The sequence below is a fragment of the Kitasatospora sp. NPDC088548 genome (assembly GCF_044753005.1).
Taxonomy (GTDB): Bacteria; Actinomycetota; Actinomycetes; order Streptomycetales; family Streptomycetaceae; genus Kitasatospora.
The window spans coordinates 93,222-149,835 of record NZ_JBIVMI010000009.1; the positions used below are offsets into that span (position 1 = coordinate 93,222).

The following is a 56,614-nucleotide window of genomic DNA, read 5'->3' on the forward strand; positions in this document are numbered from 1 at the left end:
GCATTCCGGGACCCCGCCGCCGGGGGGCGCGGCCCCCCCCCCCCGGCGGGGGCCGCCGCCCCCCCCGCCCCCCGCCCCCCCCCCCCCCCCCCCCCCCCCCGCGGCCGCCCCCCCCCCCCCCCCCCCCCCCGGCCTGGACCGATCTTCATCGCATCATCGGACAACACAATGAACCTACCCGCCGCGGCAGCAGGGCGCTAAGCTGCGAACTTCCGAGCCGGCACCTGACAGGCCGCGCCCCGGTTGGTGCTTCGGGCCGCCCCTCACCCGGATCCAGCCAACCGCGGTGTGCCCCGTCCTCTTCGGTGCCGGGGAACTCTGAAGGGATCTGAAGGAGGGGCGGATGGAGTCACATCTCGCACGGCTGGTTCGGACGGGCAGACGCCGGGCCGACGATTTCTCCCGCGGCTACCGGCGGGTGGCCCCCGGAGTCCTGCGGGTCAGCGTCGGGGTGGTGTACCTCTGGTTCGGGGTGCTCAAGTTCATCCCGGGAGCCAGCCCCGCCGAGGACCTCGCCACCCGCTGCATGAGCCTGATGACCTTCGATCTGGTGCCGCCCGGCGTCTCACGGCCGCTGCTGGCACTCATGGAGGTCATCATCGGGGCCGGCCTGGTCACCGGACTGCTGCTCCGCGTGGTGCTGGCAGTCTTCTTCGCGCACATGACCGGGGTGTTCGCGACGCTCGTCCTGCTGCCGAACGACGTGTGGGTGCACGGCATCCCGCCCGTCCCGACGCTGGAGGGGCAGTACATCCTCAAGAACATCGTGCTGATCGCGGCCTGCCTGACCGTCGCCGGCCGACGAGAGGAACGGACCGAACCCGGCCCGGCACCCGAGCCGGCCCCGCGCGGCGGTCACCTCGTCGGCACCAGCGCCCGAGCCGACCGACAGGCGATGACGGGCTGACCGCGGACCAGACCGCGGCGGCCCCGGGGAGCCTCGGCCCGTCGCGGCAGGACGGGCTGCGGTGGCGGCCTCGCTCGGGTCGGGCGAAGCCGCCCCGGTCGAGCGCGGTGGTCGGGTTCGCCATCTGGATCGTGCAAGGCCAAGGCAGTGGCACCGGGCCCTGGTACCGGTCTTCGCCGTCCTCGAAGACCAGGGCGGAGGCTGCAGAAACACTCTCGCCGTCTTCTGCGCAGGAGGTCGGCTGGGCCGGCTTCCTGCGAGAAGCAGGGGGCGGGGGTGGAGGGTGGAAGTCACCGGCACGCGAAGGGGCCCGCACGTTCGTGGCGAACGTGCGGGCCCCTCCGGGTGTCCGGCTAGCCGACCGAGGAGTAGGCGATGATGCCGCGGCGCAGCCCGTCCACCGCCTTGCGGGCGGTCCGGCGCAGCTCGACGTCCTCGCCGGCCGCGTCCTGGATCTGGCCGAGCACGTCGATCAGCTGCTTGGTCCAGCGGACGAAGTCACCGGCCGGCATGTCGGCTTCGCGCAGGACGGCGTCCAGGCTGTGGCCGAGCGCCCAGCGGTAGGCGACCCAGGCGAAGCCCAGGTCCGGCTCGCGCTGGCCGACGCCCTCGGCGGTGTTGATCCGGTGCTGCTCCTCCAGGGCGTCCAGGTGGCCCCAGATCCGGACCATCTTGCCGAGCGCCTCCTTGGCGCCGCCCTCGGGCACCTTGGGGGCGGCGGCGTCGTCGGCCTGCCGGGCCTCGTAGACCAGCGCCGAGGCGCAGGCGGCCAGTTCGGCGGCGGCGAGGCCGTTCCAGACGCCCTCGCGGATGCACTCGGAGGCGAGCAGGTCCAGCTCGCCGTAGAGCCGGCCGAGGCGCTTGCCGTCGTCGGTGACGGTGTCGCCCTGGAGGTAGCCGAGGTCGGCGAGCAGCCCGCAGACCCGGTCGAAGGTGCGGGCGATGGTGTGCGTACGGGAGCGCATCCTGCGCTCCAGCAGGTCGGTGTCGCGGTGCAGCCGGTGGTAGCGCTCGGCCCAGCGGGCGTGGTCCTCGCGCTCGTCGCAGCCGTGGCAGGGGTGGCGGCGCAGCTCGGTGCGGAGCCGGGTGATCTCCGGGTCGTCGGCGGCGGCGGCCCGGCCCTTGCGGAACCGCTCGGGCTCCAGGTGGCCGGCCTTGGTGCGCAGTGCGGAGGCGAGGTCGCGCCGGGACTGCGGGCTGCGCGGGTTGAAGGACTTGGGGATCCGGACCCGCTCGATGGCGACGACCGGGTGCGGGAAGTCGATCATGGCGAGCCGCTTGACCTGCCGCTCGGCGGTGAGCACCACCGGGCGCGGCCCGTCCTGGTAGTCGGGGTGGCGCGGACCGCCGCGCGGCGAGCGGCTGACCGGCGGCAGACCCGGGTCGAGGACGAGGGCGAGACCGGCGAACTTGCCGGTGGGGACGTGGATGACGTCGCCCGGCTTGAGCTGCTCGATGGACTCGACGGCGGCGGCGCGGCGCTGGCTGCTGCCCTCGCGGGCGAGCTCGTTCTCGCGCTCCTTGAGCTGCCGGCGCAGGCCCATGTACTCGTCGAAGTCGCCGAGGTGGCAGGTCATGGAGGCGCGGTAGCCGTCCAGTCCCTCCTCGTTGCGCTGGACCTGCCGGGCGATGCCGACCACCGAGCGGTCCGCCTGGAACTGCGCGAAGGACGTCTCCAGCAGCTCGCGGGAGCGGTGCCGGCCGAACTGGGAGACCAGGTTGACGGCCATGTTGTAGGACGGCCGGAAGGAGGACTTCAGCGGGTAGGTGCGGGTGCCGGCCAGGCCGGCCAGGGCCTCCGGGTCGAGGCCGCGCTGCCAGAGCACCACGGCGTGGCCCTCGATGTCGATGCCGCGCCGGCCGGCCCGGCCGGTGAGCTGGGTGTACTCGCCGGGGGTGATGTCGGCGTGGGTCTCGCCGTTCCACTTGACGAGCTTCTCCATGACCACCGAACGGGCGGGCATGTTGATGCCGAGCGCCAGGGTCTCGGTCGCGAAGACGGCCTTGACGAGGCCCTTCACGAAGAGCTCCTCGACGACCTCCTTGAACCGCGGCAGCATGCCGGCGTGGTGGGCGGCGATGCCGCGCTCCAGCCCGTCCAGCCACTCGAAGTAGCCGAGGACGTGCAGGTCCTCGTCGGGGATGTCGGCGCAGCGCTCCTCGACGATGGCGCGGACCTGGGCGCGGTCGGCGTCCTTGTTGAGCCGCAGGCCGGAGCTGAGGCACTGCTGGACGGCGGCCTCGCAGCCGGCCCGGCTGAAGATGAAGGTGATCGCGGGCAGCAGGCCCTCGGCGTCGAGCCGGTCGATGACGTCGACCCGGCCCGGCGTCCAGACCCGGCCGGGGCGGCCGTTGGGCATGGAACGGCCGCGGCCGCGGCCGAACTTGTCGCGCGGGTTGCGGTCCAGCTCGGAGCGGGCGAGACGGACCAGTTCGGGGTTGACGGCCTTGGCCGGGTTGCGCGGGGCGTCCTTGGGGCGGCCGTCGCGGTCCGGGTCGGCGAACAGGTCGTACATCCGGTTGCCGGCCATGACGTGCTGCCAGAGCGGGACGGGCCGGTGCTCGGAGACGATCACCTTGGTGCCGCCGCGCACGGTGTCCAGCCAGTCGCCGAACTCCTCGGCGTTGGAGACGGTGGCGGAGAGCGAGACCAGGGTGACGGACTCGGGGAGGTGGATGATGACCTCCTCCCAGACGGCGCCGCGGAAGCGGTCGGCGAGGTAGTGGACCTCGTCCATGACGACGTAGCCGAGGCCGTCGAGGGTGCTGGAGCCCGCGTAGAGCATGTTGCGCAGCACCTCGGTGGTCATCACCACCACGGGTGCGTCGCCGTTGACGGTGTTGTCACCGGTGAGCAGGCCGACCTTGGCGGCGCCGTAGCGCTTGACCAGGTCCCCGTACTTCTGGTTGGAGAGCGCCTTGATCGGCGTGGTGTAGAAGCACTTGCGCCCGCCCTGGAGGGCGAGGTGGACGGCGAACTCGCCGACGATGGTCTTGCCGGAGCCGGTGGGTGCCGCGACCAGGACACCCTCACCGGACTCCAGGGCCTGGCAGGCCTCCAGCTGGAAGTCGTCCAGCGGGAAGTCGTAGAGCTGCTGGAAGCCGTAGAGGGCGGTCGCCTGCTCCTTGGCCCGGCGGCGGAAGGCCGCGTAGGCCTCGGCGGGGCCGAGCTCCTGGTCGTCGTGGGGCTCGGGCACAGGGGTGTTCATCGCCGTCCGGGTGTGATTGGTGTGATCTCGCATCTCAGCGAGAGGTTACCCGTGAGGGCCGACATCGATAGCACCGTTTTTCTGCGCTACTGGATCACTTCTCTCTCAGATCCATAGTTGCAAATGTCTTCAAGCGATCACGAACGCGCCAGCTTCGGACGTCTCCGGTCATCTTCGCTGGAGTACCGCCCACCCTCCCTAGATTCGGACCACAGCCACCACTCACGGGAGGAATGACGATGGCGAACCTGGAGACATCCCTCAAAGAAGCCATGGGCATCGAGGGCGCGATCGGTGTGGCCCTGGTCGACTACGGCAGCGGCATGGCGCTCGGCACCCTCGGGGAGGGCGGCGAGTTCGACCTCAACGTCGCCGCCGCCGGCAACACCGACCTGGTCCGGGCCAAGATGCGGACCATGGAGATGCTCAACCTCCACGACAACGAGATCGAGGACATCCTGGTCAGCCTGACCAGCCAGTACCACCTGGTCCGGCCGCTCACCATGCAGAACGGCCGGGGCCTCTTCCTCTTCCTGGCGCTCAACCGGGCCCGCGCCAACCTCGCGATGGCCCGCCACCAGCTGAAGCGGATCGAGCTGGGACTGGAGCTCTGACCGGCCGGGCAGCGGGGAAGGGGGCGCCGTGGCGGTCGCGCTGTACCAGGCCAAGGCCGAGTTCTTCCGGATACTCGGCCACCCCGTCCGGATCCGGGTGCTGGAGCTGCTGCAGGCCGGACCGACGCCGGTCCGGGACCTGCTCGCCGAGCTGGCGGTCGAACCGTCCAGTCTCTCGCAGCAGCTCGCCGTCCTGCGCCGGTCCGGCATCGTCACCGCCACCCGCGAGGGCAGCACGGTGGTGTACGCGCTGGCCGGGGGCGATGTCGCCGACCTGCTCCGGGCCGCCCGGCGGATCCTCACGGTGCTGCTCGCCGACCAGCACCTGCTGCTCGCCGAGCTGCGCGCCGCCGCGGACCGGCCGGAACAACCGGGCTGACCGAATCAGCCGGAGCAGCCGGAGCAGCCGGGCCGAGCGGACCCGGCCGCGGCCCGGCGGGGTGCCGCGGGTCAGCCGCGCAGCAGCTCCGGCAGCCGCTCCGCCAGCGTCCGGTACTCGTGCGGCCGGTTGTACAGCTGCGCGCTGACCCGCAGCACCCCGCCGCCCGGCCAGGGGCGCACCGCGATCCGGGCGGACAGCCGCCGCCACACCTCCGCCATCACCGCCCGTGCCTCGGCGTCGCTCTCGCCCACGCCCCGCGGCAGGCGCAGCGCGCGCATCGACAGGCCAGGGGTGGCCGGCAGCGGCGTCAGCCCGGCGTGCTCGGCCAGCAGCCGCGCGCCGTGGGCGGCGAGCCGCTCGTTGTGGTCGCGCACCCGGTCGGCGCCCAGTTCGCGCAGCAGGTCGAACCCGGCCGGGGCGGCCAGCCACGGCGTGTAGTCGCAGGTGCCGCGCCACTCGACGCTGGCGGGGAAGCCCCGGTGGTGCTCCCAGGAGAGCGCGAGCGGGCGGACCCGGCCGGTCCACTCCGGGCGGACCGCGAGGACGCCGGTGGCGCGCGGGGCGAAGGCCCACTTGTGCAGGTTGCCGAACCAGAAGTCGGCCGCCCCGGCCACCGGCGCGGGCAGCATGCCGGGCGCGTGGGCGCCGTCCACCACGGTCGTCACGCCGTGCTCGCGCAGCGCGGTGAGCAGCTCCGGGCCGGCGATCCGGCGGGCGGTGGGCGAGCTGATCTGGTCCAGGACGGCGAGCCGGGTGCGGTCGGTGACGCCGGCGAGGACGGCCTCCCGGACGGCGTCCTCGTCCGGGAGATCCAGCGGCAGGTGGACGGTGTGCACCTCGGCGCCGGTCTCCCGGGCACGCCGCCGGACCGCCTCGGTGACGGCTCCGTAGCCGTGGTCGGTGACCAGGATCCGGTCACCCGGCGCGAGCGGGACGCTGTCCAGGGCGATCGCGACGGCCTCGGTGACGTTGGCGACCAGGGCGAGCCGGGCCGGGTCGGTGCCCAGCTCGGCGGCGATCCGGGTACGGGCGGCGGCGACCCGGTCGGGCAGGTCGGCGAAGAAGCCGTCCGGGTCGCGCTCCTGCTCGGCCCGGAGCAGCTCCTGGGCGCGCTGGACCGGGACGGGCACCGTGCCGAAGGAGCCGTGGTTGAGATGGGCCGCCTCCGGCGCCAGGGTGAACAGCGTGTCCGTCCCGGGCAGCGCGGCCGGGGGCTCGGCTGTCCGCAGGTCCTCGGTCACTGCGCCTCCTAAGTGATGTGTGACATTTCACATGACAGAATACTGGCCGGGCGAGGCACCGCGCGGAGACCATCGGGCCGTGACCATCACCGACCCCTTCCTCTCCCTCAGCGCCCGTACCGGCCGCTTCACCTACGGCGCTCCGCGGGCGATCACCCTCAGCGAGGACGGTACCCGGCTGCTGCTGCTCCGCTCGACCGGCCCGGAGGACCGGGTCGAGCGGCTCTGGCTGCTCGACCCGGCCGAGGGCGGCGAACGCCTGGTGGCCGACCCCGCCGCCCTCGCCCCCGGGCGGACCGGCGACCGGGCCGGCCTCCCGGCCGTCGAACGCCGCCTGCGCGAGCGGATCCGCCTCACCGCGGCCGGCATCGGCGCCTACGCCGCCACCGCCGACCTCTCCACCGCCGTCTTCACCCTCGACGGGCGGCTGTTCCGGGCCGACACCGCCACCGGCGAGTGCCGCGAACTCCCGGTCGCCGGGCCCGCCTTCGACCCCCGGCCCGACCCGGCCGGCGAGCGCGTCGCCTACGTCGCCGACGACGCCCTGTACGTCACCCCCGGCCCCGCCCCGCTCAGCCCGGCCGACGGCGCCCGCTGGGGCGTCGCCGAGTTCGCCGCCGCCGAGGAGCTGGGCCGCTCCCGGGGCCACTGGTGGCGCCCGGACGGCGGCGCCCTGCTGGCCGCCCGGGTGGACGAATCCGCCCTGCCCAGGCGCTACTTCGCCGACCCGGCACGCCCGGCCGAACAGCCCGAGGACTTCGCCTACCCGCAGGCCGGCGGGCCCAACGCCGACGTCCAGCTCTGGGTCCTCGGCCTGGACGGACAGCGGACCCGACTGCACTGGGCCGCCGCCGAGTTCCCGTACCTCTGCGCCGCGCAGTGGGCCGACGAGGGCGAGATCCTGCTCACCGTCGCCGACCGGCTCCAGCAGCACGTACTCCTGCTCAGCGCCGACCCCGCCACCGGCGAGACCCGCGAACTCTCGCGCACCACCGACGAGTTCTGGGTCGACGAGCTGCCCGGCACGCCCGCCCGGCTCGCCGGTGGACGACTGCTCACCGTCCACGACACCCCCGGGGCCCGGGGCCTGGCACTCGACGGCAAGCCGCTGGACACCACCGGCCTGCAGATCCGCCGCGTGGTCGGCCGGCTCCACGGCAAGCTGCTCACCGAGACCGGCGAGGGCGACCCGGCCGACCAGCACGTCCACCTGATCGACCCGGACGGCGGCGCACCCGAGCGCCTCAGCACCGGCCCCGGCGTGCACAGCGCCCTCGCCGCCGCCGACACCCTGCTGCTCACCTCCGCCGACCCCGACGGCATCCGCCGCCGGCTGCTCCACCACGGCGAGGAGAGCGAGCTCACCGACCTGAGCGCCCGGTTGCCCTACCGGGTCGATCCCCGGCTCGCCCGGGTCACCGAACTCGGCCTGCCCACCGCCGTGGTGTACCCGCGCGACCATGTGGCCGGCCGCCGGCTGCCCGTCCTGCTGGACGTCTACGGCGGGCCCGGCTACCAGGCGGTGGCCACCGAGCCGCGCCGCTGGCAGCTGCGCCAGTGGTGGGCCGACCAGGGCTACGCGGTGGTCACCACCGACAACCGGGGCACCCCGTTCGTCTCGCCCGACTTCACCCGGGCGATCTTCCGGCGCTTCTCCCAGGTGGCGCTGGACGACCAGGTGGCCGCCCTGCGGGCGCTCGCCGACACCCACCCCGACCTCGACCTCGGCCGGGTCGGCGTCCGCGGCTGGTCGTACGGCGGCTACTTCGCGGCGCTCGCCGTGCTGCGCCGCCCGGACGTCTTCCACGCCGCCTGCGCGGGCGCGGCGCCCACCGACTTCCGGCAGTACGACACCGCCTACACCGAGCGCTACCTCGGTCTGCCGCAGCACAACCCGGAGGGCTACGCGGCCGACTGCCTGGTCGGGGACGCCCCGGCGCTCACCAGGCCGCTGCTGCTGATCCACGGCCTGGCCGACGACAACGTCCACCCCTCGCACTCCCTGCTGCTCTCCCAGGCGCTCACCCGGGCCGGCCGCCCGCACGCCGTGCTGCCGCTGCCGGGCGTCACCCACATGACCCCCGGCGGGGTGAACGAGGAGATCACGCAGGCCGAACTCGCCTTCCTGAACGGCGCGCTGCGGTAGCCGGCGGCACGGCGGTGAGCGGCGGCGCTCGGCACCGCCGTGGAGCCCACCGGAACTGAGATCTCGTCACATCAGGGGCGCCGCACGACCGGCCGGGTCGCGCGGCGCCCTTTCCGCCAGCGCCACCCCTTCCACGTAACCCGTGACATGTGAAATATTACCTGCGCCCACCCGACCACCCCTCCGGAAAGGACCGGTCAGTTGCGCAGACTGTCCGCGGCACTCGCGGCCGCGCTCACCACGAGCGCGATAGCGGCCACCCTCCTCGGCACCCCCGCCCAGGCCGCCTCCCCCTCCCCCGTCACCACCGCGGCCATCGCCGCCCGGAGCGCCGAGGCCGGCGGCGCCGAGGCCCCGCCCGCACCGCTCGCGCCACAGGAACGCGAACGCCAGGCGCTTCGCACCAAGGCGCTGGAACAGCTCAACAAGGGCGCCGTCGCCAGGACTCCGGACCGGCGGACGCCGGCCAAGGTGAAGATCGGCAACGACTACGTCCAGCTCGCGCAGGAGCGCAAGGACAAGGTCTTCGTCATCCTCGCCCAGTTCGGCGACCAGGTGGACACCACCACGCTCCACAACGGCCAGCCCCGCTACGGCGGCACGCCGGGCCCGCGCCACAACACCATCCCCAAGCCCGACAAGAGCGACAACCACACGCTCTGGAGCGGCGACTTCGACCGCGACCACTACCAGCGGATGTTCTTCGACGACCGGCCCGGCGCCGTCTCGATGCGCAACTACTACCGCACCCAGTCCTCCGGCCGGTACGACGTCGAGGGCACCGTCAGCGACTGGGTGACCGTGCCGTACAACGAGGCCCGGTACGGCAGCAACAAGGGCCCGCAGGGATCCGGCGCCTGGACCCAGGCCCAGGAGTTCGTCCAGGACGCCGTGAAGGCCTGGTACGACGGCGAGATCGCCAAGGGCCGGACGGCGGCGGACGTCAGGAGCCAGCTCGCCCAGTACGACGTCTACGACCGCTACGACCACGACAAGAGCGGCACGTTCAGCCAGCCGGACGGCTACCTGGACAACGTGATCGTGGTGCACGCGGGCGTCGACGAGACCTGGGGCGGCGGCGCGCAGGGTGCCGACGCGCTGTGGGCGCACCGCAGCTGGGCCTTCCCCGACCCGGCCGGACAGACCAGCCCGACCGGCAACCGGATCGGCGGCGTCCCGGTCGGCGACACCGGGCTGTACGTCTACGACTACGTCCAGGCCGGCGAGAACAGCGGAGTCGGCCTGTTCGCCCACGAGTTCGGCCACAACCTCGGCCTGCCGGACCTCTACAGCACCGCCGGCGGCGACAACAGCGTCAACTTCTGGTCGCTGATGGCCTCCGGCTCCTACCTCGGCAAGGGCAGCAACACCACCGGCGGCTACCCCGGCGACCTCGACGCCTGGAGCAAGCTGCAGTTCGGCTGGCTCAACTACGACGAGGGGCAGGCCGCCACCCGCTCCAGCCACGCCCTCGGCGTCAGCGGCTACAACACCGACCAGGCCCAGGCCCTCCTGGTCCACCTGCCGGACAGCACCACCACCACCGAACTGGCCGACCCCTACCAGGGCGGCAAACAGTGGTGGAGCGACACCGGTGACAACCTCGACAACTCCCTGGCCCGCAGCGTCGATCTGCGCTCGGCCGGCGGACCGGCCGCACTGGACGCCGCCGTCTGGTACGACACCGAGCTCGACTACGACTTCCTGACCGTCGAGGCCTCCACCGACGAGGGCCGGACCTGGAAGCCGCTCGGCGGCACGGTCGACGGCGCCCCGATCGGCAACACGAGCGCCAACACCCCCGGTCTGAGCGGCGCGTCCGGCGCCTACCGGCAGCTGCACATCCCGCTCGACGGGTACGCCGGGCAGCAGGTCCGGCTGCGCTTCCACGTCACCTCGGACAACAACACCCACGGCAAGGGCGTGCTGGTCGACGCCGTCCGGATCACCGCCGGGGGCACGGAGCTGTTCACCGACGGTGCCGAGAACGGCGCCAACGGCTGGACGGCCACCGGGTTCTCGGTCATCACCGGGCGCGACGCGGTCAAGCAGCACCCGCGCGCCTACCTGGTGGAGAACCGCCGGTACGCGGGCTACGGCGCCTTCCTGAAGACCGGCCCGTACAACTTCGGGTACACGGGTGTCGCCGGTAAGCAGAACATCGTCGACAACTACCCGTACCAGGAGGGCGTGCTGGTCTGGCTCTGGGACACCGCCTACGGCGACAACAACACCGTGAGCCACCCGGGCGGCGGCCTGATCCTGCCGGTCGACGCGCACCCGGCGCCGATCCGGTTCGCCGACGGCACGCTGGTCAACGGCCGGGCGCAGACCTTCGACGCGACCTTCTCGCTGAAGCCCACCACGGCGTTCACGCTGCACAAGGGCGGCGTCCCGGTGCGGATCCCGTCCGAGCCGGCCGTCCCGGCCTTCAACGACCGCACCGGCGTCTACACCGACCCGGCCACCCCGCAGCTCGGGGTGAAGGTGCCGGACACCAACACGAAGATCGAGGTCGTCCGGGAGTCCCGCGACGGGCGGCTGACCACCGTCCGGGTCGGCCCGGCCTCCTGAGACCGGCACGCAGGCAGGCCCCGGCCCCCCTTCGGCGGAAGGGGGGCCGGGGCCTGCGCGTACTACCGGCTCCGCCTGGTCGCGCGGCACCGTCGAGCTGACGCCGAGGACGACCGCGGCCGGCGTCGGCGGCACCAACGAGGACAGCGGCACCGCACCGGCGCGACGGACCCGGTGGAGCCCGGTGCCACGGGTGGACCCGGCCGGGCGCGGCCCTCGTGAGGTTCCCCGCCGCGCCCGACCGGGGGTCGGTGAGGGGGCGCGCCCCCTCGGAGGGATGCCGTACCACTCGGCGTGGGGGTGACCGAGCGGTACGGCGGCCGGCGGCCCGGGGGCTCAGCCCTCCGGGAAGTGGCAGGCTGCCTCCCGGGCGCCCGGCCCGGCGATCCGCAGCAGCGGCCGCTCGGTCCGGCAGAGCTCCTGCGCCTTCGGGCAGCGCGGGTGGAAGGTGCAGCCGCTGGGCGGGTTGGCCGGGCTCGGCGGGTCGCCCAGCAGCACGATCCGCTCGCGCTCCCGCTCGGCGGCCGGGTCGGGCAGCGGCACGGCGGAGAGCAGCGCCCTGGTGTACGGGTGCGCGGGGCTGCCGTACACCTCAGCCTTGTCGCCGATCTCGACGATCCGGCCCAGGTACATCACCGCGACCCGGTCGCAGACCCGCTTGACCACCGAGAGGTCGTGCGCGATGAACACGTACGCCAGGCCCAGCTCGTGCTGGAGCCGCTCCATCAGGTTGACCACCTGGGCCTGGATGGAGACGTCGAGCGCGGAGACCGGCTCGTCGGCGATCACCAGCCGCGGCGAGGTGGCCAGCGACCGGGCGATGCCGATCCGCTGGGCCTGGCCGCCGGAGAACTCGTGCGGGTAGCGGTCCAGGTGTTCGGGGATGAGCCCGACCAGCTCCATCAGCTCACCGGCGCGCTTGCGTGCGTCGGCCGCGCCGGTGCCCTGGACCAGCAGCGGCTCGGAGATGATCCGGGCCACCGTCTGCCGGGGGTTGAGCGAGGAGTACGGGTCCTGGAACACCATCTGCAGGTCCCGCCGGTGCGGCCGGAGTTCGGCCTGGCTCAGGCCGCCGATCTCGGTACCGTCGAAGGTGACGGTGCCCGAGGTCGGGTCGAGCAGCCGGACGATCATGCGACCGGTGGTGGACTTTCCGCAGCCGGACTCGCCGACCAGGCCGAGCGTCTCGCCCTTGCCGACGTCGAAGCTGACGCCGTCCACGGCCCGGACCGGCGCCCCGGCCCGGCCGGTCCGCCCCCGTCGGCCGGGGAAGGTCTTCACCAGGTCCCTCACGGACAACAGCGTCTCCGTCACGACCGGGCTCCTTCCGGCACCAGGGGCAGATGGCAGGCGGCCTGGTGGCCGGGCGCCAGCGGGCCGAACCCGGGGCGTTCGGCCAGGCAGCGGGCGTGCTCCTCGGCGGTGGCGGCGACGGTGCGGGCGCAGCGCGGGGCGAAGGAGCAGCCAGGGGCGGGGGCGATCAGCGACGGCGGGCTGCCGGGAATGGCCCGCAGCGGGGCGTCGTCGGTGTCGTCGAGGCGGGGCAGGGAGTCCAGCAGCCCCCGGGTGTAGGGGTGCGCGGGCCTGCCGAACAGCTGGTCCACGGGGGCCTGTTCGGCGGCCCGGCCGCCGTACATGACGAGCACCTCGTGGGCGACCCGGGCGACCACACCGAGGTCGTGGGTGATCATGACGACGCCGAGGCCGCGGTCCTGCTGGATGCGGGCGATCAGGTCGAGGATCTGGGCCTGGACGGTGACGTCGAGGGCGGTGGTGGGCTCGTCGGCGATCAGCAGCTCGGGTTCGCAGGCGAGCGCCATGGCGATCATGACGCGCTGGCGCATGCCGCCGGAGAACTGGTGCGGGTACTCGTCGACGCGGCGGGCGGGTTCGGGGATGCCGACCTCGCCCAGCATCTCGATCGCCTTCTCCCGGCCGGCCTTGCGGTTGGCCTTGAAGTGCACCCGGTAGTGCTCGGCGATCTGCTCGCCGACGGTGTAGAAGGGGTGCAGGCTGGACAGCGGGTCCTGGAAGATCATCGCGATCCGCCGGCCCCGGACGGTGCCCAGCTGCCGCTCGGACAGGCCGTTGAGCTCCTGCCCGTGCAGCCTGATCGAGCCGGTGACGGCGGCACCGCGGTGCAGCCCCATGACGGCGAGCGAGGTGACGGACTTGCCGGAGCCGGACTCGCCGACCAGACCGAGGGTCCGGCCGGCCTCGACGGTGAAGGAGATGCCGTCCACGGCCCGGACGGTGCCGCGCGGGGTGTCGAAGGACACCCGGAGGTCGTCGACCTCCAGCAGCGCGCTCATCAGTACCTCACTCTCGGGTCGACGTAGGCGTAGAGCAGGTCGACCAGCAGGTTCGCCGCGACGATGAAGGTGGCCGCGAGCAGGGTGACGCCGAGGATGACCGGCTGGTCGGAGCGGACCAGCGCGTCGTAGAAGAGCCGGCCGATGCCGGGCAGACCGAAGATGGACTCGGTGATGACGGCGCCGGCCAGCAGGCCGCCGAGGTCCATGCCGAAGATGGTGAGGATCGGCGTCATGCCGGAGCGCAGCCCGTGTTTGACGGTGACGGTGCGGGCGGGCAGGCCCTTGGCGCGGGCGGTGCGGATGTACGGCTCGGCCATCGTCTCGATCATCGAGTTGCGGCTCTGCCGGGCGTACATGGCCGCGTACAGCAGGGCCAGGGCGATCCACGGCAGCAGCAGGTTGGAGGCCCAGGAGAACGGGTCCTCGGTGAACTTGGCGTACGCCGGGTAGGGCAGCAGGCCGGCGCTCCGGACGACGCCCCAGATCAGCATGATCGAGGTGAAGTAGACCGGCAGCGAGGCGGTGCCCACCGAGAGCACCATCAGCGCCTTGTCGGTCAGGGTGCCCTTGCGCAGGGCGGAGGTGACGCCGGCGCCGAGGCCGAGCACCAGCCAGAGCACGGCCGCACCGAGGGCGAGCGAGACGGAGACCGGCAGGCGGTCGATGAGCAGGTCCCAGACCGGCAGCGAGTAGTCGTAGGAGTAGCCGAGGCAGGGGAACTCGCAGCGGACGGCGCTGGGCCCGCTGCCGTAGTCGCGCCCGGCGAAGATGCCGGTCAGGTAGGAGGCGAACTGCTCCCAGACCGGCTTGTCCAGGCCCATCGCCACCTTGACCTCGGCGACCCGCTCGGCGGTGCAGGTCTTGCCGCAGGCGGCCGCCGCCGGGTCGTTGGGCAGCAGGTAGAAGATGGTGAAGGTGATGGCGCAGACGGCGAGCAGGATGCCGGCCACGCCGAGCAGCCGTCGGCCGAGGTAGAGGATCACGACCGGCCTCCCCTCGGGTCGAGGATGTCGCGCAGCGCGTCACCGAGCAGGGTGAAGGCGAGCACCGCGAGGAACAGGAAGACCGTCGGGATCAGGAAGTAGGTCGGGTCGGTCTCGTAGTGGTTGATGCTCTCGGCGATCATCTGGCCCCAGGACGGGGTCGGCGGACGCACGCCGACGCCGAGGTAGCTGAGCGCGGCCTCGGTGCTGATCATGCCAGGGATCAGCAGCGTGGTGTAGGCGATGATCGGGCCGGAGACATTGGGCAGGATCTCCCGGGTGAGGATGCGCCAGGAGCGGGCGCCGCCGACCTTGGCGGCCTCCACGTACTCGCGGTGCTTGAGCGAGAGGGTCTGCCCGCGCACCACCCGGGCGATGCCGGGCCAGCCGAACAGGCCGATCACCAGGGTCATCAGCAGGATCCGGTTGACGTCCTTGGCCACCGACATCATCGCGATCATGAAGATCAGCGAGGGGAAGGACATCGTCAGGTCCATCAGCCGGGAGAGCGCCGAGTCGACGCGGCCGCCGAAGTAGCCGGCGGCGATGCCGGCCAGGGTGCCGGCGGCCACGACCAGGGCGGTGGCGGTGAACGCGATCAGCAGCGAGACCTGGCCGCCGTGCAGCACCCGGGCGAACAGGTCGCGGCCGGTGGCGGGTTCGACGCCGAACCAGTGCCGGGCGCCGATCCCGCCGAAGTCCCCGAGCGGCAGGCCGCCGAGGTACGGGTCGATGGCGCGCTTGTCGAACTCCTCGGGCGTCCAGCCGCCGAGCGCGCTGAGCGGGCCGGCCAGAGCGGCCATCAGCAGCAGGAGGCCGACCATCACCAGGCCGAACCTGGCCGAACCCCTGGCCCAGAGCTGGTCCCAGACCAGCCGCCAGGGGCCGCGGCCGGCGGCCTTCGCGGGGCCCGCCGCCGTGGTGGCCACGGCGGCGGGCTCAGTGGTTGAACTCATGGGTGACGGTCCCTCAGCCCTGGCTCTTCGAAGGGTCCTTGAGACCGATCGTGGCGAAGTCGAAGAAGCCGGTCCACACCGGGTGGCCGAAGGCGCCGGCGATGTTGGTGCCGACCAGCAGCGGGCGGCGCTGCCAGAGGACCGGCACCGCCGGGGCCTTCTTCATCAGGTCCTGGTCCAGCTGGAGCCAGGCGGCGCTCGCCTCGTTGAGGTCGGTCATCGCGTTGATCTGGTCGATCCGCTCCGAGGTGGCCTGGTCCCGGAACTGGCTGTAGTTGCCCTGGTTGCCGGTCTCCTTGATGGTGCGGCCGTCGAAGAGGAAGGGCAGGAAGGTGGCACCGGACGGGTAGTCCGGGCACCAGCCGCTCAGCGACAGGTCGGGGGCGTTCTTGGTGTCACCGATCGTGTCGCTGTAGACCGACGGGTCGGCGGTGTTGATGGTGACCTGGATGCCGGCCTTGGCCAGCGACTGCTGGAGCGCCTCACCGCGGGTCTTGTCGCCGGTGGAGACGGTCAGGCTGACCTTGAGGTCCGGCTTCCCGGCCGCCGCGAGCAGTTCCTTGGCCTTGGCCGGATCGCCGGTCGAGGGAATCTTCAGCGGGTCCTGCCGGGCGCCACCGGTCAGCGCGGGCGGCAGGAAGGAGCTGGCGTAGTCGGTCATCGCCGGGCCGCCGAACGCGGTCACCTGCGAGTCCTTGTCGACGGCGTACATCATCGCCTCGCGGACCTTGGGGTCGTCGAACGGCGCCCGGGAGTTGTTCATGTACAGCAGGTCGGTACAGCCGGTCCGCTCGGCCACCAGCCGCTCCTTGACGTCCGGCTTGGTGAGCACCTTGGCGACGGACTCCGGGCGCATCCAGGGCATCTCGACGGCCGAGGCGTCCGCGCCCTCGCTGGCGATCAGGCGGTCGTCGACCTGGCCGCCCTTGAGGCCCTGCACGACGACGATCTTGTCCGGGTACGCCTTGCGGACGGGGTCGCCGGCCGGGTCCCAGTTGGTGTTGCGGACCAGTACCAGCTGCTTGCCGCGCTCGTACGTCTCGATCTTGTACGGGCCGGAGGAGAACGGGCGCAGGTCGTACTGGGTGCCCTTCTCCTGGGACTGCGGCACCGGCGAGAAGGTCGGCAGGGTCGCGGTGTAGGAGAACTCGGCGACCGGGCGCTTGAGATGGAAGATGATCGTCTTGTCGTCGGGCGTCTCGACACTGGCGAGGTGCTCACCGGTGAGCGGGCCCTTGTAGTTCTCGCCGCCGGCCAGGTACTGCGCGGCGTAGTCGGGGCCGCCGGTGAGGTCGGGGGCGAAGGAGCGCTCGACGTTGTACTTGATGTCGGCGGCCTTGATCGGGGTGCCGTCCTCGTACTTGACACCGTCCTTCAGGGTGAAGGCCCAGGTCCTGCCGCCGTCCGAGGGCCGGCCGACGTCGGTGGCCAGGTCGGGGACGATCTCGCTGCCGGCCGCGCCGGGCTCCGCTTTGAAGGTCACCAGGGTGCGGTAGAGCAGCCGGATGCCGAAGTCCATGTTCGGCATGGTCCAGTTGCGGGCCGGGTCGAGGTGGGCGAAGTCCTGGTTGGAGAGCACCGTGAGGGTGCCGCCCTTGACCGGCGTACCGCCGACGATGGTGCCGGATGCGGCCCCCGGGGCCTTGGTGCTGCCGGCGGCCTCGCCACCGGTGTCGCTCTTGTCGTCCTTGCCGCACGCCCCGAGACCGAGGGTGAGTGTCGCTGCGAGGGCCGCCGCGAGGGCGGCGTGGGTGCGCCTGGTCATGTGCAACTCCGCAGTGGGGGGCCTGCCGTGAAGGCCCGTGGTCGGCCCCGGGGCTGATCCGGGACCCGGCCGGGGAGGACGACCTCAGGGGGTCTAGCCGCTCCGCGGTGTGACCCGTAACATAGTAATGTGAAATTGCACTGCACAAGGGGTGGCGCATCCCGTTACCGACCTGTGTCCGTGCAGCTCCCCCGCCCCGCATAGGAGTTCCCCCGGTGACCCTCCACCAGCCCGCGCTCAACATCGGCAGCCACGACCTCCCCGTCTCCCCCGCCCTGGACGCCTTCATGGGCACCGCCTGGGCCGCCACCCCGCTCCCCGCCGACCAGCGCGTCCCCGGGTTCGCGGTGCTGCCCGCCCGGCGGACCCGGCTCTCCGCGGCCTTCCCCGGCGAGCGGCTGCTCGTTCCCGCCGGCGAGCTGAAGGTCCGCAGCAACGACGTGGACCACCGGTTCCGCCCGCACAGCGCCTACGCCTGGCTCACCGGCCTCACCGGCGAGGACCAGGTCGGGCACATCCTCGTCCTCGAACCGACCGGGCCCGAGGGCCACGAGCCCGTCCTCTACCTGCGCCCGCGCTCCCCGCGCGGCGGCGCCGGCGCACACGGCTCGCAGTTCTACCGCGACCGCCGCTACGGCGAGTTCTGGGTCGGCCGCCGTCCCGACCTCGGCGAGGCCTCCCGGCTCACCGGCGTACGCACCGAACACCTCGACGACCTCGGCAAGCTGCTGAGCGGCCCGCAGCCCGCCACCCGCGTCCTGGCCGGCGTCGACTCCTCCCTCGACGCCGCCACCGGCCGGCCCGGCGCCCCCGCCCTCGGCCAGGCCGACGCCCAACTCGCCTCGGTGCTCTCCGAACTGCGCCTGATCAAGGACGCCTGGGAGGTCGAGCAGCTCCAGCTCTCCGTCGACCACACGGTGCTGGGCTTCCAGGACGTCGTCCGCGCGCTGCCCGCCGCGCTCCGCCACCCGCGCGGCGAGCGCTGGATCGAGGGCGTCTTCAACCTGCGCGCCCGCGCCGAGGGCAACGGCACCGGCTACGACACCATCGCCGCCTCCGGCGCCCACGCCTGCGTCCTGCACTGGATCCGCAACGACGGCCCGCTCGACCCCTCCGCCCTGCTGCTGCTGGACGCCGGCGTGGAGACCGACACCCTCTACACCGCCGACATCACCCGCACCCTCCCGCTCGGCGGCACCTTCTCGCCCGTCCAGCGCCAGGCCTACGAGCTCGTCCTGGCCGCGCAGGACGCCGGCATCGCCGCACTGCGGCCCGGCGCCCGCTTCCGCGACTTCCACCGCGCCGCCATGCGCGTCATCGCCGAAGGCCTGGCCGACTGGGGCGTCCTGCGGATCCCCGCCGAGCAGGCGCTCGCCGAGGACAGCGGCCTCTACCGCCGCTACACCCTCTGCAGCAGCGGCCACATGCTCGGCCTCGACGTCCACGACTGCGCCAAGGCCCGCGCCGAGACCTACCTCGACGGCGTCCTGGAGGAGGGCCAGGTCCTCACCGTCGAACCCGGCCTCTACCTCCAGCCCGACGACGAGACCCTCCCGCTGGAACTCCGCGGCCTCGGCATCCGCATCGAGGACGACCTCGTCATCACCGCCGACGGCGCCCACCTGATGTCCGGCGCCCTCCCGCGCACCGTCGCCGGCATCGAGTCCTGGATGTCCGACCTGCTCGGCTGATCCCGCGCACCGGCAGGGGGATCAGGCCACCTTGACCGTCCGATCCCCCTGCCGCACGGTCACCTCCACCTCGCCACCGATCGCCGCCGCATAGGCCCGCAGGTTGTCGAGGCTGTCCACCTGCCCGTGCTCGATCTGCGACACCCGCGCCTGGCTCACCCCCAGCAGCCCGGCCACCTCCCGCTGCGTCAGCCCCGCCTTCCGCCGCAGCTCCGCCAGCTCGTACCCGCGGATCCGCGCCAGCGTCTCCAGCCGCATCCGGGCCCGCTCCGCCTCCGCCTCGGGCGTGGCCAGCTCGGGAAACCGCTCCATCACCTCGGCGCGCACCTCGGTCCAACTACGGCCCTTCATGCGTTTTCTCCCTTCCGCTGTTCCTCGACGTAATCCGCGTACCGGGCCTCCGCCAAAGGAATGGACTCCTCGTACCACTCGGACCAACGCCCCGACTTGTCGCCCGCCACAAGAACGATGGCCTCCCGTTGCGTGTCGAAGACGAACAACATGCGCACCTCGCTTCCGCCGGACGACCCTGGCCTCAACTCCTTGAGGTTGTGCAGTCGGCTGCGATGGATACGGTCCACTGCGGGCCGCCCCAGCGTCGGTCCCACTTCGGCCAGCAGGTCGAGCGCATCGAGGATGTTGCTGGCGGTCTTGGGATCGTCGTCGCAGAGCTGCAAGTACCAGTCGTTCACCGGCCCAAGAAGAGTGATCTCCCACATACCCGCTACGTTAAGTTGTGTCTTATACGTTACCGGCCCCTCGCCCGGCTATCCACTCTTCCGGGGGACGACACGGGCTCCGGCCCGCGCCCCGGCGCTCACGCCCCGTCGAGGTGGGTGCGCTGGGCAGGGGTGAGGTCGAGGTCGGCGGCGTCGAGGGCCTCGTCGAGCTGGGCGAGGGTGGTGGCCCCGATGACGGGGAGGACAGGGATGTCACCGCCGAGGAGCCAGGCCAGGACGACCTGGCCCGGGGTGGCGCCGGTGTCGGCGGCGACCTCACGCAGGGCGGCGAGCCGGGCCGCCGAGTCCGGGTGGTCGTACTGCGGGGGCAGCGGCCGGGCCGGGGCCGCGTAGGCGCCGTGCAGCAGCGGGCCGTAGGCGAGCAGGGTGAGGCCGGGCTCGGCGCGGACGTAGTCGAGCAGTTCGGGGGTGACGGGCTGCTGGACCCCGAAGTCCGCGCCCGGCCGCGGCCGCAGGTACGTGTGGCGCTGCTGGAGACAGCTGTACCCGGCCAGGCCCCGGGTGCGGGCCAGCGCACGGGCCCGCTCCAGCCGCCAGGTCAGCTGGTTGCTGCTGCCCAGGACGTCGACCGTGCCCTCCCGGACCAGGGCCCCGAAGGCGTCGACCGTCTCCGCCAGCGGCGCCCGGCGATCGTCCAGGTGCCCGTACAGCAGGTCGATCCGCTCGGTGCCCAGCCGCTTCAGGCTGCCGTCGACGGCGGTACGGACCGCTGCCGCCGACAGCCCCTCCGCGTTGGCCGGCCACTCCCCCGGGCCGGCCGGGCGGGCGCCGACCTTGGTGGCCAGCACCACGGCGTCCCGGTTGCCGCGCGCCGCGAACCACCGGCCGAGCACCAGCTCGCTCTCGTCGCCGCAGGCGCCGTCGTGCCAGAAGCTGTAGTTGTCCGCCGTGTCGACGAAGGTGCCGCCCCGCTCGGTGAAACGGTCCAGCAGCGCGAAGGCGCGGGCCTCGTCGACCCGGGTGCCGAACGGCATCGCGCCCAGGCAGAGCACGCTGACCTCGGGCCCGGGGGTTCCGTCGGCGCGGCGTCCAAGAGTGCGGTGGCGCACGGTTTCCTCCGTGAAGAGCGGTGGGGTTCGTACCGGAAACCCTGGCAGCTGGAGCGCGGTCCAGGTCAACCGGCAACGGTGGCATGATCATTCGCATGAGTGCATCCGGCAGTGAGCTGTTGACGCCCGCGGAGGCGGTGGAGCGGTCCGGGTTCAGCCTGGACACCCTGCGGTACTACGAACGCATCGGCCTGCTGGGCAGTGTGCAGCGCGCCCGGACCGGTCATCGGCGGTTCAGCGAGCACGACCTCGCCTGGCTCGGCATGCTGCGCTGCCTGCGGGACACCGGGATGCCGATCGCCGGCATGCTGCGCTTCGCCGAACTGGCGCGCGGCGGCGACGGCACCGTGGCGCAGCGGCTCACCGTCCTGGAGGAGCACGACGCGCAGGTGGAGGAGCAACTCGCCCACCTGCGGCGGCAGCAGGAACACATCCGGGCGAAGATCGGCCACTACCGCGCCTTTCTCCACGCCGAGGGCGCCGAGGGCGCCGAGCCCGCCGGTCAGGACCGCTGAGCCGCCCGCCACAGCTCCTCGACGATGGCCGCCACCGGACCGGTGCGGGCCGAGCGGTGGCCGGTGCCGGCCCACAGGTGCATGGCGTCGGTGTCCGCCCGCGCCGTCGCCGCCGCGCGCAGCGGCTGGGTGAGGTGGTGCACCTCGGGGTAGGCGGGCGGGGCGTACGGCTCGTACCGCTCGATGAAGGCGTTGCGCAGGCCGCGGGCCGGGCGGCCGGTGAAGGCCCGGGTGACGACGGTGTCCGGGAGTTCGGCGAGGGCGGCCTTGTGCGCGGCCGAGGCGCCGGACTCGTCCGAGCGCAGCAGCGCCGTGCCCACCTGGACGGCCACCGCCCCGGCCCGCAGCGCGGCGGCGATGGCCGGACCGTCGGCGAGGCCGCCCGCCGCGATCAGCGGCAGCACCGTCACCGCCCGTACGGCGGTGAGGAGTTCGAGCAGCGGGACGGCCCCCGGGCGGTCCGCCACCCGGTGGGTGGCGCGGTGTCCGCCCGCCTCCGGACCCTGCACGCAGAGCGCGTCCATCCCGGCCGCCTCCGCGTGCCGCGCCTCCTCGGGTGTGGTGACGGTGCCGATCTGGTACGCCCCGGCGGCCCGTAGCGCCCGCGCCTCCTCGGGCGAGGGCAGGCCGAAGGTGTACGAGACGACGGGGACGGGCCCGGCCAGCAGCGCGGTGATCTTGGCGTCCCAGTCGTCGCGGTCCGGTGCGATCGTCTCGGGGAGCCGGACGCCCCAGCGCTCGGCCTCCGGCAGCAGGTGCGCCCGGTACCCGGCGACGGCCGCCGGATCGCCGGGCGCGGCAGGGACGAAGAGGTTCACGCCGAACGGCCGGTCCGTCAACTCACGTGTCCGGTGGATCTGTTCGACCATCGCGGCGGCGCTGCGGTACCCGGCGGCGAGAAATCCCAGGGTGCCGGTCCCGTTCACGGCGGCCACCAGCTCCGGGGTGGAGGCGCCGCCGGCCATCGGCGCGGCGATGACGGGAACGGCGAGTTCGTCGAGACGGACGGCCATGAGGGGGTTCCTCCACTCCACACGTACACAAAGCGGTTCGAACCCGGCCCACCCTACGCCCGCCCGGCGGCGGCCGACCGCCGCCCGCACCCGGCACCGGATCAGCCCCCGCGCCGGATCAGCCCCCGCCCGCGCGCCTCCCGCACCGCCGCCGTACGCGAGTCCACCCCCAACTTGGTGTAGATGTGCACCAGGTGCGACTTCACGGTGGCCTGGCTCAGGTGCAGCTGCCGGCTGATCTGCTGGTTGGTCAGCCCGTCGGCGACCAGCCCCAGCACCTCCGTCTCCCGTGCGCTCAGCGCCGCCGAGGGGGTCCGCATCCGCTCCAGCAGCCGGTCCGCCACCGTGGCCGCCAGCGCCGACCGGCCCTCCGCCGCCGCGCGCACGGCCCGGGCCAGCTCCTCCGGCGGCGCGTCCTTGAGCAGGTAGCCGGTGGCCCCGGCCTCCAGCGCGGGCAGGGTGTCCGCGTCGGTGTCGTAGGTGGTGACGATCAGCACCCGGGGCGCGCCCGGCCGGGCGGTGATGGCCGCGGTGGCCTGCGCGCCGTTCATCGTCGAGCCGGGGCCGAACTGCAGGTCCATCAGCACCACGTCGACCTCGGCCTCCGCCGCCAGTTCGACCGCCCGCTCGGCGGTGGCGGCCTCGGCCACGATGACGAAGTCCCGCTCGCTCTCCAGGACGGCGCGCAGCCCGGCCCGGACCACCGGGTGGTCGTCCGCGAGCAGCAGTCGGATCAGCTGGTCGGTCACAAACGCTCCTCGGTCACGGACGCTCCTCGACAGCGGCGACGGGCAGCAGCACGGCGAGCGCCGTCCCCTCCCCCGGCGCGGACTCCACCGCGAAGGTACCGCCCAGCGCCCGCGCCCTCGCCCGCATCGACGGCAGCCCGAACCCGCCGTCCCCCTCCCCCGCCGCCGCGCCGGAGGCGACCGCCGCCGGGTCGAACCCGGCCCCGTCGTCCAGCACGTCCAGCGCCACCTCGCCCTCCATGTAGCTGAGCGTCACCTCGGCGTGCGAGGCCCGCGCATGCCGGACGGTGTTTCCGAGCGCGGACTGCGCGATCCGCAGCAGCGCGACCTCCTGCGGCACCGGCAGCCGCACCGGATCGCCCGCGACATGCAGCCGGACGGGCAGACCGCTGTGCGCCGTCGTGGTGGCGCAGAGCCGTTCGAGGGCGAGGGGCAGGGAGCCGCCCTCCAGGTCGGGCGGGGTGAGCGCGCGGACGAAGCGGCGGGCCTCGGCGAGGCTGTCCTGGGCGGCCTGCCGGGCCTGCTCGACATGGCCGGCGGCGGCCTCGGTGCGCTCGGGCAGGGCCCGCTGGGCCGCGCGCAGCAGCAGCTGGATGCTGGAGAGGCTCTGGGCCAGGGTGTCGTGGATCTCCCGGGCGAGGCGCTCCCGCTCGGCCAGCACCCCGGCGGCGTGGTGGGCGGCGGCGAGGTCGGCGCGGGCCTCGGTCAGTTCGTCGATGAGCCGGCGCCGCTCCTCGCTCTCCCGGTAGAGCGCCTGGTAGCCGAAGACGGTGGCCACCGCGACGGCCCCGCCGAGGGCCGGTCCGATGGCCGCGGCCAGGCTGAGGATGTGCAGGTGCCAGGAGTACGCGGTGATCGCGGCCACCGCGGTGAGCCCGACGGCGACGAGCCCCGACCGGCGGCCGAGCAGGTGCAGCTCCAGGAAGTAGAGCGGGAAGGCCAGCCAGACCCCGTCCGGGGTGGCGATCAGCACCCCGACCCAGGTCACGCCGAGCAGTGCCAGCCAGAGCGCGGCGGCCCGCCGCGACCGGCGGACGGCGCCGACCAGCGGGCCGGCCGCGTAGACGGCGGCCATCGCGGTGGCCGCTGCGATGACGGCCGCCGGGTCGCCGCCCCGGCCGACCACGGCGCGGGCGACGGCGAGCGCGAGCAGGCCCGCCACCAGCAGGTGCAGGCAGACCTGGAGTACGCGGGCGACGGGGGTGGTGCGGAATCGTTCGGTCGCCATCCGTCCAGCCTAGGATCCGCACCCGTCCTCAGGCATCAATCAAAAGGTTGAACTCCGCTTCTCACCTTTGATGCCGGGGATCCAATCCCCCGGGCGATGCCCCTCCGGCCCCTCCTCCGCCACTGTGGTGAGCGTCGGGGAAGAGCCTCACGGAAGAAAGGGCCATTCGTGTTCGTCGCCTGGAGGGATCTGGGGTTCGCCAAGGGGCGGTTCGCCCTGATGGGGACCGTCATCGTGCTGATCACCGTACTGGTCGGCCTGTTGTCCGGTCTGACGGCCGGGCTGGGGCGGCAGAACATCTCCGCGATCACCGGCCTGCCCGCCGACCACCTGGTCTTCTCGAAGCCGGCCGACGGCCAGAAGCTCTCCTTCACCGACTCCCAGGTCACGCCCGAACAGTGGCAGGGCTGGGCCCGGACGCCCGGTGTCACCGCCGCGGAGCCGCTCGGCATCACCACCACCAAGGCGGCCGCCGACCGGCGCACCGCCGCGCTCTCCGCCTTCGGCGTCCCGGACGGCTCCGGGCTGGCCCCGCAGGGCGCGCTGATCGCACCCGGTCGCGCCGTCCTGTCCGAGGCCGCCGCCGAGGACCTGGGCGGCCTGCGGCCCGGCGCGAACTTCAGCCTGGGCGGCCACCCGCTCCAGGTCGCGGCGGTGACCGGCGAGGCCTCGTACAGCCACACCCCCGTCGTCTGGACCAGCCTCACCGACTGGCAGGCGTTCGCCCCGGGCGGCGCCGGGCACGCCACCGTGATCGCCCTGACCACCGCCACCGGTGCGGACCTCGCGACCGCCGACGGCCAGTACGGCACCGAGACCCGCGGCCGGGACGACGCGCTCGCCGCGATCGGCTCCTACACCTCGGAGAACGGCTCGCTGCAACTGATGCGCGGCTTCCTGTTCGCCATCTCGGCCCTGGTCATCGGCGCGTTCTTCACCGTCTGGACGATCCAGCGCAGCGGCGACATCGCGGTGCTGAAGGCGCTCGGCGCCTCCACCCGCTATCTGCTGAAGGACGCGCTCGGCCAGGCCGTCCTGCTGCTGGTGCTCGGCACGGCCGTCGGCACGGCGCTGGCGGCGGCCGTCGGCGCGCTGATCGGCTCGACCGTCCCGTTCGTCCTGGACGCGCCGACCGTCCTGTTCCCGGCCGCCGTGATGATCGCGCTCGGCGCGGTCGGCGCGGCCCTGTCCATCCGCCGGATCACCTCCGTCGACCCGCTGACCGCCCTGGGGAGCGCCCGATGAGCCTGCACCTCGACCACATCACCCTCACCTACCCGGACGGCGACGGCCGGCTCACCGCCCTGGACGAGGTCTCGCTCACCGTCCCGAAGGGCTCGATCACCGCGGTGGTCGGCCCGTCCGGATCCGGCAAGTCCAGTCTGCTGGCCGTCGCCGCGACGCTGATCACCCCGGACTCCGGCCGGGTGGTGGTGGACGGCGTGGAGACCACCGGCCTGGGGCGGGCCGAACTCACCGCGCTGCGGCGGCACCGGATCGGCATCGTCTTCCAGCAGGCGAACCTGCTGCCCTCACTGACCGCCGCCGAACAGCTCCAGGTGATGGCCCACCTGGACGGCCGCTCCCCGCGCGCCGCTCTCCCCCGGGCCCTCGAACTCCTCGACGCCGTCGGCCTGCGCGCCCAGGCCGCCCGCCGCCCGAACCAGCTCTCCGGCGGTCAGCGCCAGCGCGTCAACATCGCCCGCGCCCTGATGAACGACCCCACCGTGCTGCTGATCGACGAGCCCACCAGCGCCCTGGACCACGAGCGCGGCGCCGCCGTCATCGACCTGGTCACCGAGCTCACCCACCGCCGGGCCACCGCCACCGTCCTGGTCACCCACGACCGCACCCACCTGACCGCCGTCGACCAGATCGCCGAGGTCCACGACGGCCGCCTCACGACTCCGGCGGTGGCGTGACTACTTCTTCACGGCGAGGACGTCGTCCACCGACAGCGTCACCGACGCCCCGATCGACTCCGGCAGCGTGAACGACTGCCGCCCCCTACCGCGCCCGCAGGCGCAGCGCCGGACGGTCCGCCTCGGTCTCCTCCTGGCCTGCGGCCCAGAGGGAGCGGACGTGGCCGAGGTGGCGGGCCATGCAGGCCTCGGCGGCGTCGGCGTCGGCGGAGATCATGAGGTCGAGGAGCTCCAGGTGCTCCTCGGCGGAGGAGACCAGCTCGCCGCGCTGGTCGAGGCGGTTGAGGCCGTAGAGGCGGGAACGCTTGCGCAGGTCGCCGACGACCTCGACCAGGCGGGCGTTGCCGGCCAGACCGAGCAGGTCGAGGTGGAACTGGCGGTCGGCCTCCAGGTAGCCGATCAGGTCGTGCTTGCGGGCGGCGGCGACGATCGCCTCGGCCTGCGGGCGGAGCCGCTCCAGCTGCTCGGGGGTGGCGGTGCGGGTGACCCGGCCGACGGTGGGGACCTCGATCAGGGCGCGGATCTCGGTGAAGTCGTCGAGGTCGCGCTCGGTGAGTTCGGTGACCCGGAAGCCCTTGTTGCGGACGGCCTCGACCAGGCCCTCGCGGGCGAGGTCGAGCATCGCCTCGCGGACGGGGGTGGCAGAGACGCCGAAGTCGGCGGCGAGGGCGGGCGCGGAGTAGACCACGCCGGGGCGGAGTTCACCGGAGATCAAGGCGGCCCGGAGGGCGTGGGCGACCTGATCGCGCAGCCGCTCCTGGACGGAGATCAGAGTGCGGGGTTTGAGGTCGGCCATGGTGTTCCTCCGGAGGTTGCAGAACACCAGTGTACAATGTCACGTTACGTTGAGTGTGCAACAGTCCGCGATTCGGGCGGCCCACCGGACGGCCCGGCACACCGGCCACCGACGCCATGGTGGCAGCGGCCGCCGCGCGTGGCAACGGGCGATACCGCACTCCCTGCCCCACCCCTCCCCGAACAGCCCCACCCCTCCCCGAACAGCCCCACCCCTCCCCGAACAGCCCGACCCGCTGCCCGGCATCCGCCGCCGGGCCGGTGGAACGCGGAAGCGGCCGGCACGGCGGGGGATCCCTCCCCACCACACCGGCCGCGGCCTCCGGCCGTCCCGTACAACACCGAACCACCACCCGGGGTAACGGGCCCGGGCGTCAGCCGGTGGCGGGGCCGCGCCTCACGCGTTCATCACAGCCCGATCCGGTGAACCGCCGCCGCGACGGCGAGGTCCTGCCAGGCCATGCCGACGCTCTTGAAGAAGCGCGGCCGGTCCGACGGCACCGGCACCTCGCCGCGCACCAGCTCGGCCAGGTTCCAGAGCGGTTCGTCGCCCGTGACACCCGCCATCAGCAGGTCGCCGGCCTCCCGCAGCGCGGCGGCCCGCGCCTCCACGTACAGCTCGGCGCGGCGGACCAGCACGCCGTCCACCTCCCGCGCCTGCGGCTCGTGCGAGCCGACCGCCGCCACGGCGGCGTGGTCGGGCACCAGCGCCCCGTCGAACAGCGGGGTACGGGCGGTGGTGCAGCAGACCACCAGGTCGGCCTGGGCCACCGCCTCGGGCGTCCCCACCGCGGCGTCCAGCCCGCGCGCCCGGGCGTACCGGGCCAGTGCCTCGGCGGGCGCCGCACTGCGGGCGACCACGGTGAGCCTGGTCAGCGACCGGATGCCGAGCAGCGCGTCCAGATGCCCGTACGCCTGCGGTCCGGCGCCGAACAGCACCAGGTGCGCGGCGTCCGGCGCGGCCAGCCGGCGCAGCGCGACGGCGGTGACGGCGGGCGTGCGCAGGGCGGTCAGGGCGGCGCCGTCCAGCAGGGCGACGGGCTGGAGGGTCGGCCCGTCCAGCAGCAGGTAGCTGCCGGTGATCCGGGGCAGCCCGATGCCGGGGTTGGCGGGCGCGACCCCGGCGATCTTCACCCCGGCGTACTCCGCCGAGGCCGCCGGCATCAGCAGCAGTTCCCCGGCGGGCACCGGCACCGCCGACCGGGCGGGCGCGGTCTCCGGGTCCAGCCCGTCGAGCAGCACCCGCTCGATCGCGTCGGCGGCCTGGGTGGGCGTCAGCCCGGCGGCGCCCGGCGCGGCGTACTGGAGCGGCTCAGCCGCCGCGCCGGACAGGGTGGGGGCCTCGCGGCGGTCGGCGGTCACAGCAGGAACCCCGTTCCCAGCGTGTCGTCCCCGTCGAGCAGGAAGCGGTGCTCGCCGGTGCGGTGGGCGGTGCCGGTGACCTCGGTGACGACGCCCCCGGCCCGCGGGTCGCCGCCGGGCAGGACCCGGCCGGTGAAGACGGTGCCGATGACCGACTCGTGCCACAGCTCCTCGCCGGGCGCGAGCCGCCCCTCGGCGGCGAGCACGGCGAGCCGCGCCGAGGTGCCGGAGCCGCACGGTGAGCGGTCGATCTGGCCGTCGGCGAAGACCGTGACGTTGCGCTGGCTCAACCGCTTGCCGACGTCCGGCAGTTCGTCGTACAGGATGACCCCGTAGACGCCGGACAGCCGTGGGTCCTCGGGGTGGGCGACGGCCTCCGAGCCGGCCAGCGCGGCCCTGATCTCCCGCCCCACGGCGGTGAGTTCGGGCAGCAGCCCGGGCTCGACCGACAGGCCGAACGCCGCCGCCGGCACCGAGGCGTAGCAGGCCCCGGCATGCGCGACCGCCACCTCCACGGTGCCGCGCGAGGTCTCCACCGGCAGCTTCAGCGCGCTCACCCGGGTCGGCACGTTGCGGAAGGTCACACCGGTGGTCCGGCCGCCCGCACGGTGCACCAGGGCGGTGACCCGCCCGGACGGGACGTCGATCCGCACCCGCGCCACGCCGTCCTCGGGCGCCGCGACGAGCCCGGAGTCCACCGCGAAGGCGCCGAGCGCGATGGTGCCGTGCCCGCAGGCCGTGGAGTAGCCGTCCTTGTGCCAGAACAGCACCCCGAGGTGCGCCTCGTCGTCGTCCGGCGGCACCAGGAACCCGCCGTACATGCCCGCGTGCCCGCGCGGCTCGCGGGTGAGCAGTTGCCGCACCTGGTCGAGCGCGCTCGGCCGGGGCGCGGTCGCCGTACCGCCCGCGCCGATCGCGACGGCCCGCCGCTCGGCGACGCCGTCGCCGGGGATCACCGGCGCCCCGCCCACCACGATCCGGAACGGCTCACCGGCCGTGTGGTAGTCGACCGTCTCCACCACGCCCTCCACCACGCCGGTCATCACGCACCCCCGGCCGGGAGCAGGGTGACGGTCCGGCTCGCGGTGTAGAAGTCCAGTGCGGCCCGGCCCTGTTCGCGGTCGCCGTGGCTCGCGCCCTTGGCGCCGCCGAACGGCAGGTGGAAGTCGACGCCGCTGGACGGCGCGTTGACCCGGATCATGCCCGCGTCCAGCCGGTCGGCGGCGGCGAGCGCGGTGTCCAGGCTGCGGCTGTGCACCGAGGTGGCCAGGCTGTGCGGGGTGTCGTTGGCCAGCACGATCGCCTCGTCCAGGTCCGCGGCGGGCAGCAGGACGGCGATCGGGCCGAAGAACTCCTCGCGCCGCAGCGGGTGTTCGGCGGGCACGTCGGCGAGCAGGGTCGGCTCGACGTACCAGCCGGCCCGCTCGGGCACCGCCCCGCCGGTGAGCACGGTGGCCCCCTCGGCGCGCGCCGAGGCGACGGCTCCGGTGAGCCGGTCGCGGGCGGCGGCGGAGATGACGGGCCCGCAGGCTGTGTCGTCGACCAGGCCGAGCGCCTTCACCAGCGCGGCGCGCAGCGGCTCGTACGCCTCGCCGACGGCGATCACCCGGCTGGTGGCGGTGCACTTCTGCCCGGCGTACCCGGCGATGGCGGCCGCCAGATGGGCCGCGGCCTGCTCGATGTCGGCGTCCGGCAGGACCAGCGCGGCGTTCAGGCCGCCCAGTTCGGCCTGGACCGGCACCCCGCGCCCGGTGGCGGCGTGGACGACGGCCCGGCCGACCCCGGTCGAACCGGTGAACGACACCACGTCCGCCGCGTCGACCAGCGCCTCGCCCTCCTCCGCTCCGCCCGGCAGCACCGTCAGCACGCCCTCGGGCAGGCCCGCCGCCGCGGCCAGCTCGGCCAGCCGCAGCGCGCACGCGGTCGCCTCCGGCGCCGGCTTGAGCACGGCGGTGTTGCCGACGGCCAGCCCCGGCGCGGCCTTCCAGGTCGGGATCGCCAGCGGGAAGTTCCACGGCGTGATCAGCCCGGCGACACCGTACGGGCGGCGCCGGGTGAGCAGCAGGCCCGGTCCGGCGGCGGGCTCGTGGACGGCGCCGGACGGCTCGAAGGGCGCCTGCGCGTAGTAGCGCCAGATCGCGGCGGTCCTGGCGACCTCGCCGCGCGCCTCGGCGAGCGGCTTGCCGACCTCGCGGACGATCAGCGCGGTCAGCTCGTCGGCGTGCGCCTCGACGGCCTCGGCGATCCGGGTGAGCGCGGCCGAGCGGGCCGCGGCGCCGGCCGCGTGCCAGCCGGCCTGCGCGGTCCTGGCCCGTCCGACGGCGGCCCGGACGGCCTGCGCGCCGGGCGCCTCGACCGCGAGGACGAGGTCCGCGGGGTCGGCGGGGTTGAGGGAAGTGATGGTCACAGCGGGAACCCTTCGGTGGTTCAGAGCAGGAACCCGGCCGGGAACGGGTCGCTCGGGTCGAGGAAGTACTGGGCGGTGCCGGTGATCCAGGCCCGCCCGGTGACGGTGGGCACCACGGCGGGCCGCCCGGCCACCTCGGTCTCCTCGACCAGGCGGCCGGTGAAGGTCGTCCCGATGAAGGAGTCGTTGCGGAAGTCCTGGCCGAGCGGCAGCTCGCCGCGCGCGTGCAGCTGCGCCATCCGGGCGGAGGTGCCGGTGCCGCAGGGCGAGCGGTCGAACCAGCCGGGGTGGATGGCCATCGCGTGCCGGGAGTGCCCGGCGGTGGAGCCGGGGGCGAGCAGCTGGACGTGGTGGCAGCTGTGGATGGACGGGTTCTCCGGGTGCACCGGCCGGTCGGGACCGGCGTTGACGGCGTCCATCAGGGCCAGGCCGGCGTCAAGGATCTCCTGCTTGCGCTCGCGCTCGAACGGCAGCCCGAACTCGGCGAGCGGCAGGATCGCGTAGAAGTTGCCGCCGTAGGCGAGGTCGTAGCCGACGGTGCCGTAGCCGGGCACCTCGATCTTGCGGTCCAGGGCGACGGAGTAGGAGGGCACGTTGCGGATGGTCACCGCCTTGGCGGCGCCGTCCTCGACCAGCACCTCGGCGATCACCAGCCCGGCGGGCGTGTCCAGCCGGACGGTGGTGACCGGCTCCACCACCGGCACCATGCCGGTCTCGACCAGCACCGTGGCGACGCCGATGGTCCCGTGGCCGCACATCGGCAGCAGGCCGGAGACCTCGATGTAGAGCACGCCGTAGTCGGCGTCCGGGCGGGTCGGCGGCTGCAGGATGGCGCCGCTCATCGCGGCGTGGCCGCGCGGCTCGTACATCAGCAGGGTGCGGAAGTGGTCCAGGTGCTGCTGGAAGTGCACACGCCGCTCGGCCATGGTGGCGCCGGGGATGATGCCGAAGCCGCCGGTGATGACCCGGGTCGGCATGCCCTCGGTGTGCGAGTCGACGGCGTGGAACACGTGGCGGCTGCGCATGGGTGGCGACTCCCGTCGGGGTGGGGTGGGTGGGCCGGGGGCCGGCTGCCCCCGCAGCCGGCCGGTCCTTGGGGTGTTCGTGCTACGCGAGGCCCTCGGCCAGCGCCTTCTCGGTGGCCGCGCGGACGGCCGCCTCGATCTCCGGGGTGAGCGGCAGGCGCGGCGCGCGGGTCGGGCCGCCGGGGCGCCCGGCGATGTCCATCGAGAGCTTGATCGCCTGGACGAACTCGGTCTTGGAGTCCCAGCGCAGCAGCGAGTGCAGCGCCTTGTAGAGCGGCAGCGCGGTGTCCAGGTCGTGCTCGACGGCGGCCCGGTAGAGCGCCACACTGGCCTCCGGCAGGGCGTTCGGGTAGCCGGCGATCCAGCCGACGGCGCCGGCCAGGGCCAGCTCCAGCAGCACGTCGTCGGCGCCGATCAGCAGGTCCAGGCCGGGGGCCAGCTCGGCGATCTCGTACGCCCGCCGGACGTCGCCGCTGAACTCCTTGACCGCCACGATCGAGCCCTCGGCGTGCAGCTGCGCCAGCAGCGCGGGCACCAGGTCGACCTTGGTGTCGATGGGGTTGTTGTACGCGACGATCGGGATGCCCGCCCTGGCCACCTCGGCGTAGTGCCCGCGGACGGCGGTGTGGTCCGCGCGGTAGGCGTTCGGCGGCAGCAGCAGGACGGAGCCGGCGCCGGCCTCGGCGGCCTGCTCGGCCCAGCGGCGGGACTCGGCGCTGCCGTACGCGGCCACACCCGGCATCACGCGGGCGCCGTCGCCGGCGGCCTCGACCGCGACCTCGACGATCCGGACGCGCTCCTCGTCGGTGAGGGTCTGGTACTCGCCCAGAGATCCGTTGGGGACGACGCCGTCGCAGCCGGACTCGATCAGCCAGCGGACGTGGTCGGCGTAGGCGTCGTAGTCGACGGAGAGGTCCGGGCGCAGCGGGATCGTGGTGGCGACCATGACGCCGCGCCAGGGACGGGTGGCGTCGTACGCGGTGTTGGACACAGATGACTCCTTGGTGAGGTGTGACATTTTATTAGAGGGCGACGCCGGAGGCAAGAGCCCCCGGCGGCGAGTTCGTCGGTCCGCCGGCGCTCAGCCGTCTTCGGGCCCCGGCCCGGCGGCGAGCTGCGAGAGCGGCACCGGGCAGGCCAGCGGTCGCCGGTCGGCCGGCACCTCACCGCCGCCCGAACCGCCGCCCGAACCGCCGTCCGGACCGCCGCCGGCCAGGCAGGCCACCGCCGGACCGCACATCCGGCCCTGACACCAGCCCATCCCGGCCCGGGTGAGCAGCTTGACGGTCCGCGCGTCCCCCGCGCCCAGCTCGTCCACCGCCTCGCGGATCGCGGCGACGGGGACCTCCTCGCAGCGGCAGACGTCGGTGTCCGGGCGCAGCCACTCCGTCCAGCCCGGGCCGGGGCGGTGCGCGGCGGCCATCAGCCCGGCGAAGGCCCGCAGCCGGGCGCGGCGGCGCAGCAGCGCGGCGCGCACCGGGCGGTCGGCCACCGCGTGCGCGGCCAGCTCGCCCTCGGCGATCGCCAGGTCGGCGCCGCCGACGCCGCAGGTCTCGCCGGCCGCCCAGAGACCGGGGACGGTGGTGCGCAGCCGGGCGTCGACCTTGAGCGCGGCCGTACCGTCCGGGGTGGTCCTGGTCTCGGCGCCCAGCTCGGTGGCCAGTTCGATCTGCGGCAGCAGGCCGTGGCCGACGGCGAGGGCGTCGCAGGCGATCCGCCGTTCGGTGCCGGGCACCGGCCGCCAGTCGGCGTCCAGCCGGGCGACCGTGACGGCGGTGACCCGGTCGGTCCCGTGCGCCTCGACCACGGCGCTGCGCCGGCGCAGCCGGACGCCGTGGCGCAGCAGCGCGGCGCCGTGGCCGGCCCCCTCGACGAGCTTGGCCGGGACGGCGGCCAGCACGCCGGGGCGCCGGGCGTAGCCGAGGTAGTCGGTGGCCTCGACCACCGCGGGCACCTCGGCCCCTGCGGTGACCAGCGAGGAGGCGGCCGCGAGCAGCAACGGTCCACTGCCGGCCACCACGATCCGCCGGCCGGGCAGGACCAGGCCGGCCTTGAGCATGGCCTGCGCCCCGCCCGCGGTGACCACCCCGGGCAGTGTCCAGCCGGGGAACGGCAGCTGTCGCTCGTACGCGCCGGTGGCGAGCAGCAGGGCGGCGGCGCGGACGGTCGCCCGGTCGCCGGCCCCGGGCCCGAGGGTGGCGTGCAGCACCCACGCCGTGTCGCCGGCCCGCTCGGCCGCCCACACCTGGTGGCCGCCGAGGAAGTCGACCCGGCCGGCGGTCTCGTGGGCGGCGAGCCGGTCCGCCAGGCCGGTGTAGACCGACCAGCCGTGGTGCAGCCGGTCGGGCCGGGCGGCGCCGAGGCCGGGCGCGGGGTGGCGGTAGTACTGGCCGCCGGTGCGCGGGCCCGCGTCCAGCAGGGCGCAGCGCAGACCGAGGTCGGCGGCGGTCACGGCGGCGGCGAGCCCGGCCGGGCCGGCCCCGATCACGGCGAGGTCGTAGGACCGCTCCTGGCGGTCAGACGGCGAGGTCGGCACGGCCGTTGCCCTCCTGGGTGGTGACGGTGGTGCCGGGCTCGGCGGGGAGCAGGCAGGTGCGCTGGTTGGGGCGGCCGTCCACGGTGGCCAGACAGTCGAAGCAGGCGCCGATCCCGCAGAACGCCCCGCGCGGCCGGCCGCCCACCCGGGTGGTGCGCCAGGCGAGCACGCCGTCGGCCCAGAGCGCGGCGGCGATCGACTGTCCCGGCAGTGCGGGGACGGGCCGGCCGTCGAACTCGATGGTGTGGGCGGGGCCGGGTTCCGCCCCGACCAGGGCGGCGGGGGTACGGCGCATCAGCGGGTTCTCCGTTCCAGGTTCTCGGTCTCGGCTCAGCGGCTCAGCGGCTCGGCTGTTCGGCTGTTCGGCGGGTTCGCGGCGGTTCGGGCACGGTGCGAGGTGGTTCCGGTCCGTCGCACGGTTCACGAGGCGGCCGGGAACCGGTCGGCCCGGAACGGTTCGAGGTCCAGCCCGGGCCGTTCGCCGGTGAGCTGCCGGCTGATCAGCAGCCCGGTCGCCGGAGCCAGCCCGATGCCCGCGCCCTCGTGGCCGCAGGCGTGGTACAGCCCGGGCACCCGCGGGTCGGCGCCGATCGCGGGCAGATGGTCCGGCAGGTACGGGCGGAAGCCCCGGTAGGCGCGCAGCACGCTGACGTCCGCCAGGACGGGGAACAGCGCGGCCGCCTGCGCGGCGAGCCGGTGCAGCACCTCCACCGAGAGGGTCCGGTCGAAGCCGACCCGCTCCCGGCTGGCGCCGATCAGCACCGGCCCGCCGGGGGTGCCCTCGACCACGGCGGAGGTCTGCAGCGCGGCCGAGCCGCTGGCCACGTCCGCGACGTAGTCGGCCGCGTAGACCTTGCGCCGGACGATCCTCGGCAGCGGTTCGGTCACCAGGACGAAGCCGCGCCGGGGCAGCACCGGCAGGTGCACACCGGCGAGCGCGGCCAGTTCGCCGCCCCAGGTGCCGGCGGCGTTGACCACGGCGGGCGCGTCCAGCCGCCGCCGGTCGGTCTCGACGCCGAGCACGGCCCCGTCCGTTCCGGTCCGCACCGCCCGGACGGTCTCGCCGGTGTAGAGCAGGGCACCGTCCCGCCGGGCGGCGCGCAGCAGGTGGGCGGCGGCCAGCGCGGGCTGGACCTGGGCGTCCTGCGGGTAGAGGAAGCCGCCGGCCAGCCCGGGGGCGAGGTGGGGTTCGAGTTCGCGCAGCCGCTCGCCGGGGATCTCCTCGGCGGTGACGCCGGCCGTCGCCTGCTTCTGGGCGAAGGCCCGCAGGGCGTCCTGCCGGGCCGGGGTGGCGGCGACCACCAGGCCGCCCTTGGGCTCGTACTCGACGGCGGGGCCGAGGACGGGCACCAGCTCCTGCCAGAGCCCGGCGCTGAACAGCGCGAGGTCGAGCTCGGGGCCGGGCTCCTTGTCGGAGACCAGCAGGTTGCCCTCACCGGCACCGGTGGTGCCACCGGCGACCGGCCCGCGGTCGACGACGGCGACGGCGAGTCCGGCGCGGGCGGCGTAGTACGCACAGGCGGCGCCGACCACACCGGCACCGACCACGAGGACATCCAGGGGAGGTCTCTGGGACTTGGACACGGCAGTAATATGTCACATGCCATCGAACCTGCCAAGAGCCCCCGCCGTCCGGCCACGAGCAACCCGGCCGACCCGCAGCAGAGCCCCGGCCTGCGCGAACCCCCCGGCCGACGCAAGAGCCCCGGCCCGCCGGAAGACGGCGGACCGGGGCTCAGGGCGCGTCAGGGCCTCAGGTGATGTCGTCCATCTGCTCCTGCCGGGCGGCCGGCACCGGAGCCCCGGCGACCGGCGTGACGGACGCCTCCACGGCCTCCGCCCCGGCCACCGGCTGCACCGAGAGGTCCAGCTCCGAGGCCTCCTCGTCGCTCAGCCCGAAGTCGGGGTTGCGACGCGCCTTCCGCCGGTCGTTGAGCAGGGCGACACCCACCGCGACGAAGTACAGCGCCCAGATCGGCGCGGCCAGCGCCAGCATGCTGACCGGCTCGGCACTGGGCGTGGCGAAGGCCGCGAACACGGTGATGCCCATCACCATGCCGCGCCACCAGCCCAGCAGGCGCTTGCCGGTGACGATGCCGACCATGTTGAGCATCACTAGCAACAGCGGGAACTCGAAGGCCAGACCGAAGACCAGGACCATCCTGGTGGCGATGTCGAAGTAGTCCTCGGGCGGCAGGATCGGGGTCGTGTCGTTCGGGGTGAACGAGATCAGGACCTCGACCGTGGTCGGCATCAGCAGGAAGGCGCAGGCCACGCCCGCCAGGAACAGCGGGGCGCCGCAGATCATGAAGATGACCGTGTACTTGCGCTCGTGCCGGTGCAGACCCGGCGCGACGAAGGCCCAGACCTGGTAGAGCCAGATCGGGACGGCCGCGACCACACCGGTCGTCAGCGCGACCTTCAGCATCCAGTTGAAGCCCGAGGTCAGACCGATGTTGGAGACCTGCGCGCACCGGCCGTGGAACTCCGCGGCGTTCTGCTTGTCGCACTGCGGCAGTGGCTGCAGCAGGAAACTTTCGATCTGCTTGTGGAAGATGCCCGCGACGATCGTGAACAGCACGATCGCCAGGACCGACTTGACCACGCGGTTCCGCAGTTCCCGCAGGTGGTCGGCGAGGGCCATCCGCCCCTCAGGATCCTTGGGCGCCTTAGACGCCTTGGAGAGCTTGCTCAACCCCGGTCCTCAACTCGTGCGTCGAGGCCCGCCGGTCGACGGGCCTCCCATGATCGCGTGCGTCGCGCGCCGCTCAGCGCGGCCGGCCGCCGTCGGCCGTCGGCTGGGCCGCCTGCCCCGGGACCGATTCGGTCACCGGCCGGGCCGTGGCGGACGCCCCGGGAGCGGCCTGGATGGTCTTCGCCGCGCCGGATTCGACGCTCACGGCGGGCGCGGGCTGCGCCGGCGCGCCCTCGTCCGCGGCACCGTCCGAACGCATCGCCTTGGTCTCGCTCTTCAGGATCCGCATCGACTGGCCGAGCGAACGCGCCAGATCGGGCAGTCGCTTGGCACCGAAAAGCAGAATGGCAAGAACGACGACCACCAGGATCGCAGTCGGCGAGATCCGCATGCTCGACCACCTTCAGTCATGGCGGCACCGGTGGGCCGCCCGCTGCGGGGATGGTAACCGCTGCGGGTGACGCCCTGACGACGGCCGCCCGAACAGGACAGCGGCCCCCAGTCGCACTTCAGGAGCCATCTGAGAGCGTAACGCGCCGCCGCCCCCGCGCAGCAGCCCCGTGCACCAACGGCCGTCCCGGACCGGGGCGGGTCCGCGGGCGGTTCAGCGCCCCGGCACCGCCGCCGCGAGGTCGCCGGCCGCCTCGGCCAGCGCCCGGGAGGCGGCGTCCACCCCCTTGGCCAGCGTCCGCACGTCCAGCCAGAGCCGGATCGCGAGAACGCCGAGGACCAGCAGCCCGGCGGTGGCGAGCAGGACGGCGGCGACGAGCATCCAGGACATGGCCACCACCCTATCCGGCCGCGCGGGAGGCCCCGCTCAGCCCTCCACCGGGACGAGCCGCATGGTGCGCACCCCGGCGCCGGTCAGCGCCGTGACGATCTTCTCCCCGGCCGGCTTGCGCACCGCCGCCCCGCAGAGCGGGCAGCTGAAGCTGTAGTGCGCCTGGGCCGGGGTCCGACCGAGGGTGAGGCGGAACTCGTCCGCCGGCAGGTCCACCTTCTCGCGGCACTCCGAGCAGTACACCTTGAATCTGGTACCGGGCTCCACGGCTCAGACCTGCCCCTCCCGGTAGCCGGCCAGCGCCTCCAGCGCCGCCGACCGCGCCTGCTCCACGAGCTCCGGCGGGGAGACGATCCGCCCGTCCCGGCCGAGCCGCAGCGCCAGCGGGCGCAGCTGCGACGGGTCGGCGCTGCGCAGGGTGATCCGCAGGCCGCCGTCGGGCAGTTCCTCGGCCCGGTCGTGGGTGTAGTACTCGGCCACCCAGCGCCCGCCGGAGGAGACCTCGACGACCACCTCGGGATCGTCGGCGGACGGGTTGACCAGCCCGCCGGAGAGGTCGCGCGGCTCGCGGCGCGGCGGGTCGGAGGGGACGTCCAGCACCTTGATCTCGGCGACCCGGTCGAGCCGGAACATCCGGTGGTCCTCGGAGGTGCGGCACCACGCCTCGAGGTAGGTGTGGCCCTCGGTGAGCAGCCGGATCGGGTCGACCTCGCGCTCGGTCATGCCGCCGCGCCCGTGCGAGTAGTAGCGCAGCCAGAGCCGGCGGCCCTCGCTGAGCGCGCGGTCGATGTCGGCGAAGACGTGGCTCTCGGCCTCGAAGGTGACCCCGACCCTGGCGCTGCCCTCGGCGCTGTCCCCGGCGGCGTTCTCGATCTTGGCGACGGCCCGGGTGAGCGCCTCCCGGTCACCGGCCCGCAGGCCGGGCAGGCCGGCCACCGCGCGGGCGGCGACCAGCAGCGCGGTCGCCTCGTCGGCGGCCAGCCGCAGCGGCTGGGCGACGTCGTCGACGTTGTGCCACCAGATCCGCTCGCCGTCGGTGTCGATGTCGAGCAGATCGCCGCCGCGGAAGCTGGTGCCGCACATCGGCAGCACGTTGAGGTCGCCGATCAGCTCGCGCTCGGTGATGCCGAAGGCACGGGCCACCTCGGCCACCTCGGCCCCGGGGCGCTCGCGCAGATAGGTGACCAGCGAGAGCATCCGGCGGGTCTGGTCGATGGCGTTGCTCATGCCCGCACTCCTTCGGTGGCGGCCGGGCCGGTGGCGGCCGGGTCGTTGACGGCCTCGGCGCCCGGTCCGGCGACGGCGCTCAGCCGGTCGATCACGTCGGCGCGCAGTTCCTCCGGGCCGACCACCAGCACGTCAGGACCGAACTCCGCGAGGTCGGCGCCGAGCCCGTTGCCGTACGGGATCTCCAGCTCGTCCCAGGTCCCGTCGACCCGGCGGCTGCTCAGCGCCTTGGTGCGCAGCGGGAACCCGGCGCCGCGGCGGACCCGGACGGCGGCGGTCGCGGTGGCACCCTCGCCGGCGAACTTGGCGACGGTGGCCCGGACGTCGACGTGCTCGGGGACGGTGCCGAGGAAGGCGCCCGAGCGGGCGCGGACCCTGCCGGTCATCCGGCTGAGCCGGAACACCCGGGCGTCACGCCGGTCGCGGTCCCAGCCGGCCAGGTACCAGTGGCCGCGCCAGCACTCCAGGGCCCAGGGCTCGACCGTGCGCTGCTCGACGGCGGCGGCACCGGCCTTGCGGTACTCGAAGGTGACCGGGCGGCGGTCGCGGGCGGCGGTGAGCAGCGGTTCGAAGGCGCTCTCCCGGGCGGGGATCCGCGGTTCCAGGGCGGTACGGCCCTCGGCCTCGGTGAACGGCACGCCGGCCGCGCGCAGCTTCTGCAGGGCGCCGCTGGCCGCGCCGGACATCTTGGCCTGCTGCCAGACCCGGGCGGCCAGGGTCAGCGCCGCGGCCTCCTCGGCGTCCAGGGCGATCTCCGGCAGCCGGTTGCGGTCGGCGCGGGCGAGGTAGCCGAGTTCGCCGTCGAGGGCGTTCTCGTCCACGTCGATGACCAGACCGAGTTCGCGCAGGTCGTCCTTGTCCCGCTCGAACATCCGGTTGAAGGCGTCCTCGCTGCTGTGCTGCCAGGCCTCGCGGTACGCCTCGATGGATTCCCGCAGCTCCTTCTTGGAGAGCGGACGTCTGGTGTTCATCAGGCACAGGGCGAGATTCATCAGCCGCTCTGCCTTGGCGATCGCCATCGCTGACCCTTCCGGTGTGCCGCGCCGCGCGCGGGGTGCGCCCGCCGGGCATATGTCGACCCGGCGGGACCGACCGTACCGGTAGCGGTACGCACTGCAAAAGCCGAGTCCGCAAACGCGTGGGGCCGCACCCCGGGTACGGGGTGCGGCCCGGTGGAGCGGCCGGTCTCAGACGCCCAGCAGGTCGACCACGAAGATCAGCGTCGAGCCCGCGGGGATGAGCGGCGTCGGCGACTGGTTGCCGTACCCGAGGTGCGCCGGGATGACCAGCTCGCGGCGGCCGCCGACCTTCATGCCGACGACGCCCTGGTCCCAGCCCTTGATGACCCGGCCGGCGCCGAGCGGGAACTTGAAGCTGCTGCCCCGGTTCCAGCTGGCGTCGAACTCCTCGCCGGTCTCGAAGGTCACGCCGACGTAGTGCACCTCGACGACCTGGCCCGGCTTGGCCTCCTCGCCGGTGCCGACCTCGAGGTCGCGGATCTGCAGCTCGGCCGGCGGCTCACCGATCGGAAAGTCGATCTCCGGCTTCGTCTTGTCGCTCACAACTGCCTCTTCTCACGGTTTGGTTCCATACACGACCAAGCGGCGGGCACCCGCACCCCCGGTCCGTTCCCGGACCACGGTACGGGCGCCCGCCGCCCGTACGGGCCCGGCCACGCGGCCGGGCCCGAAGGTCACACGCACACCATTGTCACCCGAAAGTGGATCAGCCCTGACCGGCATCCAGGATGTCGACCACGAACACCAGGGTGGAATTGGCCGGAATGTCGCCCTGCGCCTGGTCCTTGTACCCCAGCGAGGCGGGGATCACCAGCTCGACCCGGCTGCCGACGGTCTGGCCCTCCAGACCCTGGTCCCAGCCGGCGATGACCTGGCCGCCGCCCACCGGGAAGGAGAACGCCTGGCCCTTGCTCAGCGAGGAGTCGAAGACCTTGCCGTCCTTGAAGAGCGCGCCGGTGTACTGGACGACGACCTTCTCGCCCTTCTCCACCTTGGGGCCGGTGCCCTTGATCAGGACGTGCGTCTTCAGCTCGGTCGGGTCGGCCGCGCCGGCCACCGGGGTGATGTCGGCCGGCTTCTTGCCGTTGTCCTTGACCTGCGGGAAGTCCGCGGGCGGCGGGGTGACGGTGCCGCTGACCACGGCGTCCGCCGCGGTGGAGCGCTGGATGTCGATCACGAAGACCAGGTTGTCCGCGGCCCCGATCGACATGCTCGGGTTGCCCTGGGCGCCGAACGCGGCGGCCGGCGGGGCCACCACGAGGATCCGGCTGCCGGCCTTCTTGCCGAGCACGGCCTGGTCCAGCGCCGGGATCAGCGCGTCCGTACCGGCCTGGAAGATCTGCGGCTTGCCCGTCTCGTCGTACGAGCTCGGGATGTCCTTGCCGGTGGTCCAGTCCTTGGCGGTGTAGTCGACCGAGGTCCAGGAGTTCTTCTCGACCTTGGGGCCGCTGCCCTCCGAGAGGACCTTGACGACGAAGGAGCCGTCGGCCTGCTCGGCGGGCACCTCGATGCCGGCCTTCTTGCCGAACTCGCCGGTGACCGTCGGCAGCACCTTGGCGTTGTCCTTGATCGGCGGCACCGGTTCGGCGGTCGGCGTGGGCGGCGCGGACTTGGCCGCGTCGGCGGGCTTGGCGGTGCTCGACTTGGAGTCGTCCCGGTTCACCACGTACAGCGTGATACCGCTGCCGACCAGCAGCACGGCGAGCACGGTGCCGAGGATCACGCCCAGCTTCCCCACCCCGGGCGGGTTCTCGGCGTACCCGGCCTCCGAGGCCTCCTGGCGGCGCACGTTCGAGGCGAAGATCTGCGGGGCCTCGTCGGTCTTCGTCCCGCCCGCCGCCCGCGGGGCCTCGCCGGGCGTGGCCCAGCCGGCCTGCTGCTTCAGGATCGACGGCGGTACGACGATCGACTCGCCGTCGCCCGGAAGCGGACCACCGGGCCGCGAGTCAGCCGGATCACCGGCGGAGTTTCCGTTCGCGGTGCCGGCCCCGCCCGGGCTCGACGCTTTCTCAGACATGACTCCCCATCCATCTCGCCACGAGGTCTTCGAGGTCTACGGCCGGCGTGGTGAGCGCCGGGGTGCTGTCGCACTGCCGCCCGGGAACCGGACGCCGGCGGCGCCTACCACAGTGCGAGGGCAGTATGACAGGTCAGGATGAGGAGGGACGCTTCCCTGTGCGAGTGCCCGCCCAGGCGTACGGAACCGACCGGCCCTCCTCCCGGGCCGCCACAGGCTTCCCGGACCGCCTCGGGCTTCCTAGACCGCCTCAAGAATGTCGATCACGAAGACCAGTGTCGAGTTCGGCGGCACCGAGCCCTGCGCCGCGTCCTTGTAGCCGAGGGCCGGCGGCACGACCAGCAGCACCCTGCTGCCCACGGTCTGGCCGACCAGGCCCTTGTCCCAGCCCTCGATCACACTGCCGGTGCCGATCTGCAGCGCCTGCGCGCCGCCGTGGCTCCAGGACGAGTCGAACTGCTGGCCGTTGCTCCACAGCACCCCGGTGTACTGCACCACCAGGGTCTGCCCGGACTTCACCTGCTTGCCCTCGCCCTTGATCAGCACGGCCTGCTGGAGGTCGGTGGGCGGGGCCTCCCCGGCCGGGAGGGTGATCGTGACGGCGGCCTTGCCGTTGTCCTTCACCTGCGGCATCGTCGCGGGCGGCGGCGTCATGGTGCCCGACAGGGTGGAGTCCTGCGGCAGGCTCTCCATGATGTCCAGCACGAACACCACGGTGTCCCCCGCGGCCACCCCGAGCTGGGTGCTGCCCTGGTTGCCGAACGCGGCCGCCGGCGGGGCCACCACCAGCAGCCGGCTGCCGACCTTCTTCCCGATCACGGTCTGGTCGAACGCGGGCACCAGCTGCCCGCTGCCCGCCTGGTACAGCTGCGGCTTGCCGTTGGCGTCGTACGAGCTGGGCAGGTCCTTGCCGGTCGTCCAGTCCTTCGCCGTGTAGTTGACCGTGACCCAGTCGCCCTTGTTGACCGTGGACCGGTCGCCCTCGCTCACGGTGCTCACCACGAACTGACCGCTGGGCTGCTGCCCCTCGGGGATGGTGATGGTGGCCTTGCTCCCGAACCCGCCCTCCGACAGCGTCGGCATCGGCGAGGCCTCGGTCACCGGGGCCGGCACGGTGGGGGCCGCGGTGGCCGCCGTCGGCGTGGCCGGGCTGGTCGCCTTGGTGGAGCTGCTGCAGGCCACCGCCAGCAGCAGGGGCAGGGTGAGAAGCAAACCCGCGGTGCGGCGCACGGCGTTCCTAACTGTCGGTCAAAGTCGGCTCTCCGGACTCGACGGACAGCGTATGCCCCGGCGGTGCCCGGCCCCGGTAGACACCGCCGGGGCCGGGCACCGCAAAGATCACATTCGCCGTACGGGGGCGACCGCGCAGGTCACATCCCCGCGATGAGCTTCTCCACCCGCTCGTCGACCGACCGGAACGGGTCCTTGCACAGGACCGTGCGCTGCGCCTGGTCGTTCAGCTTGAGGTGCACCCAGTCCACGGTGAAGTCGCGGCGCTGCTCCTGCGCCCGGCGGATGAAGTCGCCGCGCAGCCGGGCCCGGGTGGTCTGCGGCGGGATCGACTTGGCCTCGAAGGTCTTGAGGTCGGTCGTCACCCGCTGCGCCTGCCCCTTGGCCTGGAGCAGGTAGAACAGGCCGCGCCGGCGGTGGATGTCGTGGTACGCGAGGTCGATCTGGGCCACCCGCGGGTTGGACATGCCCATCTGGTGCTTGGCGCGGTAGCGCTCGATGAGCTTGTACTTCATGATCCAGTCGATCTCGGTGGCCACGGTGTCCAGGTTCTCGGTCCGGACGGCCTCCAGTGTGCGGCCCCACAGTTCGAGCACCCGGGCGATGGTCCCGGTGTTGATGCCCTTGCGGTCGGCGAAGTCCAGCGCCTTGGTGAAGTACTCCTCCTGGATGTCCAGCGCGCTGGCCTCGCGGCCGTTGGCGAGCCGTACCTGGTGGGTGCCGGTGAGGTCGTGGCTGACCTCGCGGATCGCCCGGATCGGGTTCTCCAGGGTGAGGTCGCGCATCACCACGCCGGCCTCGATCAGCCGCAGCACCAGGTCGGTGGCGCCGACCTTGAGCAGGGTGGTGGTCTCGGACATGTTGGAGTCGCCGACGATCACGTGCAGCCGACGGTAGCGCTCGGCATCGGCGTGCGGCTCGTCGCGGGTGTTGATGATCGGGCGGGAGCGGGTGGTGGCGGAGCTGACGCCCTCCCAGATGTGCTCGGCGCGCTGGCTGACGCAGTACACCGCGCCGCGCGGCGTCTGGAGCACCTTGCCCGCGCCGCAGATCAGCTGGCGGGTCACCAGGAACGGGATCAGCACGTCGGCCAGCCGGGAGAACTCGCCGTGCCGGGCCACCAGGTAGTTCTCGTGGCAGCCGTAGGAGTTGCCGGCCGAGTCGGTGTTGTTCTTGAAGAGGTAGACGTCCCCCGCGATGCCCTCCTCGTGCAGCCGCCGCTCGGCGTCGACCAGGAGTCCTTCGAGGATGCGCTCGCCCGCCTTGTCGTGCGTCACCAGCTCGACGACGTCGTCGCACTCGGGGGTGGCGTACTCGGGGTGCGAGCCGACGTCGAGGTAGAGCCGGGCACCGTTGCGCAGGAACACGTTGCTGCTGCGGCCCCAGGAGACAACGCGGCGGAAGAGGTACCGGGCCACCTCGTCCGGCGACAGCCGTCGCTGTCCCCGGAATGTGCAGGTGACGCCGTACTCGTTCTCCAGCCCGAAAATTCGGCGGTCCATGGCACCTTCTTTCGAAGGAATCACCGGTTTTGGCCGGTAAGCGGATCGGGATCCTGAACTCTGCGGCTCGGCGCCGCAGCAGGCCTTCTAGGCTGATCCCCTGCTTCGGCAGCGGGCAGGGCTTGTCCGGGGCCAGCCGTCAGGCGGGCTTGAAGCCCCATGGTCTGGACCGTCGGGGAGGAGTCACGAGGCGTCCGTTCTCTGAGAGGGCCTCCGGAGGAAGTCCCGCACGACGACGGGCGACCGCCGTACGGGACTCCTTGGCGCTGCTACTCCGGCGGCGCGGCCGCCGGCTTCTCGTCGTCGTCCGACTCGGCGGACTGGTCGCCGTCGAGCAGGCGGCCGAGCTGGCCGCCCAGGATGCGCTTGAACTTGCGCTGCTGGAAGCGCTGGCGGTCGAGCACCGCCACCTCCAGCTGCTCGGGGGTCAGGGTGCGCGGGCTCCCCCCGTTGGGGTCCCGGGCGAGGGAGTCCACCGCGACCTTGATCGCCTCGGTGAGGGTCAGCCCGCTGCGGTGGCGCTGGCCCAGGTAGTTGCCGATCGAGTCGGCGTTGCCGCCGACCACGACGTAGTTCTTCTCGTCGACGACCGAGCCGTCCGGCGTGAGCCGGTAGATCTGGTCCTCGTCCGGGGTGCGGCCGACCTCGGCCACGATCAGCTCGACCTCGTAGGGCTTCTCGCCGACCGAGGAGAAGATGGTGCCGAGCGTCTGGGCGTAGACGTTGGCCAGGCCGCGGGCGGTGACGTCGGCCCGGTCGTAGGAGTAGCCGCGCAGGTCGGCGTAGCGGACGCCGCCGATGCGCAGGTTCTCGAACTCGTTGTAGCGGCCGACCGCCGCGAAGGCGATCTTGTCGTAGATCTCGGAGACCTTGTGGAGGGCCCGGGAGGTGTTCTCGGCGACGAAGACGATGCCGTCGGCGTAGGTGAGCACGACCACGCTGCGACCGCGCGCGATGCCCTTGCGGGCGTACTCCGCGCGGTCCGCCATGGCCTGCTGGGGCGAGACGTAGAACGGTGTCGACACCGGCGGTCGTCCCTTCCTGTAGGAGTGATGGCTAGAGCAGCGGGGCCTGCGGGCCGTTGGGGTGGGCCAGGCGGTGGTCGGTGATGGAGACGGCGATCGCGGAGACCTCGGCCTCGGTGAGCCGGCGGAAGCCGTCCTCGGTGATCAGCGAGACGATCGGGAAGATCTTGCGGGCGAGGTCGGGACCGCCGGTGGCGGAGTCGTCGTCGGCCGCGTCGTAGAGGGCCTGGACGACCAGCGTGGCGGCCTGCTCGGCCGTCAGGCCGTCCCGGTAGAGCTTCTTCATCGAGCCCCGGGCGAAGACCGAGCCGGAGCCGGTGGCGGCGAACCCGCGGTCCTCGGAGCGGCCTCCGGTGACGTCGTAGCTGAAGATCCGGCCGCGGCCGAGGTCGAGGTCGTAGCCGGCGAAGAGCGGGACGACCGCGAGGCCCTGCATCGCCATGCCCAGGTTCCCCCGGATCATGGTGGTGAGGCGGTTGGCCTTGCCCTCCAGGGAGAGCACGGTGCCCTCGATCTTCTCGTAGTGCTCCAGCTCCAGCTGGAACAGCCTGACCATCTCGACCGCGAGGCCGGCGGTGCCCGCGATGCCGACCGCGCTGTACTCGTCGGCCGGGAAGACCTTCTCCATGTCGCGCTGGGCGATCATGTTGCCCATGGTCGCCCGCCGGTCACCGGCGATCACCACGCCGCCGTCGAACACCGCCGCGACGATGGTCGTCCCGTGCGGGGCCTCGACGACCGCTCCCTCGGGGAGGCTGCGGCGGCCGGGAATCAGCTCCGGCTGGTGCTCCGCCAGGAAGTCGAGGAACGACGAGGACCCCGGGGTCAGGAAGGCAGCCGGTAGACGCCCGGTGCCACGAGTGTTGGCTTCCACACGATTCCTTCCAGGTAGCTTGAAGCGCGCGCTGCCCGCACCCTACCCGCCCGGCGATCACTATCCACCCGTGCAGGGGCCGGACCCGGACGGACGGACGGCCCGTGCCGCCCGCCCGCCCTCGGCGGTCGCAACCGTGAATTCCCTGAATGCCCTGCCGGGGCTACTGGCCGCCCTTTTGCACGAACTGTCGGACAAAATCCTCGGCGTTGGACTCGAGTACTTCGTCGATTTCGTCCAGAACCGCGTCGACGTCATCGCTCAGCTTTTCCTGGCGTTCCTTGAGGTCGTCGGAATTCTGCGCTTCCGCGGCCTGCTCCTCGACCTCCTCGGAGGAGCGGTTCGCCCGCTGCTGGCCGCCGCCGGTGTCCTTGCTCGCCATTTCCCTCACCCCGCTCGAATCGTCTGGCACGGTTTGGTCGTTGCTTGCTGCATCGACCCTATACACAAGGTGCGACTGCTGCTCCCGGTTTGCCGGTGGCACTTCCTGTCCAACACCCGCTGCCACCCCGGATGATTCCCATTCGGCGGACGTTCACCCATGGTGATCGAAAAGTTACCCGCCGGAAAGCACCCGGAGCAGGTCCTCGGCCGTGCGACAGCGGTCCAGCAGTTCCTTGACGTGGTTGCGGGTGCCGCGCAGCGGCTCCAGGGTGGGGACCCGCTGCAGCGAGTCCCGGCCCGGCAGGTCGAAGATCACCGAGTCCCAGGAGGCCGCGGCGACATGCTCGGCGTACTGTTCGAGACAGCGGCCGCGGAAGTACGCCCTGGTGTCCTCCGGGGGCTTGGTGGCGGCCCGCTGGACCTCGTCCTCGGTGAGCAGCCGGTCGAACCGGCCCCGGGCCACCAGGCGGTTGTAGAGGCCCTTGTCGGGCCGGACGTCGCTGTACTGGAGGTCGACCAGCTGGAGCCGGGAGCTGTCCCACTCCAGGGCGTCGCGGCTGCGGTAGCCCTCCAGGATCTCCCGTTTGGCGATCCAGTCCAGCTGCCGGGAGAGCGACATCGGGTCGCGCTCCAGCCGCCCCAGCACGTCCTCCCAGCGGGCCAGGACGTCCACCGTCTGCTCGTCCGCGTCGTTGCCGAAGCGGTCCTCGACGTACTTGCGGGCCAGCTCGAAGTACTCCAGCTGAAGCTGGACGGCAGTGAGTCTGCGGCCGTTGCGCAGGGTGATGAGGTGCTTGAGCGAGGGGTCGTGGGAGACCCGGTGCAGGGTGCGCACCGGCTGGTCCACGGCGAGGTCGGAGGCGATGAAGGCGTCCTCGATCATCGACAGGACCAGTGCGGTGGTGCCCAGTTTGAGGTAGGTGGAGATCTCGGAGAGGTTGGCGTCCCCGATGATCACGTGGAGCCGGCGGTACTTCTCGGCGTCGGCGTGCGGTTCGTCGCGGGTGTTGATGATCGGCCGCTTGAGGGTGGTCTCCAGGCCCACCTCGACCTCGAAGTAGTCGGCGCGCTGGCTGATCTGGAAGCCGTGGGCGGAGCCGTCCTGGCCGATGCCGACCCGGCCGGCGCCGGTGACCACCTGGCGGGAGACGAAGAACGGGGTGAGGTGGCGGACGATGTCGGCGAACGGTGTCGCCCGTTTCATCAGGTAGTTCTCGTGGGTGCCGTAGGAGGCGCCCTTGTTGTCGGTGTTGTTCTTGTACAGGAGGATGTTCTGGCCGTTGGGCAGTTCCAGGGCGCGCTGGGCGGCCGCCGCCATGATCCGCTCGCCGGCCTTGTCCCAGAGCACGGCGTCGCGCGGGTTGGTCACCTCGGGCGAGCTGTACTCGGGGTGCGCGTGGTCCACGTAGAACCGCGCGCCGTTGGTGAGGATGACATTGGCGAGGCCGATGTCCTCGTCGGTCAGCTGGCTGGCGTCCGCGACGTCGCGCGCGAGGTCGAAGCCCCGGGCGTCACGCAGCGGATTCTCCTCCTCGAAGTCCCAACGGGCCCGCCGAGCCCGGTGCATCGCCGCCGCGTACGCGTTGACGATCTGGGACGAGGTGAGCATGGCGTTGGCGTTGGGGTGCCCGGGTACGGAGATCCCGTACTCGGTCTCGATGCCCATCACGCGCCGTACGGTCATGCGGCCCTCCTTGCCCGGTGCGCCGCCCCCCACGGGCGGAACACGCTGACGTACCGCTGAACAACACCGACGCGGGCGTTGTGCCCGCGAACGGTGGGTCGAGCCTAGAACGCCGCGCCGACGGCCGGGTCCCGAGACGCGCCGTCCGGCTGCGGGGCCGCGAGGCGCCACAGCCGGACGGGATGCGTGCTGTCCCGGGGACCGCTGCCGGCCCGGGTGGTTCGGTTACGGGTACTGCGACTACAGGTACTGCCCGGTGTTGGCGACAGTGTCGATCGAGCGGCCGGACTCGGCGCCCTGCTTCCCGGTGACCAGCGTGCGGATGAAGACGATCCGCTCGCCCTTCTTGCCGGAGATCCGGGCCCAGTCGTCCGGGTTGGTGGTGTTCGGCAGGTCCTCGTTCTCCTTGAACTCGTCCACGCAGGCGGCGAGCAGGTGGGAGACGCGCAGACCGCGCTGGCCGTGGTCGAGGAAGTCCTTGATGGCCATCTTCTTCGCACGGTCGACGATGTTCTGGATCATCGCACCGGAGTTGAAGTCCTTGAAGTACAGGACCTCCTTGTCACCGTTGGCGTAGGTGACCTCCAGGAAGCGGTTCTCCTCGGTCTCGGAGTACATCCGCTCCACCACCGACTGGATCATCGCCGCCACGGTGGCCTCGACGGAGCCGTCGTGCTCCTTGACGTCGTCCGGGTGGAACGGCAGCGAGTCCTTGAGGTACTTGGAGAAGATGTCCTTGGCGGCCTCGGCGTCCGGGCGCTCGATCTTGATCTTGACGTCCAGGCGGCCGGGCCGCAGGATCGCCGGGTCGATCATGTCCTCGCGGTTCGAGGCGCCGATGACAATGACGTTCTCCAGGCCCTCCACGCCGTCGATCTCGGCGAGCAGCTGGGGGACGATGGTGTTCTCCACGTCCGAGCTGACGCCCGAACCGCGGGTGCGGAAGAGCGACTCCATCTCGTCGAAGAAGACGATGACGGGGGTGCCCTCGCCGGCCTTCTCCCGGGCCCGCTGGAAGACCAGGCGGATCTGCCGCTCGGTCTCCCCCACGTACTTGTTGAGCAGCTCGGGGCCCTTGATGTTGAGGAAGTAGCTCTTGCCCTGGGGCCGGCCGGTGACCTCGGCGACCTTCTTGGCCAGCGAGTTCGCCACCGCCTTGGCGATCAGCGTCTTTCCGCAGCCGGGCGGGCCGTAGAGCAGGACGCCCTTGGGCGGGCGCAGCTCGTACTCCTTGAAGAGGTCGGCGTGCAGGTACGGCAGCTCGACCGCGTCGCGGATCAGCTCGATCTGGTTGCTGAGACCGCCGATCTGGCGGTAGTCGATGTCCGGGACCTCCTCGAGGACCAGCTCCTCGACCTCGGCCTTCGGCACGACCTCGTACACGTAGCCGGAGCGGGGCTCCAGCAACAGGGCGTCCCCCGCCCGGATGGTGAGCTCGCGCAGCGGTTCGGCGAGGCGCACCACCCGCTCCTCGTCGGTGTGGCCGATGACCAGGGCGCGTTCGCCGTCCTCCAGGACCTCCTTGAGGGTGACGATGTCGCCGATCCGCTCGAAGGCCATCGCGTCCACGACGTTGAGGGCCTCGTTGAGCATCACTTCCTGGCCGCGCCGCAGCTCGTCGAGGTCGACGTTGGGGCTGACGTTCACGCGGAGCTTGCGCCCCCCGGTGAAGATGTCGGCGGTGCCGTCCTCGTTCTGGTCGAGGAAGACGCCGAATCCGGCCGGGGGCTGTGCCAGCCGGTCCACTTCCTCCTTGAGGGCCACGATCTGGTCGCGGGCCTCTCGCAGGGTGGAGGCGAGCCGTTCGTTCTGGGCGGACACTCCGGCCAGGTTGGTCTGGAGCTCGACGATCCGCTCTTCGAGGATCCTCGAATTGCGCGGCGAGTCGGCGAGCTTGCGGCGCAGAACGGCGATTTCCTGCTCAAGGTACGAGACCTGAGCGGCCTCGTCGGAACCACGAGCGGGCTTGCCGGTGCTGCGGTTGTAGTCGTCATCGTGGGCTGCCACGGTCCTCACCTCCTCCGGGGAGCTGGACGCTTCCAGACCCTACCTGGGACCAGGGGTCCGTAAACCCCTAGATCAAGAAAGATGGAACGGGCGTGTCCGATCTTCGCCCTCGCGTGCTTCCCCTCTGCTAAGGGGATACCCACCGCGCACCGCCCAAAGCGGACCAGATGTATCGTCGAACGAGTCGATATCCGATCGCGACCACGGCCTGGGGTCCGATCGTTGTACGAATGGCGGGAATGCCCTCAACAAGGGGCGACCCGGGACAGAAACGGCAGGAGACCCATGTCGGTGACCGAAGAGGCGACGCCGAGCGAGCCGCTGGAGGTGTGGATCGACCAGGATCTGTGCACCGGCGACGGCATCTGCGTGCAGTACGCGCCCGAGGTCTTCGAGCTCGACATCGACGGCCTGGCCTATGTGAAGGGGCCGGAGGACGAGTTGCGCCAGCAGCCCGGCGAGACCGCTCCGGTGCCGCTGACGCTGCTTCAGGACGTGGTGGACTCGGCGAAGGAGTGCCCCGGCGACTGCATCCACGTGCGCCGGGTCTCGGACCGGACCGAAGTGTACGGGCCGGACGCCGAGTAGCGGTCAGGCCCGTGCCGACGGGGCGGCGGTCTGGGAACGGTCCCAGCCGCCGCTCTTGCGCGTCCAGGTGAGGTCGAGTGAGATGTCCGGGCTGAACCGGGGCACGTCGTCGCTCGAATACCCCTGCGCGTGACCGGTGATGGCGCCGTCGGCGCGCAGCGCGAGCCTGCCGACGGTGAGGTTCTCGCGCTCGGAGAGCAGGGTGGCCAGCACCGCGGGACGGCCGTCGGTGCCTGGTCCGAGCAGGTAGACGGCGTCCGGCGGGGTGCCGTTCTCGGCCGCGCAGTGGGCGGCGGTGACGGTGCCGGGCCGGCCGTCGCCGAGGTCGGCGGCGAAGCTGACGGATATCCGGACCGGGAACGGGCCGCACTCCAGCGGGAGTTCGGCCTTCGCCGGGTCGGGGGCGACGGCCGCCGGGAGGGCCCGGGGCGTGGGCCGGGCGGGCCCGGGGGTGCCGGTGGCCGGGTTGGCCGCCAGCGTGGTGGCCACCACGGCGGCGCAGCCGGCGACCGTGAGGGCCCAGTGCCAGGGGGTGGAGCGCGTCTCCCCGGGCCGGGTACGGCCCCGCGGTGTCTGCCTGTCAGCCGTCGCCTTGACCGCGGTCTCCACCAGGCGTCCCCTCCAGTGGTCTGTGTGAGCGAGCATCGTCCCACACGCCCCGGGCCGGCCGGCGACCCGGGTGCGGGAAGCACGAAGGGGTGGTACGGGCGGGCGGGGAGCCCGTCGTACCACCCCTTCCGGCGGTCGTGCGTCAGCCGAGGTCGGTCTCGTCGGCGGGAGCGGTGCGGGCGGCGGCGGCGGCCCGGGCCGCGGCGCGCTCCTGGAGGCTCGGCTCCGGGGTGCCGTTGTCGTAGTCCTCGCCGTAGGCGCCCTTGGCCGGGCGGCGGCGGCGCAGCGGCGGCTCGACGCCGTCGGCGAGGCGGCGGGCGGTGAGCAGGAAGCCGGTGTGGCCGATCATCCGGTGGTCCGGGCGGACCGCCAGGCCCTCCAGGTGCCAGGTGCGGACCATGGTCTCCCAGGCCTGCGGCTCGGTGAAGGTGCCGTGCTCGCGCAGCGCCTCGACGGTCTTCGACATCTGCGTGGTGGTGGCCACGTAGCAGCAGATGAGGCCGCCGGGGACGAGCGCCTCGGAGGCGACGTCCAGGCACTCCCAGGGGGCGAGCATGTCGAGGATGACACGGTCGACGTCGGTCTCGACCAGGTTGTCCTGGAGGTCGCCGACGGTGAGCTTCCACGCCGGGTGCGGCCCGCCGAAGTAGCGCTCGACGTTGCCCTTGGCGATGTCGGCGAAGTCCTGCCGGCGCTCGTAGGAGGCGAGCAGCCCGGTGTCGCCCACGGCGCGCAGCAGGTAGCTGGAGAGCGCGCCGGAGCCGACGCCGGCCTCGACGACGCGGGCGCCGGCGAAGATGTCGGCCATCGCCAGGATCTGCCCCGCGTCCTTGGGGTAGATCACGGCGGCGCCGCGCGGCATGGACAGGACGTAGTCGGGGAGCAGGGGGCGCAGCGCGAGGTACGGGACGTTCCCCGTGGTGCGCACGACCGTGCCCTCGGGGGCGCCGATCAGCTCGTCGTGGGGGAACGCACCCTTGTGGGTGTGGAACTGGTTCCCGGCCTGGAGCGTGAACGTGTAGTGGCGGCCCTTGGGGTCGGTCAGCTGGACCTGGTCCCCGACCTGGAAGGGCCCGCGTCGGCGGGTGGCACCGGTCGGTTCGGACATGCGGACAATCCTAAGGGAAGCCCGCGCTCCGGCCGACCACGGTGATCACCGCCCGGTCCGGCGGGGGCCTCAGCGGCCGGCGACGGCGGCGGTGAGGCGCTGCTCGATGTCGGTGAGCGCGGCGACGCCGTACACCCGGCCGTCGGCCTCGACCACCAGGTACTCCCCGGCGGGGGTGGCGCGCACGGCGCGCAGCAGGTCCTCGCCGGTGAGGTCGGCGGCCAGCCGCAGGCCGGGTTCGAGGTCGCGGGCCAGCGCCCCGACGGCCACCCAGGGGCGACGGTGCTCGGGGACGGCCCGGACGGCGGACTCGCGGACCAGCCCGACCGGCTCGCCGCGGCCGTCCACCACGACCAGGGCGCCGGCCCGGGCCTCACGGGCCTGCCGCAGCGCCTCGCCGAGCGGGGTGTCGGCGGTGACCTCGACGGCCCGGCGGGCGAGGTCGCGCAGCCGCAGACCGGGCAGGGCCTCCTTGAGCCGGGCGTTGCGCAGGCTGCCGCCGGCGCCGTTCCAGATGATCGCGGCGAGGACGGCGGCCAGCACCGCGTCGACCAGGGTGTCGGTGCTGCTGCGCTCGACGCCGCGGGCGGCGCTGAGCAGCGGCAGGCCGATCAGGACGGCGATGGCCAGCACCCGACCGATCCAGGCGGCGGCGACGGTGCCGCTCATGGGCTTGCCGGTGACGCCCCAGACGACGGCGCGCAGCATCCGGCCGCCGTCCAGCGGCAGGCCCGGCAGCAGGTTGAAGGCGGCGACGACGAGGTTGCTGACCATCAGGCCGGTCAGCAGCACCCCGGGCACGGTGGAGAGCTCCACGGCCTGGAGGGCGAGGTAGAAGAGGCCGCCGAGCGCCAGCGAGAGCAGCGGGCCGACGAAGGCCAGCCAGAACTCCCGCCAGGGGGTCTCGGCCTCGTTCTCGATCTCCGAGACACCGCCGAAGAACTGCAGCTGGATCCGGCGCACGCCGAGCCGGTAGCGCAGGGCGACGACGGTGTGGGCGAGTTCGTGCACCAGGACGGAGCCGTAGAAGGCGACGGCGAAGGAGAACGCCACGAGGTAGCGGGCGGCGCCGAGGCCGGGCAGGACGCGGTCGAGCTGGCCGCCGAAGACCCAGGTGATCAGGGCGGCGATGACGAACCAGGAGGGGGTGACGTAGATGGGCACGCCGAAGGGGCGGCCCATCAGGATTCCGCTCCGCCGTTCCGGTTCCTCGGGCGGCGGCCCGGGCTGGGCGCCGCCGCTGTGCGGTGGCTGGTCGGAGGTCTGCCGACCCCTGCTGTCGCTCACCGTGATCCCTTCGGTCGGTTCCCCCGCCGTGCGCCGCGCGCCGGTGCGCCCACGCTACGTGATCGGGGCCGCGGTCCTCCGCGCGCCCCTCTCTCTGCCTTCATACCCAGTGTGGGCCCGCGGGCGGCAGCCCCGTGGCAGCGGGATGACAGCGCAGGGCAATAGGGTCGGGGTATGCAGCAGACCGACACCAGCCGTGCCGCCGTGGCCCCGGCGCGTCCGGCGGCGCCCCCGACCGGCCTGTCCCCGTCGCGTGCGGGGGACTTCCTGACCTGCCCGCTGCTGTACCGGCTGCGGGTGATCGACCGGCTGCCGGAGCCGCCGAGCGCGGCGGCGACCCGGGGCACGCTGGTGCACGCGGTGCTGGAGCGGCTGTTCGACAGCCCGGCGGCGGAGCGGACGCCGGAGCGGGCGCTGGGCCTGCTGCGCCCGCAGTGGGAGCGGCTGCTGGGCGAGCGGCCGGAGCTGCTCTCGCTGTTCCCCGAGGATCCGGACGGGGCGGCGCTGACGCGCTGGCTGGCGGACGCCGAGAAGCTGGTCGAGCGGTGGTTCCGGCTGGAGGACCCGACCCGGCTGCACCCGGTGGAGCGGGAGCTGTACGTGGAGACGGCCCTGGAGTCGGGGCTGCTGCTGCGCGGCTACATCGACCGGGTGGACGTCGCACCGACCGGCGAGGTCCGGCTGGTGGACTACAAGACCGGCCGGGCGCCCTCGCGGGACTTCGAGGCCAAGGCGATGTTCCAGATGAAGTTCTACGCGCTGGTGGTGTGGCGCTGGAAGGGCGTGCTCCCCAAGCGGTTGCAGCTGGTGTACCTCGGCGGGGGCGGGGACGTGGTGAGCTACGACCCGGACGAGGCGGACCTGCTCGCGGTGGAGCGCAAGCTGCGGGCGATCTGGGAGCGGATCACCCACGCGGTGGCGACCGGGGACTTCCCGGCGACCCGCAACCGGCTCTGCGACTGGTGCGACCATCAGGCCAGCTGCCCGGAGTTCGGCGGCACTCCCCCGCCGTACCCGCTGCCGCTGGCCCGTACGTCCGACGAAGACGATCCCACGGGGGATCCGATGAGCAAGGAGTCCTAGGTGACGATCCGAGTGCTGCTGGTCGACGATCAGCCGCTGCTTCGCACCGGTTTCCGGATGATCCTGGAGGCCGAGTCCGACCTGGTGGTGGTCGGCGAGGCCGGCGACGGACAGCAGGCGCTGGACCAGGTCCGGGCGCTCCAGCCCGACGTGGTGCTGATGGACATCCGGATGCCCAGGATGGACGGCGTGGAGGCGACCCGCCGGATCGCCGGGCCGGGTCGGGACGGCCCGGCCAAGGTGCTGGTGCTGACCACCTTCGACCTGGACGAGTACGTGGTGGAGGCGCTGCGCGCGGGCGCCAGCGGCTTCCTGCTGAAGGACGTGCCGGCCGAGGAGCTGGTGCAGGCGATCCGGGTGGTCGCGGACGGCGCGGCGATGCTGGCGCCGAGCATCACCCGGCGGCTGCTGGACATGTACGCCACCAAGCTGCCCTCCGGCGAGGAGGCGCCGCCGCAGGCGCTGAACGCGCTGACCGAGCGTGAGCTGGAGGTGCTGAAGCTGGTGGCGCGCGGGCTGTCGAACGCGGAGATCGCGGCGGAGCTGTTCGTCAGCGAGACCACGGTGAAGACGCATGTCGGCCATGTGCTGACCAAGCTCCAGCTGCGTGACCGGGTACAGGCGGCGGTGTACGCGTACGAGAGCGGGCTGGTGCGCCCCGGCGCGCTCTGAGCCCGGGCATGACGGTGGCCCGTCCGCTCCCCCTCGCACCCTGGGGGAGCGGACGGGCCACCGTGCCGAGGGTGTCCCGGTCGCCCGGTGCCGTGCCGCCGCGCGGCTACTTGCCGATGCGGCTGATCTCCCAGAAGCGGAAGACGCCGGTGGTGTCGACGGTCGACTCCACGCCGGTGATGTTCGAACGCGAGGCGTAGAAGGCCTTGTTCTGGAACAGCGGGATCAGCGGCGCGTTGTCGGCGGCGATGGTCTGGATCTGGGCGTAGGCCGAGTTGGCCGCGGTGCGGTCGGCCTGCTTGAGGCTGTCGGGGACCAGCCGCTGGCTGATCCGGGTGTCGTCCCAGCCGTGGTGGTAGGCCCCGCCCTCGACCAGGAGCGGCGCGACGTAGTTGTCCGGGTCGGGGTAGTCGGCGAACCAACCGATGGTGTACGCCTGGTACTTGGCGTCCGCCCAGCCCTTCTTGAAGACGTCCCAGTCGGCCTCGTGCTGGACCGTCACCTGGAAGACGCCGCCGGCCTCCAACTGCTTCTTGAGCATCTCGCTCTCGGCGCCCTCGGCGCGCGAGCGCGACCAGGTGAGGGTGAGCTTGACCGGCATCTGGACCTTGGCGGTGTTCAGGATCGCCTTGGCCTTGGTGACGTCCTGGTCGCCGTACTTGTCGAAGAAGGCGGTGGTGTGGCCGGTGATGCCGGCC

At 73.0% G+C, this 56,614-nt stretch carries 53 protein-coding genes and 1 pseudogene (1 of these 54 running past the window's edge); 12 read left to right on the forward strand and 42 right to left on the reverse strand.

What is annotated here, in order from left to right; all coding sequences use genetic code 11:
* Positions 1–343: 343 nt before the first annotated feature.
* Entirely contained in the window at positions 344–907 is a 564-nt protein-coding gene (locus ACIP82_RS14200; RefSeq protein WP_400653593.1) for a DoxX family protein, read from the forward strand.
* A 353-nt stretch (positions 908–1,260) separates the two neighbouring features.
* Here the strand turns inward: ACIP82_RS14200 and ACIP82_RS14205 are convergent, their stop codons facing one another.
* Positions 1,261–4,116, reverse strand: coding sequence for a DEAD/DEAH box helicase (locus ACIP82_RS14205; protein ID WP_363608693.1), 2,856 nt, complete (start codon positions 4,114–4,116; stop codon positions 1,261–1,263).
* 239 nt (positions 4,117–4,355) lie between these two features.
* Between ACIP82_RS14205 and ACIP82_RS14210 the strand changes: the two genes are divergently transcribed.
* Both ACIP82_RS14210 and ACIP82_RS14215 read left to right on the forward strand, forming a co-directional pair.
* Positions 4,356–4,730, forward strand: coding sequence for a hypothetical protein (locus ACIP82_RS14210; RefSeq protein ID WP_363608695.1), 375 nt, complete (start codon positions 4,356–4,358; stop codon positions 4,728–4,730).
* Positions 4,731–4,758: 28 nt separating this feature from the next.
* Complete coding sequence (locus tag ACIP82_RS14215; protein ID WP_363608697.1) at positions 4,759–5,109, forward strand: metalloregulator ArsR/SmtB family transcription factor; 351 nt, start codon at positions 4,759–4,761, stop codon at positions 5,107–5,109.
* A gap of 71 nt (positions 5,110–5,180) precedes the next feature.
* Here the strand turns inward: ACIP82_RS14215 and ACIP82_RS14220 are convergent, their stop codons facing one another.
* Positions 5,181–6,353, reverse strand: a complete 1,173-nt coding sequence (locus tag ACIP82_RS14220) for an aminotransferase class V-fold PLP-dependent enzyme (protein WP_400653594.1) — start codon at positions 6,351–6,353, stop codon at positions 5,181–5,183.
* 79 nt (positions 6,354–6,432) lie between these two features.
* Between ACIP82_RS14220 and ACIP82_RS14225 the strand changes: the two genes are divergently transcribed.
* Together ACIP82_RS14225 and ACIP82_RS14230 are read left to right on the forward strand one after the other, a co-directional pair.
* A complete protein-coding gene (locus ACIP82_RS14225; protein ID WP_400653595.1) occupies positions 6,433–8,499 on the forward strand; it encodes a prolyl oligopeptidase family serine peptidase in 2,067 nt (688 codons plus the stop codon).
* Positions 8,500–8,700: 201 nt separating this feature from the next.
* Positions 8,701–11,073, forward strand: coding sequence for an immune inhibitor A domain-containing protein (locus tag ACIP82_RS14230; RefSeq protein ID WP_400653596.1), 2,373 nt, complete (start codon positions 8,701–8,703; stop codon positions 11,071–11,073).
* Positions 11,074–11,409: 336 nt separating this feature from the next.
* Here the strand turns inward: ACIP82_RS14230 and ACIP82_RS14235 are convergent, their stop codons facing one another.
* The 5 genes from ACIP82_RS14235 to ACIP82_RS14255 are packed head-to-tail and all read right to left on the reverse strand — an operon-like array spanning position 11,410 to position 17,092.
* Positions 11,410–12,387, reverse strand: a complete 978-nt coding sequence (locus ACIP82_RS14235; RefSeq protein WP_363608704.1) for an oligopeptide/dipeptide ABC transporter ATP-binding protein — start codon at positions 12,385–12,387, stop codon at positions 11,410–11,412.
* Positions 12,384–13,385 (reverse strand): ABC transporter ATP-binding protein, encoded by a 1,002-nt coding sequence (locus tag ACIP82_RS14240; RefSeq protein ID WP_363608706.1) that lies wholly within the window; start codon positions 13,383–13,385, stop codon positions 12,384–12,386. The genes ACIP82_RS14235 and ACIP82_RS14240 overlap by 4 nt, the downstream gene beginning before the upstream one ends.
* The gene (locus ACIP82_RS14245; protein WP_363608708.1) at positions 13,385–14,371 is read right to left on the reverse strand and encodes an ABC transporter permease; all 987 of its coding nucleotides are present in this window, start codon (positions 14,369–14,371) and stop codon (positions 13,385–13,387) included. Before ACIP82_RS14245 ends, ACIP82_RS14240 begins: the two co-directional genes overlap by 1 nt.
* A complete protein-coding gene (locus ACIP82_RS14250; RefSeq protein ID WP_400653597.1) occupies positions 14,368–15,327 on the reverse strand; it encodes an ABC transporter permease in 960 nt (319 codons plus the stop codon). The genes ACIP82_RS14245 and ACIP82_RS14250 overlap by 4 nt, the downstream gene beginning before the upstream one ends.
* Positions 15,328–15,340: 13 nt before the next feature.
* A complete protein-coding gene (locus ACIP82_RS14255; RefSeq protein WP_400653598.1) occupies positions 15,341–17,092 on the reverse strand; it encodes an ABC transporter substrate-binding protein in 1,752 nt (583 codons plus the stop codon).
* Between the two features lie 215 nt (positions 17,093–17,307).
* Here ACIP82_RS14255 and ACIP82_RS14260 point away from each other — a divergent pair, with 215 nt between their 5' ends.
* On the forward strand, positions 17,308–18,783 hold the full coding sequence (locus tag ACIP82_RS14260) for an aminopeptidase P family protein (RefSeq protein WP_400653599.1): 1,476 nt from the start codon (positions 17,308–17,310) through the stop codon (positions 18,781–18,783).
* A gap of 21 nt (positions 18,784–18,804) precedes the next feature.
* Here ACIP82_RS14260 and ACIP82_RS14265 read toward each other — a convergent pair whose 3' ends face one another.
* The 3 genes from ACIP82_RS14265 to ACIP82_RS14275 form a co-directional block, all read right to left on the reverse strand.
* Positions 18,805–19,134 carry an XRE family transcriptional regulator gene (locus tag ACIP82_RS14265; RefSeq protein WP_400653600.1) on the reverse strand — a complete coding sequence of 110 codons (330 nt, stop codon included), beginning with the start codon at positions 19,132–19,134 and terminating at the stop codon, positions 18,805–18,807.
* On the reverse strand, positions 19,131–19,502 hold the full coding sequence (locus ACIP82_RS14270; protein ID WP_400653601.1) for a type II toxin-antitoxin system RelE/ParE family toxin: 372 nt from the start codon (positions 19,500–19,502) through the stop codon (positions 19,131–19,133). Before ACIP82_RS14270 ends, ACIP82_RS14265 begins: the two co-directional genes overlap by 4 nt.
* A gap of 98 nt (positions 19,503–19,600) precedes the next feature.
* Entirely contained in the window at positions 19,601–20,572 is a 972-nt protein-coding gene (locus ACIP82_RS14275) for an aldo/keto reductase (protein ID WP_363608720.1), read from the reverse strand.
* Positions 20,573–20,667: 95 nt separating this feature from the next.
* On the opposite strand from ACIP82_RS14275, the gene ACIP82_RS14280 reads away from it, so the two are divergent.
* A complete protein-coding gene (locus ACIP82_RS14280; RefSeq protein WP_400653602.1) occupies positions 20,668–21,087 on the forward strand; it encodes a MerR family transcriptional regulator in 420 nt (139 codons plus the stop codon).
* On the opposite strand, the gene ACIP82_RS14285 is transcribed toward ACIP82_RS14280, so the two are convergent.
* The 3 genes from ACIP82_RS14285 to ACIP82_RS14295 all read right to left on the reverse strand — a co-directional run bounded on the left by ACIP82_RS14285 (position 21,075) and on the right by ACIP82_RS14295 (position 24,077).
* On the reverse strand, positions 21,075–22,100 hold the full coding sequence (locus ACIP82_RS14285; protein ID WP_400653603.1) for a nitronate monooxygenase: 1,026 nt from the start codon (positions 22,098–22,100) through the stop codon (positions 21,075–21,077). The genes ACIP82_RS14280 and ACIP82_RS14285 overlap by 13 nt on opposite strands.
* Positions 22,101–22,201: 101 nt before the next feature.
* Positions 22,202–22,849 (reverse strand): response regulator, encoded by a 648-nt coding sequence (locus ACIP82_RS14290; RefSeq protein ID WP_400653604.1) that lies wholly within the window; start codon positions 22,847–22,849, stop codon positions 22,202–22,204.
* A gap of 13 nt (positions 22,850–22,862) precedes the next feature.
* On the reverse strand, positions 22,863–24,077 hold the full coding sequence (locus ACIP82_RS14295; protein WP_363608727.1) for a sensor histidine kinase: 1,215 nt from the start codon (positions 24,075–24,077) through the stop codon (positions 22,863–22,865).
* A gap of 168 nt (positions 24,078–24,245) precedes the next feature.
* Between ACIP82_RS14295 and ACIP82_RS14300 the strand changes: the two genes are divergently transcribed.
* The gene (locus ACIP82_RS14300) at positions 24,246–25,322 is read left to right on the forward strand and encodes an ABC transporter permease (RefSeq protein WP_400653605.1); all 1,077 of its coding nucleotides are present in this window, start codon (positions 24,246–24,248) and stop codon (positions 25,320–25,322) included.
* Positions 25,319–25,999, forward strand: a complete 681-nt coding sequence (locus tag ACIP82_RS14305; RefSeq protein WP_400653606.1) for an ABC transporter ATP-binding protein — start codon at positions 25,319–25,321, stop codon at positions 25,997–25,999. Before ACIP82_RS14300 ends, ACIP82_RS14305 begins: the two co-directional genes overlap by 4 nt.
* An 85-nt stretch (positions 26,000–26,084) precedes the next feature.
* On the opposite strand, the gene ACIP82_RS14310 is transcribed toward ACIP82_RS14305, so the two are convergent.
* The 25 genes and pseudogenes from ACIP82_RS14310 to arc form a co-directional block, all read right to left on the reverse strand.
* Entirely contained in the window at positions 26,085–26,795 is a 711-nt protein-coding gene (locus tag ACIP82_RS14310) for a GntR family transcriptional regulator (protein WP_400653607.1), read from the reverse strand.
* Between the two features lie 407 nt (positions 26,796–27,202).
* A complete protein-coding gene (locus ACIP82_RS14315) occupies positions 27,203–28,156 on the reverse strand; it encodes an ornithine cyclodeaminase family protein (RefSeq protein WP_363608735.1) in 954 nt (317 codons plus the stop codon).
* Positions 28,153–29,199, reverse strand: coding sequence for a proline racemase family protein (locus ACIP82_RS14320; protein ID WP_363608737.1), 1,047 nt, complete (start codon positions 29,197–29,199; stop codon positions 28,153–28,155). Before ACIP82_RS14320 ends, ACIP82_RS14315 begins: the two co-directional genes overlap by 4 nt.
* Positions 29,199–30,563 carry an aldehyde dehydrogenase family protein gene (locus tag ACIP82_RS14325; protein ID WP_400653608.1) on the reverse strand — a complete coding sequence of 455 codons (1,365 nt, stop codon included), beginning with the start codon at positions 30,561–30,563 and terminating at the stop codon, positions 29,199–29,201. The genes ACIP82_RS14320 and ACIP82_RS14325 overlap by 1 nt, the downstream gene beginning before the upstream one ends.
* 20 nt (positions 30,564–30,583) lie before the next feature.
* On the reverse strand, positions 30,584–31,588 hold the full coding sequence (locus tag ACIP82_RS14330) for a proline racemase family protein (protein WP_363608740.1): 1,005 nt from the start codon (positions 31,586–31,588) through the stop codon (positions 30,584–30,586).
* 82 nt (positions 31,589–31,670) lie between these two features.
* Positions 31,671–32,534, reverse strand: coding sequence for a dihydrodipicolinate synthase family protein (locus tag ACIP82_RS14335; RefSeq protein ID WP_400653662.1), 864 nt, complete (start codon positions 32,532–32,534; stop codon positions 31,671–31,673).
* A gap of 135 nt (positions 32,535–32,669) precedes the next feature.
* Positions 32,670–34,124, reverse strand: coding sequence for an NAD(P)/FAD-dependent oxidoreductase (locus ACIP82_RS14340; RefSeq protein WP_400653609.1), 1,455 nt, complete (start codon positions 34,122–34,124; stop codon positions 32,670–32,672).
* Entirely contained in the window at positions 34,105–34,419 is a 315-nt protein-coding gene (locus ACIP82_RS14345; protein ID WP_400653610.1) for a (2Fe-2S)-binding protein, read from the reverse strand. The genes ACIP82_RS14340 and ACIP82_RS14345 overlap by 20 nt, the downstream gene beginning before the upstream one ends.
* A gap of 125 nt (positions 34,420–34,544) precedes the next feature.
* Entirely contained in the window at positions 34,545–35,708 is a 1,164-nt protein-coding gene (locus ACIP82_RS14350; protein WP_400653611.1) for an NAD(P)/FAD-dependent oxidoreductase, read from the reverse strand.
* A gap of 169 nt (positions 35,709–35,877) precedes the next feature.
* On the reverse strand, positions 35,878–36,768 hold the full coding sequence (gene tatC, locus ACIP82_RS14355) for a twin-arginine translocase subunit TatC (protein WP_400653612.1): 891 nt from the start codon (positions 36,766–36,768) through the stop codon (positions 35,878–35,880).
* A 124-nt stretch (positions 36,769–36,892) separates the two neighbouring features.
* On the reverse strand, positions 36,893–37,210 hold the full coding sequence (gene tatA, locus ACIP82_RS14360; protein WP_363608752.1) for a Sec-independent protein translocase subunit TatA: 318 nt from the start codon (positions 37,208–37,210) through the stop codon (positions 36,893–36,895).
* A gap of 213 nt (positions 37,211–37,423) precedes the next feature.
* On the reverse strand, positions 37,424–37,600 hold the full coding sequence (locus ACIP82_RS14365) for a hypothetical protein (RefSeq protein WP_363608754.1): 177 nt from the start codon (positions 37,598–37,600) through the stop codon (positions 37,424–37,426).
* 36 nt (positions 37,601–37,636) lie between these two features.
* Entirely contained in the window at positions 37,637–37,867 is a 231-nt protein-coding gene (locus ACIP82_RS14370) for a hypothetical protein (RefSeq protein WP_363608756.1), read from the reverse strand.
* Between the two features lie 3 nt (positions 37,868–37,870).
* On the reverse strand, positions 37,871–38,827 hold the full coding sequence (locus ACIP82_RS14375) for a WYL domain-containing protein (protein ID WP_363608758.1): 957 nt from the start codon (positions 38,825–38,827) through the stop codon (positions 37,871–37,873).
* Positions 38,824–39,846, reverse strand: coding sequence for a WYL domain-containing protein (locus ACIP82_RS14380; protein WP_363608760.1), 1,023 nt, complete (start codon positions 39,844–39,846; stop codon positions 38,824–38,826). The genes ACIP82_RS14375 and ACIP82_RS14380 overlap by 4 nt, the downstream gene beginning before the upstream one ends.
* Before the next feature lie 168 nt (positions 39,847–40,014).
* A complete protein-coding gene (locus ACIP82_RS14385) occupies positions 40,015–40,389 on the reverse strand; it encodes an FKBP-type peptidyl-prolyl cis-trans isomerase (protein ID WP_363608762.1) in 375 nt (124 codons plus the stop codon).
* A 163-nt stretch (positions 40,390–40,552) separates the two neighbouring features.
* On the reverse strand, positions 40,553–41,863 hold the full coding sequence (locus ACIP82_RS14390; protein ID WP_400653613.1) for an FKBP-type peptidyl-prolyl cis-trans isomerase: 1,311 nt from the start codon (positions 41,861–41,863) through the stop codon (positions 40,553–40,555).
* Between the two features lie 240 nt (positions 41,864–42,103).
* Complete coding sequence (locus ACIP82_RS14395) at positions 42,104–43,093, reverse strand: FKBP-type peptidyl-prolyl cis-trans isomerase (protein WP_363608766.1); 990 nt, start codon at positions 43,091–43,093, stop codon at positions 42,104–42,106.
* 140 nt (positions 43,094–43,233) lie between these two features.
* Positions 43,234–44,595 (reverse strand): Pup--protein ligase, encoded by a 1,362-nt coding sequence (gene pafA, locus ACIP82_RS14400; RefSeq protein ID WP_363608768.1) that lies wholly within the window; start codon positions 44,593–44,595, stop codon positions 43,234–43,236.
* Positions 44,596–44,864: 269 nt separating this feature from the next.
* On the reverse strand, positions 44,865–45,620 hold the full coding sequence (gene prcA / locus ACIP82_RS14405; protein ID WP_363608770.1) for a proteasome subunit alpha: 756 nt from the start codon (positions 45,618–45,620) through the stop codon (positions 44,865–44,867).
* A gap of 31 nt (positions 45,621–45,651) precedes the next feature.
* Positions 45,652–46,449: a proteasome subunit beta gene (gene prcB / locus ACIP82_RS14410; protein WP_363608849.1), complete on the reverse strand. Its 798-nt coding sequence runs from the start codon at positions 46,447–46,449 to the stop codon at positions 45,652–45,654.
* A pseudogene (locus ACIP82_RS14415) lies at positions 46,446–46,523 on the reverse strand (recombination endonuclease VII); the annotation flags it as partial. The pseudogene ACIP82_RS14415 and the gene prcB, both read right to left, overlap by 4 nt.
* A gap of 134 nt (positions 46,524–46,657) precedes the next feature.
* Positions 46,658–46,876 carry a ubiquitin-like protein Pup gene (locus tag ACIP82_RS14420; RefSeq protein WP_344321819.1) on the reverse strand — a complete coding sequence of 73 codons (219 nt, stop codon included), beginning with the start codon at positions 46,874–46,876 and terminating at the stop codon, positions 46,658–46,660.
* 174 nt (positions 46,877–47,050) lie between these two features.
* A complete protein-coding gene (dop, locus tag ACIP82_RS14425) occupies positions 47,051–48,562 on the reverse strand; it encodes a depupylase/deamidase Dop (protein ID WP_363608772.1) in 1,512 nt (503 codons plus the stop codon).
* Between the two features lie 240 nt (positions 48,563–48,802).
* Positions 48,803–50,569, reverse strand: coding sequence for a proteasome ATPase (gene arc / locus ACIP82_RS14430; protein WP_363608774.1), 1,767 nt, complete (start codon positions 50,567–50,569; stop codon positions 48,803–48,805).
* Between the two features lie 285 nt (positions 50,570–50,854).
* Here arc and ACIP82_RS14435 point away from each other — a divergent pair, with 285 nt between their 5' ends.
* Positions 50,855–51,157, forward strand: coding sequence for a ferredoxin (locus ACIP82_RS14435; RefSeq protein WP_363608776.1), 303 nt, complete (start codon positions 50,855–50,857; stop codon positions 51,155–51,157).
* A 3-nt stretch (positions 51,158–51,160) separates the two neighbouring features.
* Here the strand turns inward: ACIP82_RS14435 and ACIP82_RS14440 are convergent, their stop codons facing one another.
* From ACIP82_RS14440 to ACIP82_RS14450, 3 genes are all read right to left on the reverse strand, one after another.
* The gene (locus ACIP82_RS14440; RefSeq protein ID WP_400653614.1) at positions 51,161–51,766 is read right to left on the reverse strand and encodes a hypothetical protein; all 606 of its coding nucleotides are present in this window, start codon (positions 51,764–51,766) and stop codon (positions 51,161–51,163) included.
* A 142-nt stretch (positions 51,767–51,908) separates the two neighbouring features.
* Positions 51,909–52,874, reverse strand: coding sequence for a tRNA (adenine-N1)-methyltransferase (locus ACIP82_RS14445; protein WP_363608780.1), 966 nt, complete (start codon positions 52,872–52,874; stop codon positions 51,909–51,911).
* 69 nt (positions 52,875–52,943) lie between these two features.
* Entirely contained in the window at positions 52,944–54,167 is a 1,224-nt protein-coding gene (locus ACIP82_RS14450; RefSeq protein ID WP_400653663.1) for a site-2 protease family protein, read from the reverse strand.
* 168 nt (positions 54,168–54,335) lie between these two features.
* Here ACIP82_RS14450 and ACIP82_RS14455 point away from each other — a divergent pair, with 168 nt between their 5' ends.
* Positions 54,336–55,244, forward strand: a complete 909-nt coding sequence (locus tag ACIP82_RS14455) for a RecB family exonuclease (RefSeq protein WP_400653615.1) — start codon at positions 54,336–54,338, stop codon at positions 55,242–55,244.
* The gene (locus tag ACIP82_RS14460; RefSeq protein ID WP_030299918.1) at positions 55,245–55,916 is read left to right on the forward strand and encodes a response regulator transcription factor; all 672 of its coding nucleotides are present in this window, start codon (positions 55,245–55,247) and stop codon (positions 55,914–55,916) included.
* 106 nt (positions 55,917–56,022) lie between these two features.
* Here the strand turns inward: ACIP82_RS14460 and ACIP82_RS14465 are convergent, their stop codons facing one another.
* On the reverse strand, positions 56,023–56,614 hold the 3' end of the coding sequence (locus tag ACIP82_RS14465; RefSeq protein WP_363608786.1) for an ABC transporter substrate-binding protein. 1,019 nt of this gene lie beyond the right edge of the window; only the last 592 of its 1,611 coding nucleotides appear in the window; its start codon lies beyond the right edge, outside the window; it ends in the stop codon at positions 56,023–56,025.

Coding starts and splice junctions, on each gene's coding strand:
- ACIP82_RS14250 (WP_400653597.1), bottom strand. CDS start 15,327: ATGAGTTCAACCACTGAGCCCGCCGCCGTGGCCACCACGGCGGCGGGC.
- ACIP82_RS14265 (WP_400653600.1), bottom strand. CDS start 19,134: ATGAAGGGCCGTAGTTGGACCGAGGTGCGCGCCGAGGTGATGGAGCGG.
- tatA (WP_363608752.1), bottom strand. CDS start 37,210: ATGCGGATCTCGCCGACTGCGATCCTGGTGGTCGTCGTTCTTGCCATT.
- ACIP82_RS14285 (WP_400653603.1), bottom strand. CDS start 22,100: ATGGCCGTCCGTCTCGACGAACTCGCCGTTCCCGTCATCGCCGCGCCG.
- ACIP82_RS14200 (WP_400653593.1), top strand. CDS start 344: ATGGAGTCACATCTCGCACGGCTGGTTCGGACGGGCAGACGCCGGGCC.
- ACIP82_RS14295 (WP_363608727.1), bottom strand. CDS start 24,077: ATGGCGACCGAACGATTCCGCACCACCCCCGTCGCCCGCGTACTCCAG.
- ACIP82_RS14255 (WP_400653598.1), bottom strand. CDS start 17,092: ATGACCAGGCGCACCCACGCCGCCCTCGCGGCGGCCCTCGCAGCGACA.
- ACIP82_RS14320 (WP_363608737.1), bottom strand. CDS start 29,199: ATGACCGGCGTGGTGGAGGGCGTGGTGGAGACGGTCGACTACCACACG.
- dop (WP_363608772.1), bottom strand. CDS start 48,562: ATGACCGTACGGCGCGTGATGGGCATCGAGACCGAGTACGGGATCTCC.
- ACIP82_RS14365 (WP_363608754.1), bottom strand. CDS start 37,600: ATGTCCTGGATGCTCGTCGCCGCCGTCCTGCTCGCCACCGCCGGGCTG.
- ACIP82_RS14420 (WP_344321819.1), bottom strand. CDS start 46,876: ATGGCGAGCAAGGACACCGGCGGCGGCCAGCAGCGGGCGAACCGCTCC.
- ACIP82_RS14310 (WP_400653607.1), bottom strand. CDS start 26,795: ATGGCCGACCTCAAACCCCGCACTCTGATCTCCGTCCAGGAGCGGCTG.
- ACIP82_RS14375 (WP_363608758.1), bottom strand. CDS start 38,827: ATGAGCAACGCCATCGACCAGACCCGCCGGATGCTCTCGCTGGTCACC.
- ACIP82_RS14390 (WP_400653613.1), bottom strand. CDS start 41,863: ATGTCTGAGAAAGCGTCGAGCCCGGGCGGGGCCGGCACCGCGAACGGA.
- ACIP82_RS14380 (WP_363608760.1), bottom strand. CDS start 39,846: ATGGCGATCGCCAAGGCAGAGCGGCTGATGAATCTCGCCCTGTGCCTG.
- ACIP82_RS14210 (WP_363608695.1), top strand. CDS start 4,356: ATGGCGAACCTGGAGACATCCCTCAAAGAAGCCATGGGCATCGAGGGC.
- ACIP82_RS14435 (WP_363608776.1), top strand. CDS start 50,855: ATGTCGGTGACCGAAGAGGCGACGCCGAGCGAGCCGCTGGAGGTGTGG.
- ACIP82_RS14455 (WP_400653615.1), top strand. CDS start 54,336: ATGCAGCAGACCGACACCAGCCGTGCCGCCGTGGCCCCGGCGCGTCCG.
- tatC (WP_400653612.1), bottom strand. CDS start 36,768: ATGGCCCTCGCCGACCACCTGCGGGAACTGCGGAACCGCGTGGTCAAG.
- ACIP82_RS14240 (WP_363608706.1), bottom strand. CDS start 13,385: ATGAGCGCGCTGCTGGAGGTCGACGACCTCCGGGTGTCCTTCGACACC.
- ACIP82_RS14270 (WP_400653601.1), bottom strand. CDS start 19,502: ATGTGGGAGATCACTCTTCTTGGGCCGGTGAACGACTGGTACTTGCAG.
- ACIP82_RS14305 (WP_400653606.1), top strand. CDS start 25,319: ATGAGCCTGCACCTCGACCACATCACCCTCACCTACCCGGACGGCGAC.
- ACIP82_RS14345 (WP_400653610.1), bottom strand. CDS start 34,419: ATGCGCCGTACCCCCGCCGCCCTGGTCGGGGCGGAACCCGGCCCCGCC.
- ACIP82_RS14335 (WP_400653662.1), bottom strand. CDS start 32,534: ATGGTCGCCACCACGATCCCGCTGCGCCCGGACCTCTCCGTCGACTAC.
- pafA (WP_363608768.1), bottom strand. CDS start 44,595: ATGGACCGCCGAATTTTCGGGCTGGAGAACGAGTACGGCGTCACCTGC.
- ACIP82_RS14280 (WP_400653602.1), top strand. CDS start 20,668: ATGAGTGCATCCGGCAGTGAGCTGTTGACGCCCGCGGAGGCGGTGGAG.
- ACIP82_RS14445 (WP_363608780.1), bottom strand. CDS start 52,874: ATGTCCGAACCGACCGGTGCCACCCGCCGACGCGGGCCCTTCCAGGTC.
- ACIP82_RS14205 (WP_363608693.1), bottom strand. CDS start 4,116: ATGAACACCCCTGTGCCCGAGCCCCACGACGACCAGGAGCTCGGCCCC.
- ACIP82_RS14330 (WP_363608740.1), bottom strand. CDS start 31,588: ATGCGCAGCCGCCACGTGTTCCACGCCGTCGACTCGCACACCGAGGGC.